This window comes from Spiroplasma helicoides (assembly GCF_001715535.1).
GTDB lineage: Bacteria > Bacillota_I > Bacilli_A > Mycoplasmatales > Mycoplasmataceae > Spiroplasma_A > Spiroplasma_A helicoides.
Genome location: NZ_CP017015.1, coordinates 865071 through 922741, shown reverse-complemented (window position 1 = coordinate 922741; position 57671 = coordinate 865071). Strand labels below are relative to the sequence as shown.

Genomic DNA, 57671 nt, shown 5'->3' with positions numbered 1-57671 from the left:
AACCAAATGATTTAGAAAAAATTATAAACCAGGTTATCAAAGAAATATATCATTGAAGACAAGAAAATCAATCACAACTTTTAGATGAAAATTTTGATAGTAAAACTTTTGCCAAATTAGAAATGATTTTGTCTTCTGCTCAATTTGCATTAGAAAGCTTATTTGAATGCTATAAAAGCATAAATTACCTTACAAGAGAAGAAAATGGAAAAGTTGTTATTGATATAAACAATAAATTTGCAGTTAGAAAGATTTTATCTTTAGCTTCAAATATTTTGTCAAAATACGAACAATTACCATCTAGATTAAAAGGTAGTGAAGAATTAGCAAAAATTATTGAAACAATTAAAGATATTACAGGAACAGAAGATGTAAACATTATCTTTAGATTATCTTCAGAAATTTTATCAAAACATGGTAACCTTTTAAATTTGGATCACTTTATTAATTACGACGCTTTAGTTGATGAATATGGATGAGTTCATGATATTGTTAAATTATCAAGAGTTAATGCGGATATTTTAAATTTACTGATTAATATTGAGATTTATTTAAACATTTTAAATAATAATTTTTATAAAAGTAAAGGAATATCAGTTATGGAGTAAATAATTTTACTCTTTTTTTTTATTCCAAATTAGCACTGATAATTTGATTAAAAAAAAAATTAAGAATATAATAACAAGAGATTTAAAAGAGGTACATATGAATTTAGCAAATAAAATAACAATGATAAGAATAGTTTTAGTCCCAATAATAGTAGTTTTGATGCTATTATGCAATTTTGACAATACAGCACCAAACACATTTGGCGTATTAAATAACTTGGTGATTGATACTAAAATTTACAAATTGCCGATAGTTTATTTAGTTGCAGGAATATTATTTATAATATCTAGTTTTACAGATATGTTAGATGGTTATGTTGCAAGAAAGTATAAAATGGTAACAACTTTTGGAAAATTCTTTGATTCAATTGCAGACAAGTTATTAACTAATAGTATTTTGATAGTTTTTGCTGTAGTTGGAGCGATTCCTGTTTGAATGTGTGTAATTTTAATAGGAAGAGATTTTATGATAGATGTGGTTCGTCAAATATTAGCTTCATCCAAAGTTGTTATGGCAGCAAATCAGTTAGGAAGATATAGAGCAACTGCAGAAATGGCAGGTTTATCTATTTTATTTTTTGTAGGATATCGTTTTTTTGGTGGAGAAAGCTTTGGAACACAGCAATATGATGAATTTGGTTGAGTAAATCAAATTGTTATGATTCCAATGTATTTAACAACAATTTTATCAATAGCAGCAGCAATTAATTACATATATTTAAATAGAAAAGTTTTATTTAGTACAACTTTACAAAGTTCTAATTCTAGTGAAAAAAGAAGTGAAAATGAAAAAATAGTTAAAAAAGAACAAAAAACAAATGACAAGGGGAATGAAGTAGATGTCTAAAATAAAAGTTGTTGATGGTAGATATGCATTAGTAACTGGTGCCAGTAAAGGTCTGGGTTTTGCGTATTGTGAAGAATTGTTAAAGCTTGGCTATAACATTATTGGGGTGGCAAGAGACACTAAAACACTTGAAAGCTTAAAACAAAAATATCCAAATAGAGATATCCAACACTGAAATATGGACATGAGTGTTTTTGACAATAACCATAACTTATTTGAAAAAGCAAAAATGTATGATGTTGAAGTTTTAATAAATAATGCTGGTTATGGTGTTTGAGGTTATTTTGCGGAAAGTGAAATTGAAAGAGAAATGAACATGATTGATCTAAATATCAAATCTTTACATGTTCTAACTAAACTTTTTTTGAATAGATTTCAAGAACAAGGTTATGGAAGAATTCTAAATATTGGTTCAATGGCAGCATTTGTACCAGGTCCAGTATTTGCTTCTTATTATGCTTCTAAGGCATATGTTTGAAGTCTTGGTGTAGCTATAAATACAGAGTTAAAAAAAACTAAATCAAAAATAAGAGTGGTTACACTTTGTCCAGGACCTTTAAAAACAGATTTTTGAAACAGAAGTAGCAATCAATCAGATGCGCCTTATCATTCAAGTATTAAAGTTATGAAAACCTCAACTTATGCTAAGAAAAGTTTAAAAGCAGGGCTTAAAGCTAAAAAGAAAAATTTTATTATTAATGGAAGTTCAAATAAATTTGTTAAACGAATAACTTCAATGGTTCCATTATCTTGAACTCTAAATGCTGTTTACAATTATCAAAAAGAAAGATAGTAAAATTGCTCAACTAGTTTATTATTGACTGTTGAGTTTTTTTATGTAGCAATTCTTAGTGTGGTCGTTTACAACACCAATTGCTTGTAAAAAAGAATAAACAATTGTAGGACCTACAAATTTAAAACCTTTCTTTTTCAAATCATCAGAAATTGTTTTTGATAATTTAGTGCTACTTGGAACATTGCTAGCATATTCAAAATTATTAATTATAGGTTTGTTATTAACAAACTTTCATATATAGTTACTAAAACTTTTATAATCATGAATGATATCAATAAACTTTTTAGCATTTAGTATAATCAAATCAATTTTTAATCTGTTTCTAATTATATTCTTGTTATTCATCAACTCTTCTATTTTTGTATTATCATATGAAGAAACTTTTTTATAATCTCAATTTGAAAATGCATCTTTTATACTTGACCTTTTAGAAATTATTGTCGCTCAACTAAGTCCAGCTTGCATTATTTCTAACACTAAAAATTCAAACAGCACGTTGTCATCGTAAGAGGGAACTCCTCACTCATAATCATGATAATTTATCATATCTTGGCTACCATTTGCTCAACTACATCGATCCATAAACACCTCAATTTTCAATATTTTAGCAAAAAAAATCAAACTATAATAAGTTTGATTTTTTTATTTAATTAAACGGTTGTATCATTCAACAACTAAAGCATCGTTTATTTCTTGGTTTAGTTCATTTCTTTCTGGTAATCTAACGTATGTTCCTGAAAATGTTTTTTTATCGAATTTTACAAAGTCAACTGTTCTTTCAGCTGAAGCAATTGCCTCTATTACCTTGTCATTTTTATGCATTTTGTCTTTTAATGCTATTGTTTCTCCAGGTTTAACGCTATATGATGGAATATCCAATTTTTTACCATTAACCAATATATGACCGTGTGATACTAATTGTCTTGCTCCTTGTCTTGTTGCAGCAAGTCCCATTCTATAAACAACATTATCTAATCTTGATTCAAGTAATTGTAAGAAGATTGTCCCTGTAATTCCTGTTGTTTTTTTAGCTTTAGCATAAGTATTTCTAAATTGTCTTTCAGTTAACCCATACATAAATTTAACTTTTTGTTTTTCTTGCATTTGTTGTCCATAACCAGACAATTTTGTTCTTCTAGCACCATGTTGACCAGGCGCAGTAGTTCTTTTCTTTCCTTTACTGAATTCTTTTCCAGTTTCAAGAATTGAAAATCCATAACGACGTGATTTTTTAAACGTAGATCCTGTATATCTTGACATTAATTTTCTCCTTTATTTTTGAATTATTATTATGTGGAAAATCTTAAAAACGGATAAGCCCTAATAAAGGAAGTCTATGTTTCGCCCTCCATCTGCAGGGGTTACTTAAAATTTTTTAAATTCATAGACTAATTTTTTTATTATGCTTATTTGCAGATTAACCAAAAATAATTATATATGTTTTTTATGATTTTTTATATAAAAACTTGCTTTTTTTTGCAAAATGATAAAGTTTCTATTATGCTATAATTAATATGATTTATAGGGGTATGGCTTAATGATTTTTGCTTGAAATATTAATACTTTATTTACAAATCCAATATCTGCTACATTTTTTGCAGTATTTTTAGTTTTTTTTATTATTTCAATCATCTTGCTAATAGTTTTAGCCATAAATAGTAAGTTATTACAAACTATCGCCAAATCAATAGATATGATTGAAACTTTAAGAAAATCACCTTTAAAAGGGGTTATCAAAAGAATAGCAGCAATAAATGAAGGAAATGATACATTTAAAGTCGAGTTTAGTATTTGAAGAACAAAATATGAAATAATATATGAAAAAAAATTAATAAATTATATATCTATATTGGCAGGTCTGTTAGATGACAAAAAAAACCTTAAACCTAAATTTTCAAATATAAAAAAATTTCAGCACCTATATACAGATTTAGAAGAATTACATAGTGTCGTGCACAATTTATATACTGAAATATTCAATGATATTGAGATAGAGTATGTACAAAGAGACTACATAACTTATGAAAAAGAGCTTTTTTCAAGATTAAAAGATGAAGTTACAATGTTAACTTTTAACTATAATGATTTAGATCAAGAGAAATTAAAAGAACTGATTGATAGAATTGAAGGTTTTTTTGAAGAGTTCTATTTATTGTTAGATGATGGAAAATTCAAAAAAAGTTGAGAACATCTAACAAATATTCATGGTTCTTTAAAATTCTTAATTGAACTTCTTGATGCTATTCCAGAAGTTTACTCAATGAATACAGTCACAATACCAGAAAAATTATTGGAGTTAAAAAATAAATATGTCACTTTTGGAACCTCAAGTAAGTCTCGAATTACAAGAGATGCTCAAAAGTATAAAGCATTAGAGTTAGAAATTGATAATTTGAGAATAAAAATAAAAAATGAAATCATTAATTTACAATATAAAAAAGCCAATAAAACTATTGAGAAATTGTTTGAAAAAATTGAAGACTTTAAAATTGAGGTTGAACATAGTGACTTGTTAAAGATTTATTTTGAAAACAACATAGAAGACATAAGAAAAAGCTTTGATATGGTTCAAAAAGGGTCACTTGAAATGGAAAAAGCATTTAACCATTATGAATCACCCACAAAACTGCTAAGTAAAGATAGAATCGGTTTTGAAGAAGCAAGATTAGGTTTTATTAGAACTAAAGAACAATTTGATCTATTAGTAGCAAATATTGATATCAATGATTCTAATGGTAAAGATTTTGACTTATTAAAAATAAAAGACGATTTACTAAAAATAATGAATAATGTTTTAAATGATATCTCTAAATTAGAAAAATCAGCTAAAGTAATCAACTCAAAATCAGTAAATCTTGAAAACTTTTCTAATAAAGTTCTTCAACTACAAAGTTTTTTAAGTCAAGCTGAAATTAAAATTGATCAATATAAGTCAATTGTTGAGTTAAAAGATCGTTTTTTAGGTACAATCATTGAGGAACAAAAATCATTAGATGAGTTTGCTCGATCAATTAGCATGATAAAAACAATTGAACAAAAAGAAAAAGCAAAGCAACAATTAGACCAATTGACTTATCAAGTATTTAATGTGATTAATGAATTAAATGACGCAATTTTTTTAGATTATATTTCTCAAGAAATAATAGTTTATCTAGAAAGATATATTGAAAAGTATCCTCAAATTCAGGATGTTATTTTACAATGTGAACACCTTTTCCAACAAAGACAGTTAGAACAAGTGGTAAACGTTGCAATAAGAGCATTAACAAATATAAAAGTTGCAAGAAAATAGGTGTAAAATGAAAAATATCTTAGTGAGATATGGAGAATTAACTTTAAAGGGAAATAATAGAAATATATTTATTAATAAATTAATTCAAAACATAAAATTTAAATTAAAAAAACATAAAGAACAAGTAATTTATAAAAAAGATCACAAAAGTTTAACTTTACAAGTAAAAGATGAATTAGTCGATGAAGTTACAAAAGTTTTGACTAATATTTTTGGTATTTATTCTATTTCGCTAGTTGATATAGTTGAAAAAAAAGAAGATTTAATTTTACAAAAAACATTAGAAATTGCACAGTCTTTAAAAGAACATACTTTTAAAGTGGAAGTAGAAAGAAAAGACAAGGGATTTCCAATGAGATCGATTGATCTTAAAACAAGTATTGCAGGAAATATTTTAAGAAACACAAATACATTAAAAGTAGATGTTCATAATCCACAAAATAAAATAACTGTAATTATAAAAGCTGACGGAGTTTATATTTTTACATCAAAAATAAACGCAGCAAAAGGATTACCCGTTGGAGTTAGTGGTAAAGCAATTTCATTGTTAAGTGGTGGTATTGATTCTCCTGTGGCAAGCTACTTGACTCTAAAAAGAGGAATGCAAGTGGACTTTTTACATTTTATGACTCCACCACACACTTCACCCGAAGCTTTAGACAAAGTATTTAAATTAGCATTGCAGCTTGAAAAGTTCAATCAGTCTAATTTTAGTTTGTATGTTTGTGATTTTTCAATGATTTTAAGAGAACTTATGCACATAAAAGAAGAGACATATAGAATAACCATAATGCGTAGAATTTTTATAAGAATTGCAAACAAATTGGCTGAACAAAATAATGCTAAAGCTATAATAACTGGTGAAAATTTAGGACAAGTTGCTTCGCAAACAATTGAATCAATTAATGTTATAAATGAAACTTCTAATTTAGCAATTTTGAGACCTTTAATAACATATGATAAAGAAGAAATAGTTAATATTTCTAAAAAAATTGGCACTTATGAAATATCTGTATTGCCATTTGATGATGTTTGTTCTTTATACGTACCAAAAAATCCCGTTACTAAGCCAAGAGCATATATTGCAAAAGACCAAGAAAAAAATCTACTTCTTGACGAAATGATAGAGTATACTTTAAATAGTATGACAAAGCAATTTGTTTTTAGGGATGGTGAGTTGATTGAAAGTGAAAGAAAAAAAGAAGAAAATTAAAGGTGAAAACAAGTTTGGAGTTTTCAATGGTATTGTTATAAACAGTGAAACACTTGGAAATGAACAAGAGTTTAAAATTGAAGAATATAAAGATGATTCACTTACCATAACAGAACTAAAAACCGATGACTCTCAAACTGATGCCAATGTTATTGTTAGTGAAAAACAAATTAAACCTAAAAGAAAAATTAATTTAATTATTTATAAAATAATTGCTTCATTAGTAATTTTATTAATTATAATAAGTATAATAGTATATTTGATACTAAAATTGAAATAAGAAAGTTTGAGAACAATGGAAGACATATTAAGAATAATATTTAGGATATTGTATTATATATTTATTTGAATTTTTATTGATTTTATTTTTGGTATGATTTTTGGTGGAAATCGAAGATCAAATAGAAAAAGACAAGAACAAGATGATTACTACAATCAAAGTAGTTCAAATAATTCAAATAATGCCAATTATAATCAAAGTGGCCAAAACGAGTGATATAACAATCAAGAACAATTTACATCTGTCGATCCATTGTTAGAGCATTACAAAACACTTGGTTTAACTGAAAAGGCAACCGATGATGAAATTAAGAAAAAGTATAGAATGCTTGCTAAAAAATATCACCCAGATAAAAACTCTGGAAGTAAAGCACAAGAAGAAATGGCAAAAATAAACAATGCATACGATGCAATAATGGCAAGCCGTAAAATTAAACACTAAAACAACAAGCCCGAATAGGGTTTGTTGTTGTTTTTTGTGTAAAATATTAAAAAGGGGTGTTGTTATGATTTATACAAGTTTAGTAAATGTGAAGTCTTGCTATAATTTTTTAAATTCAACAATCAAACCTCAAGATTACATAGATTTTTTAAAACTAAATAATTTAAAGGTTGGTTTTTACTCAGATAAAAATACAATGTATGGGGCTGCTGAATTTGAAAAATTAGCAAACTTAAATAATATAAAGCCAGTCATTGGAGTGTCTTTAGATTTCCAATTTGGTAGCATAATATTTTATGCAAAAAATAATGAAGGTTACAAAATGGTTAGTTATGTGTCTTCTTTTGTGTCTAACAAGGATTCTTTTAATGAAGAAGAAGTTAAAAGTGAAATTTTTAGGCAAAACTTAGAAAATGTTATTGTTATTTATGTGCCTAATTTAATAGCAGAAGAAACAATTTTTAATCAAATAGCTAACCTAACTAAAAATAATTTTTATATAGGCATTACAAAACAAAATTTTGATAAATATAATAAATTAGATAATGCCATATTTGCTGACTCTATTCACTATTTATTGGAAGAAGAATATTTGGAGTATAAAGTTTTGATATCTATTAAGGACGCAAGATTAATTAATGAGATTGACGATTTAGAAAAGGCTTTTTATTTAAATGTAGAACAGATAAAAATGTATATTGATATTGATAAACACATTAAAAACATGGAAATGTTAGTTTCTCAAGTAGAAGATGAAGTTATTAATAATAATCAGATACATTTTTTAAAATATCCAAACTCAAAAGAAGTACCATCAGACAATTACATAGAATCAGTTTGTTATGAAAAACTTGAATTTGAAAAACTAAATAATGAAGAATACAAAACAAGACTTAACTATGAGTTAGAAGTAATTAAAAAGATGGGTTTTTCTGATTATTTTTTAATAGTTGGTGATATGGTTCAATTTGCTAAAAGCAAAGGTATTTTAGTTGGTCCAGGAAGAGGTTCTGCTGCAGGTAGTTTAGTATCATATCTTTTGGGTATTACTGCGCTTGATCCAATTCAGTGAGGTTTATTATTTGAACGTTTTTTAAATATTGATAGGGTAACATTACCAGATATTGATATTGATTTTCAAGATAACAGAAGAGATGAAATATTAGAATATTTATTTGATAAATACGGTAAAAATCATTTTGCTACAATAACCACTTTTCAAACTATAGGTATTAAAAATGCATTAAGGGATTGTGGAAGAGTTTTTGATATAGCTATTGAAGAAGTTAATCAAATGACTAAGTTTGTATCAGATAAAAATGTTTTGGATTTAGATAAAGCAATCAAGGACTCAAAAACATTGCAAAAATACAAAGAAAAATATCCACAAATTTTTGAAGTAGCTAGCAAAATAATAGGATTACCAAGACAAACAGGAACTCATGCAGCAGGAGTTGTTTTTTGCGACGTTGATTTATGAGATGTAGTACCAACTAAAATCGGAATTAGCGGTATATTACAAACACAATATTCAATGAATTATTTAGAAAATATAGGACTTATCAAAACAGACATACTAGGGCTAAGGAATTTATCAATAATTGATGAGGTTATAAAATATATCAAAATTTCAAGAAAATCAAGTATTTCTTTAGATGATATAAGTTTAAAAGACCCTAAAACTTTTGAATTACTTAGAAGCGGAGAAACTAGTGGTATATTTCAACTTGAATCAACAGGTATGACAGATGTATTGATTAAAATGAATACAAACTCTGTTGAAGATATTGCTGTTACAAGTTCATTGTTTAGACCAGGACCACAAGAAAATATCCCTGAATATATTAAAAGAAAAAACTCAAAAGCAAAAAAATATGCAATAGATGAAAATCTAAAAGATATTTTAGACTCAACTTATGGCATAATAGTTTATCAAGAGCAAGTTATGGAAGTATTGAAAAAAATTGCAAATTTTAGTCTTGGTAAAGCTGATATTGTAAGAAGAGCCATGGGTAAAAAAGATGCTAAATTGATGGATCAGTTCAAAATTGAGTTTATAGAAAATGCACAAAAAAATAATTATACACAATCAAAAGCAGAAGAATTATGACACTATATTGAAAGATTTGCTGAATATGGGTTTAATAAATCGCATGCAATAGCATATTCATTAATAAGTTATTGAATGGCCTACCTTAAAACTCATTATATGCCTGAATTTTATTGTTCTTTATTAAATGGAGTTTTAAGAAATGAAGCAAGAACATCAAAATATTTATCTGAACTAAAAAAATATGGATTTAAAATAAATGGTCCAAGCATTAAAAATCCAAATAGCATTTACTATTTTTCAAATAACATGGTAAACATTCCATTAAATGTAGTAAAAGGGATTGGACCTGAATTTTTAAAGACCATTAAGCAGATTTATAAAGAAGATAAACAAGCTTTTGAGTCAATATTAGGAACTATCTCAAAACTTATGGGAAAAAGTCTAAGTGAATCTAGATATACAGCATTAGTATCTGTTGGTGCTTTTGATTGCTTTGGTTATTCAAGAAAAGTTCTTTTAGAATACAAAGAAGAAGTTTTAAATTTAGCAAACATTTATGATAAAGTTCATTATGATAAAATAGAATTGGATTTACCCACAGAAAAAGATAAACCAGAAGATTTAGCTAGGTATGAAAAAGAATATTTAGGGTTTTATGTTAGTGCACATCCTTTGTCAATTTTAAGACAAAAAATAGTTGGAAATGAAAATCTATATCATATATCTAATTTGACACAGCCAGACCAAGTGGTAGATATCTTTGTATCCATTGAAAATATAACCACAAAAACAGATAAAAACGGAGGAAAAATGTGTTTTTTAACCGTTGGGGATGAAACTGGTGAAATAGATGTTACGATCTTTTCTTCGGTTTATGAAAAACTGAAGATTGACTTAAGTATTGCGCAAAATATAATTATTAAAATCAAAACTCAGTTGTTCAATAATAAATTGAATGCTTTACTTGTAGAGTTTAAAAAAGTTATTAGTTAGGAAATAAAAAATGAAAAAAAATATTTTACTTGTCGATGGTAATGCTTTAATATTTAGAGCTTTTTATAGTTCTTATGGTAGAGCCACTTTAACAACAAAAGAAGGTATCCCTACAAATGCAGCATACTCATTTATTAACATGCTTTTAAATATTGTTCAAAAAAATGATTATTATGATATTAAAGTAGCATTTGATAAAGGTAAAAAAACTTTTAGACATGATAAGTTAGAAAGTTATAAAGCTGGTAGAAAAAAAACACCTCCAGAACTAGTATCTCAGTTTCCAATAGTTAGAGAATTTTTGACAGAAGCTAAAATTGATTGATATGAGTTAGATGATTATGAAGCTGATGACATTATTGGATCAATTGCACATATTCTTAATAATGATAGTGAGTATTATGTGGAAATATTAACAAGTGATCAAGATATGTATCAACTAATTTCAAATAATGTCGTTGTTATTTCACCACAAACCGGAACAAGCGATTTGGTTGTATATGATAAACATAGACTTTATGAAAAATGAGGAATTTCACCAGAACAAGTTATTGATTATAAAGGTTTACGTGGAGATAGTTCAGATAATATAAAAGGAGTTGCTGGAATTGGAGAAAAGACCGCCAAAGAACTACTTCAAGAGTATAAAACTTTGGATGAAATATATAAAAATATAGATTCTATAAAAGGGGCAAAACAGCAAAAACTAATTGATGGAAAAGAAGATGCTTTTTTATCTAGAGAAATAGCAACAATTTATAAAGATATAAAAAACTTGGACTTTACTTTTAAAAAAGTAGAAATCGATTTTTCTAATTTAAAAAGCTTTTTTGCAAAATATGAAATGAGTTCTCTAATAAAAAGGTTTGGAGTAACAAATGAACAAGAACCCCAAAAAATTGTAAATTTTATTAAGACTAATAGTTGAAAAAATGAATACAATGCAAAGAAAAATTTTATATATTTAGAAACTCTTAATGATAACTATCATAACCCTGATATTATAGGTTTGGGTATAGTTAATGATACTGGGAACTATTTTTACACTTTTGATAGTAATGAACAAAGAGACATTTTTAATTGACAAGAAAAAAGTATCGATGATACATTACAAAAGTTTTTAAATGAAAAATCATTTTATACATATGATATAAAAAAAATTATTTATGTATTAGAAACTTTAGGTTATCAAATAAATTACAACAATTTTAAATATGACTTTATGATTGCAACATATGTATTAAATTCAAATGTTAAGTCCAATTTTGAGTCTCAAATAAATTCTATCGATTCAACAATTGAAATTAAAACTTTTGAAGAAGTTTTTGGTAAAGGTGTTAAAAAAACTAAAAGTTTGGAAGACAATGTTATTGCTGATTACTTAATAAGTAGAGCAAGTCTAATTAAAAATACGTTTGAAGCAATAATAAATAAATTAAAAGATAATAATCAGTTTGAGCTTTATAAAAAAATTGAATTGCCTTTTTGTTTTGTTCTGTTGGATATGGAAAAAGAAGGTGTTTTAATTGATAAAAAAGAATTAGAAATACAAACTGAATATATTTTAGGATTACTTAATGATATAGAACAAAAAGCTCAAAATCTATTAAAACAAAATGACATTGAACCTATTAACTTTGCTAGCCCAAAGCAACTAAAAGAATTACTTTACCAAAAGTTAAAATTGCCAGATAGAGCAAAAGGCAGCACAGATAAAGAAGCTTTAGACAATTTGGTGGGTGAACATGAAATAATTGATTATATCTTGGCAATTAGAAAATATTCAAAACTATACAGCACTTATCTTAAAGGTTTTGAAAAGTTTATTTATGCAGATAATAAAGTTCATACAATTTATAATCAAACACTTACAAATACAGGAAGACTAAGTTCAACAGATCCTAATTTACAAAATATCTCTGTAAGGGATGATGAACAAAGAAATGTAAGAAAAATTTTTATATGTAATGATGGATATAGTTACATAAGTTTTGATTATTCACAAATAGAACTAAGAGTTTTAGCAGACTTGGCAGATGAAAAAGAGCTTATAAGTGCATACAAAAACAATCTTGACATTCATGAAATTGCTGCTAGAAATATTTTTGGTGTTAAAAATGAAGATGGTGTAACAAGTGATCAAAGAAGGATAGCAAAAGTATTTAACTTTGGTATTTTGTACGGTCTTACCAAGTTTGGTTTATCTAAGGATTTAAAAATAACACAAAAAGAAGCTGAACAATATATCATTACTTACAATAAAACATTTCCAGAAATCGAAAACTATAAAAAAGAAATTTTAAAAGTTGGTGAAGAGTTAGGTTATGTTGAAACGGCAGCAAATAGACGAAGATATATTTATGAGTTACAAAGTAGTAATTATATGGTTAGAGAATTCGGTAAGAGAGCTGCTATAAATGCACCAATACAAGGTACTGCTGCAGATATTTTAAAGATAGCTATGAATAACATCTATAAAGAATTAGTGTCTCTTAAATTGGAAACAAAAATAGTTGCACAAATTCATGATGAAGTTATTTTATTAGTTAAAGACAGTGAAATTACACAAATAGAAACTGTAGTTGAAAAAATTATGAAAAATGCATATGTAGATTTATTAGCAATTGTAAACAAAAATAGAGAACCCAAAGTTCCCTTGGAAGTCAATAAAGCAATTGGTAAAACTTGATATGACTTGAAATAGTAATTAGGAGGATTTATGCCAGAACTACCAGAAGTTGAGACGGTTGTTAGAACTTTACGTAAAAAAGTTGTTGGTCTCAAAATAATAGAAGCTCAGATATTGTACCCAAAAATAATTAAATCAGATATAAGTGTTGATGATTTTGAAGAAGACCTTAAAAATAGAACAATTGAAAAAATATCACGAATAGCAAAACACATAATTTTTCATTTAGGTGATGTTGTTCTTATTAGTCATCTAAGAATGGAAGGTAAATGATTTATTTATGATAAAAATGATAGCTTTGATAAAAAACACATATTAGCGATTTTCAAACTTTCAAATGAAAAATTAATGTGTTATCAAGATACAAGAAAGTTTGGAACCTTTCATTATCAAGGTGTCAATGAGTACTTAAATTTGAACCCAATTGCAAAAATTGGTCTTGAACCATTAGATATGGCTGTACAAGGAAAATATTTATATGACTTGATGGCTAAATCAAGTAAATATATTAAAACTATTCTATTAGATCAAACTTTGATTTCAGGGATTGGTAACATTTATGCAGATGAAATACTTTTTGACGCATCTATTAGCCCCCTGAATAAAGGAAATGATTTAAATGTAGAAATGTACCAAAGAATAGCAGATTCCTCAAGAAAAATTCTTAAAAAGTCAATTGATATGGGCGGAACAACCATTGACTCTTATCAACCAGAGCAAGGAATTGATGGGAAATTTCAAAATGAGCTGAAAGTTCACACAAGAAAAAATGAGCCATGTTATAAATGTGGTCAAAAAGTTATTAAAATCAAACTAAATGGTAGAGGAACATACTATTGTGAAAAGTGTCAAAGTTAATTAATATGTGAATAACTCAAAAAAAACCTTTATTTAAGGGGTTTTTTTCACTTTTTTATTAACATTTAACTTTATCTTTATTAAACTTTATTAAATTTATATGTTTTTTTTTATTTTTAAATAATATTAGTAATGTATAGGGAGAGCAAACATATGAGAAATTATATTTACAAAGTAGTTTTGAAAAACAGAGTTGATCTTTTAGACGATAAGGTGCTTTCCTATTTGTATCAACCAATAATAGGGCTAAAAAGCATTGCTTTATATAAAATGCTTATTTTTGAAGCAGAAATAATCAAAGATTACAAAAAAAACTTTGTTTTTGATGAAAACAGACTTATATCAATGTCTTTTACTAAATCTGATAATTTAACAAGACAAATAAAAAGATTAGAAGCAATGGGTCTAGTTGAAACATTAGAAAATAAATCAAAAAACTCAGTTATATTTAATATTTATGCACCATTAGAACCAATAGATTATTTCAACAATAAGCTTTTTAATTCAGCATTAATAGACAAAATTGGTGATACAAATTATGAATTAGCAAGAAATATCTTTAAAGATGAAACAGATTTACCAAGTGATAGTGGTTATCAAAATACATCATCTAAGTTTTTAGAAGTATTTGAAGAATTTAACCATAAATTAAACAGCGAAATTTGTTCTAATATAAAACCAAAACCAAAAAAATCAAACCCGTTATTAAAGGGTTTGAATTTTAATGAAATAGTTAAAAAATTAGCAGAAAAAAGTGTTTTTATCCCTAAGGATAACAAAAGACTAAAACAAATAATTGAAGAGGTTTACATATCTTATAAAATATCAATTGAAACTATTATTGAAAATTTAGTTAAAGCTTATGATTTTGAAGAAGTAGATTTAGATATTAATAAGTTTTATGTATCAATTTCATCAAAATACTTTAGTAGAGATGAAGATCAAAAACAGCATGAACTATTTGATCCAGAATTAAATAAACAAAATAAAACAAATGCAAAAATTGAAGAAATGGAAACTATCGATCCAGTTCAATTTTTAGAACTATTAATGAATGTTCAAAGATTAGATTTGAAGGAACTAGAAGTTATAAGAACATTAGGAAGAGAATATAAATTACGTGATGGAGTAATTAACTGTTTATTAGAGTTTTCATATTTAAAAAATGAAGGAACAATAGTTGCCAATTATTTGTTTAAAATTGCAAAAACTTTAAACGAAAGAAATATTAGTAATGCAAAAGAAGCTATGGAGTATTTAAAACTTGCTCATAAAAAAGCTGTAAAACCTAAAAATATAACTAATTTCATACAACAAATTCCAGCTTCAACTGTAGTAGAAAATGAAGAAAGCTCAAAATCATATATTATTGAAGTAGATGATAATGCAAAATTTGATCCAAAATTATGAGGTGATATGAATGGATAAAGATATTGAAGCCTTGAAAAAAAATAAAAGTTTACAATTTTTTATAAAAGAGATGAAAGTTTCAGACGAAATCATAAAAAGAGACTATTTAACTTTAGAAAAATTTGTGAATCAAGCAGTTGTTTGTAATAAAAATGAGGGTATGGATAAGTGCAAGCAACAATTGAAAGGTATTCAGCAAAAACTAGCTTTTCAAAATAATCAATTTTATATAAAAAGCCAAAGATGTAATCATTGGCTTTTTGAGAATAAAAATCATCAAATATTAGAAAACATAAAATATGCTGATTATGATTTAAATGAAAATTTAAACACTTTACATGAATATGTAGTATCAAACAATGAAAGCATTTCTGGATCACAAATGTCTGTATTGTATAAACTAAAAGATATAGTAGAATCTGAAAAATATATGAAAGGCTTATATTTATTTGGAAATTGTGGTGTTGGAAAAACATATTTATTAAAAATGGTAGCAAATAGTTTTGCTAAAAAAAATAAACAAGTTGTTTTTGTTACAGTTAACAGACTTATAAAAATAGTTAAAGATACATTTAACAGCTCAGAAAGAGATGACTATAATAAGTTTTTGGATTTGTGTTACAAAGTTGATGTATTAGTTTTGGATGATATTGGTGGAGAAATTACTACTGGTTCAAGCTGAAGTAGGGATGAGTTATTATTTGGTCTTTTAAACAGCCGTTTAGAAAATAAAAAAACTACATTTTTTACATCAAATTTTAACTTAGTGGAGTTAGAAAAACTTTACTTATCTAAAAAAAATTTAACAAAAGAGGAAACTGCATTTGAGGCCAAAAAAGTTCATAGGTTTATTGAAAGAATTAAGGGACTTACTCAGCAAATGGAACTTAAAGGAGTTAATAAAAGATATTAGTGGAAATAATTCCATTAATATCTTTTTGTTTTAGAAAAAATAGAAAAAAAAATAGCACTTGTTTTATCAACTAAAAATCAATAGTACTATAATTAAGGTGTGAAAGGAAACGTCAAAATATGAAAAAAATCGCAATTAACGGATTTGGAAGAATAGGACGTCTAGCATTTAGACAATTATTCTTAGATAAAAATATTGATGTCGTTGCAATTAACGACTTAACAAGTGCAAAAACTTTAGCATACCTTTTAGAATATGATTCAGCTCACGGAACTTTTATGAAAGGTAAAATTTCAGCAAAAGATGGAGCAATTATAGTAGATGGTAAAGAAATTAAAATTCTAGCAGAAAAAGATGCTACTAAATTACCATGAGGATCAATGGGAATTGATTTAGTTGTAGAATGTACAGGATTCTATGCATCAAAAGAAAAATCACAAGCTCACTTAGATGCAGGTGCTAAAAAAGTTATTATTTCAGCTCCAGCAACTGGAGATTTAAAAACAATAGTTTATGGAGTTAACCACAAAAGCTTGACAGCAGCTGACACAATTGTTTCAGCAGCTTCATGTACAACAAACTGTTTATCACCAATGGCAAAAGTTATTGATGAAAAATTTGGAATTGTTAAAGGTTTAATGACAACAGTTCACTCTGTAACTAATGACCAAAGATTATTAGATTTACCACATGATGATTTACGTAGAGGACGTGCAGCAGCATGAAATATCTTACCTACAAAAACAGGAGCTGCAGCAGCGGTTGGTAAAGTATTACCAAACTTGAATGGTAAATTAGACGGGTTAGCATTACGTGTTCCAACTATTACTGGATCAATCGTTGACTTAACTGTTGAATTATCAAAAAATGCTACTGTAGAAGAATTAAATAAATCAATCGAAGATGCAGTTAAACAAGATAAAGAACTAGGAGAAGCAATGGAATATTGTACAGACCCAATTGTTTCTGCAGACGTTATCTCTTCAACATACGGATCAATTTTCGATGCAACTCTAACAAGAGTTATGGAAGTTGATGGAAAACAAATGATTAAATTGTTCTCATGATATGACAATGAAAACTCATTTACATCACAATTTATCCGTACAATCAGACACATGTTAAGTTTATAATTATTGACTTTATGTCATAAAACATATTTTCTTTACGATTATATTTGTAGAGGTGAAAATATGTTTTTTTATTCAAAAACAGAGTATGTAAATTTGATTTTAAATTTTATTGCTAAAATCAAAAACTCCAAAAATATCAAAGTCACACAAATACAAATACAAAAAATTATATATATTATATATGCTTATTTTCTTCTTTTTAAAAAGCCAATAGCAAAAATTGATTTTGAAACTTGAAAATGAGGTCCAGTGATTTATGAGTTGTGAAAAGAGCAAACAAAATATAAAGATAAGAACATTCCACTCTCATACGATGATGTTTTGGATAAAAAAACAGTTTTTCATAAACAAGATTATGAAATTATAAATAAAATTATTGAGTTTATGTTGTCTTTGAGCTCCTGGGATGTTGTTGAAATTTGTCATTCACAAACACCTTGAAAAAAGTTATATAGACCAAGCAAAAATATTAAAATTAAAGATGAAGATATTTTTAAATTTCACAATGAAAATAAAGATAATTTCTTTTGTTACTTAGATTTTATTGTTAATTGTGAAAATCAAAAAAAATAATTTAAAATAATAGAGAATAAGGAGAAAATTGTATGAAAAAAACTTTAAAAGACGTTCAAGTAGCTAATAAAACAGTATTAGTTAGAGTAGATTTTAACGTACCAATCAAAGATGGTGTTATCACTGATGACAACCGTATTAAAGCAGCATTACCAACTATTAAACATTTAGTTGATCAAGGTTCAAAAGTGGTTTTATTTTCACACTTAAGTAGAATTAAGGAAGAAGCTGACAAAGCTAAAAAATCACTAGCACCAGTTGCAAAAAGATTAGAAGAACTTGCAGGACAATCAATTAAATTTGTTGCTCAAACAAGAGGAGCTGAATTGGAGGATGCAATTAAATCATTAAAATCTGGAGAAATATTATTATTTGAAAACACTAGATTTGAAGATGTAAAAGATGGTGAAGTAGTTAAATATGAATCAAAAAACAATGCAGATTTAGGAAAATATTGAGCTAGTCTTGGTGAAGTTTTTGTAAATGATGCATTTGGTACAGCTCACCGTGCTCATGCTTCAAATGTTGGAATAGCATCAAACATTAAAGAAAGTTGTGTAGGATTTTTAGTTCAAAAAGAATTAGAAATGTTAGCAAAAGGAGTTGATGCTCCTGAACATCCATTTGTAGCAATTATTGGTGGAGCTAAAGTTTCAGATAAAATTGGAGTTATTGATCACTTACTAGATAAAGCAGACAAAATCATTATTGGTGGGGGAATGGCTTATACATTCTTCAAAGCACAAGGTCATAGTATAGGTAAATCACTATGTGAAGAAGATAAACTAGATCTTGCAAAACAATATTTAGAAAAATCAAATGGGAAAATTGTTTTACCAATAGATTCTGCAAACGCACCTGAATTTAAAGATGTTGAGCCAACATTCTCAGGAGTTGATTTACCAGATGACGTAATGGGACTTGACATTGGACCAAAATCTATTGAACTATTTAAAGAAACATTAAAAGGGGCAAAAACAGTTGCTTGAAATGGACCTATGGGAGTTTTTGAATTTGAGAACTTCAAAAAAGGTACAGTAGCAGTTTGTGAAGCAATTGCAAACTTAGATGGAGCATTCACTTTAATCGGTGGGGGAGACTCAGCAGCAGCAGCAATTCAAAACGGATTTGCAACTAAATTTACTCATATTTCAACAGGTGGTGGAGCATCATTAGAATATATGGAAGGTAAAACTTTACCAGGTGTTGAAGCAATTCAAAACGCATAATTATTTTAAAAATGTACATAAGTGTACATTTTTTCTTTATACTTAATATGGTGATTAAATGGCTAGAAAACAAAGAATTATAGATAATACTAATTGAATTACAAACTTTTTTGTAGTCGATGAATATTTATATCTTACTGATGCCAAAATGGGTGAAAATGAATGTAATCTTTACAGAATTAAAATGGATGTTTTTGTAGAAAATCTAAAAAATAAAAGTGATATTAATAGAGCTTTTTTAGCTAATCCATTAACAGAGAAAAGCAACAGCGCTTTATTGAGTTCTCAAAGTGAAGTGGAGTTTTTGTACAAAGAAGATAATTATATTCAAAATTACTTTAAATTTCAAAATCAACTTTATATTAGTTATTTGATTGACAATAAAGTTTTTACTAAAAGAGTTGGTGATAGTCAATATAAAGAATTACAAATTTTAGTCGGTGATGAGGATATGGACTATTTAATAGGAATTTCTGATAGTTTTTTGGTTCAAATAGACAAAGATTTGAATATAACAAAAAATACTCAAATACACGCTTCTACGTGCGTTATATTTAAAGATAAACTTGCTGTTTTAAATTATGAAAATAAGATTACTCTATTAAATGACAGGTTTGAACTGCTTAAAAACATTGATTCTTCAAGTGACTTTAAAAGTATTTTCTTTTTAAATGCAAATAACTTATTGGTGAGCAATAAAGATAAAAATTTTACTTATGCAGTAAATATAAATGATGAAGTTAAAATTGATTTTATTAAAGATTACATATTTAGAGCAAAATTAATTAACCAAGATACATTAATAGTGAAAACCTTGTTTAATATAGACAAAAAACCTACTATAAATGGACCAATAAAAATAATTATATAGATAAAAAAAATTAGCTTAGCTAATTTTTTTTATCTTCTTGATTCATCGTATTGTTTTTGTTTGTTTGCAAGATTTTGGTATTGACCATAAGTGAACTGTCCATTTCTTGATCAAATACCTTTTATACATTGAATTGCTGTGTAAATAATAAACATTTGTAAAGCTATTCTAAGTGTTGCAATCATACCATTAAATATTGATCCCAATAAACCTCTACGTCTCTCGAACATATCTGTTATTATTGAAATTATTGTTAAAATAGATGAAATAATTATTCATACAAGAGTTATAGTTGCAATAATCAAGTTAACTGTTGATAAGAACAGCATAAATCCTCTTGTTGCAGAACCTTCTTTGTCAAATTTTGTTCTTACATCATTTCCTACAAATGTAGCTATATTAGCTAATCCTCAAATTATACATACTGCTGAAACTGTTAAAATTATTATTGTAGCTTTTTTTGAAGTTTCATCAGTGTCAAATAAATTAAGATCTCCATTTAATGTAGAATATGTAAACAAATAACAAGCTATTGCTGCAAGACCAGAACCCAAGAAACAAGCCCCATAACCTCTAGAAATTGATATTCTAGGATTTATACTTGTTTGTACATCGCTATTTGGTAATCTCATAAGAAGAAATGGTGTTATTATTCCTCCAACTGAAAGTGAAAATAGCATCAATATATATCTATTATTTACAAATGTATCATCATCGCTTTTTGCTGAAAAATAGATAACATAGGCACTTGAAATTATACCCATAACTCCAAAGAAAACAATTAAAGTTATAACTGTATTTAGAGATATATTTGTAAGATCTATCATATTATTGTAATTTTTGAGATCTCGTATATTTACAAGCATATATCCTAATAAGAAGACTGTTACTAATATTCCAAATGCATGGGCTATAATAGCAAAAACCTTAGTTGAATGTATACTACGCATTTTTACCCTCCCTTTACCTAAATGATACACTAAAAAAGAATAAATTCTTAAAACTTAAAATAAATACATAAAATAAAAAAATGTATCATACTTTGATACATTTTTTTGACTTAAATTTTATCTTTAAGTTTCTAGCTTCTGAGATTTTTTAACTTGTTCTGGTTTGTTTACAATTGTAAATACTTTTTCATATTCTTGTAATGCTTTTAATTCTTCTGGTTTATCGTTTAACTTGGTCACTTGTTTTTTGTGATATACAAAGTACAGAAGTACTGCTATAACAAATACTCCAAATAAGTAAATCATTTGGAAAGAACTTGCCACAACTTTTTGTAGTTTATTATCAACATTTTCTTTCACAAATGGATCTATTAGATTTATAAAATAAAGTACAAATATAAATATTAAACAAATAAATGTTAAGACTCAACCAAAATATTCGAATATGTTAACTTTTATATTTTTTTTATAACCTTGATAAAATGCCGTTGGTAGTATTAATAAGTAAACAAATAGTAATACAATGGCTGTTACACCTGCAATTGTTGAGAAGTTGAATACACTCACATCTCCTGTAATACCTTGTATTAAATCAGGGACAAAAACAAACATAAAGTAAGTTATTGCCAAAGCAGCTATTGTTACTAAGATACCAGTAACTGGTACATTTTCTTTATTTTCTTTTTTAAATGAGTTTGGCAAGAATTTTTGTGATGCCATTGGTTCAAGAGTACTTCCACCAAACAATGTAACTTGTATTGAGGAGTTAAATCTCATCAACATTGTACAAACAATTATAATTATTGGTCCGGCTTTTTTTAAAAAGTCACTATTTAAAGCATCAAATAGCTGTAAATTTGGATTTCCTTTAAATTGATCTGTTACTGCTAGCATAACTATTACAGTAAACACTAGATAAAATAATGTTGTCATAAACATTATTATCATTATTGAAATTGGTACATTTTTTTCTCTATTTTTTATATTTTTTCCTGTTGTTATGAATGTTTCAAGTCCACAGAATGAGAAGAATAGGGCGTTAAATGTTTTAGAAAAACTACTAAAATCTAAAGTTCCTCTATCAATATTAAGTCCATTCTTCCCAGCATTAAGATTCATTGCTCCACCAACAATACCAAATATTATTAGTAAAACTGTTATTCCTCATGTTACATAACCTATTATTGTTGATACTAGCTTATATTTTCTTACTCCCAAGAAAATTACTGATGCTGCAATTATATATAAACCAAATGCAGCAAGATCCAATACCATATCTCCTCATCCTTTTAATGGACCAGTAAGACTTGATACCTCATCAAAATTGGCTTTAACCATTGTATTTAGCAATGCTACTCCAATTACTGGAATAGCAGCATAGTTTAGTAAACCCATTAGTAAACCTCAAAATTTACCAAAGGCTGTTCTAACATATTGGCTACCACCACCATTAGCCTCTGGGTGAACTTTCACAAGTTTTCCAAAAGTTCATGCACACATAAATGTTATAAATCCTACTAAAGCAATTATTCAAAATATGTGTAATCCTACACCTTGACCTTGTGCTTGATTTAGTATAGTTGCAAAATTGGCCGTATATGTTATTCCGGCCACAAATGTGAATCCTATTCAAACTATGTGAAATAGATTCAACTCTTCTTTCTTCGTCTTCATAATTACCTACTATCTATCTTTTTATTTAAAATTACTGGAATAATAAGAGGATTTCTTCTCTTATATCTAAAGATAAATGGCGATAAAGTCTCTTTAACAGCAGATTTAATTGCACCAAAAGTTGGTTTAGGTGAATTTAAAACTCCCAAAACAGCATTTGTAACAATATTTATAGACTCAGCAATTATGTTCCCACTTTCTCTCACATAAAAACTTCCTCTTGAAACAATCCTTGGTGCTGCTGACAATTTATTCTCTTGAGAATCAATTGAGATAATTACAGCCATTAACCCATCTCTACTTAAAATATTTCTTTCTCTAATAATATTACTTGCTTTCCCTGTCATATCTTTTCCATCAATGAAAATAGCTTCAGCAGGAATACGTTTTCCTAACTCTGCAGTTCCATTGTGTAATAAAATTTGATCTCCGTTAGCTACAACAAAAACATTGTGAGGTTTTACATTAACTTTTACTGCAGTTTCTCCATGGGTTTTAAGCATCCGATACTCTCCATGCATTGGCATAAAGCATTTTGGTTTTAAAAGAGTAAACAACAACTTTTGTTCCTCTTGACTTGCATGACCTGAAGTATGGATTTTTTGTTCGGTGTTATTTTCAATCACTATTGCACCGATTTTTGTTAATTTATTGACAACATTTTCAACATCTGCTCTATTACCTGGAATAGGGGATGATGACATAATCACTGTATCTCCTGGAATTAGTTTAATAGTGGGATGTTCCAGGCGAGCAATTCGTGAAAGTGCTGCCATTGGCTCTCCCTGACTACCTGTACACAGGATCATTATTTGATTTTTTGGAAAATTATCAACTTCATTTGCTTTGATAAACATTTTATCATTAATGTTCAAATGTCCCATTTGACGAATTATTTTAATAATTCGTTCTAAGCTCCTTCCAATAACAAGGATTCTTCTCCCATATTTATTTGCTAATTCAATAATATGTTGTATACGGTGAACATTAGAAGCAAAAGATGCTATTATTATTCTTCCTTTAGCTTTTAAGAAATGAGTATCAATATTTTGAATTACTTTTCTTTCTCCTAAAGTATATCCCTCAACTTCTGCATTAGTAGAATCTGACATTAATAATTCTATCCCATCATTACCTCATTGAGCTAATCTCTGGATGTTTGCACTATGTCCTAATGGAGTTCAGTCAAATTTGTAATCTCCTGTTGAAAAAATTGCTCCATTTGGAGTTGAAACATGAATTCCAAACGCATCTGGAATAGAGTGATTTACTGCTGCAAATTGTATTTTAAAATGTTTTGTTTGATATACATCATTTTCAACATACTCTCTAACAACAGTTTTGTTTTGTAATTTGTACTCTTTTAAACGATCTCTAATTAAAGCAGCCGCTAATTCAGGGGCATATATTACAGGAATATCTACTTGTTGTAATAAGTAAGGAATTCCACCGATGTGATCTTCATGACCATGAGTTATAAATAATCCTTTAACTTTTGAGTTATTTTCAACTAAATAACTAAAATCTGGAATAACTGCACTAACTCCAAGTTGTGTTGCATCAGGGAATTTAACTCCAGCATCAAGCATAATAATTTCATCATCATACTCTATACAATATGTGTTTTTACCTACTTCTTCTAATCCACCAAGAGCATATACTTTTGTTGGAAATTCTGCATGTTCTAATTTTTTTCTTTCTTGATCAACGTTACTATCTATTTTTTTGATTTCTATTTTAGCTTCTAGTTGAGAAACCAAATTGACGGTCTTGTCATCTTTCTTTTCCATAATATTGTTATCTCCTTATTTCCTATTTTTTTAGATACATTAAAATAAATTAAAAATTTACTTATAATAAAACACTTAATTGCTAAGAATTATTTAATTAATTTAAAAAAAAGAACTTTATTGGTATTATTTTAGCAAATTATAGAACAAAAACATAAAAAAAATAAAAAAAAAGAATTAAATAATAATTCAATCTTCTTCTTTATAATTGGGTTCTTTTTCATTAATTCTGTCGTAATATAACTTACCTTGAAGATGTTCGATTTCATGCTGAAAAACAATTGCTTGATATCCTCTTAATGTTAACTCTATATTTTGTTTTGTTAATCAATCATAACCTGTTATTTGTATTTTATAACTTCTTGGAACATTACCATTGTGATCAACATCAACACTCAAGCAACCTTCACCACCACTTAAGCAACATACTTGCTCGCTTTTTGCAATAATTTTAGTATTAACCATTGCAAATTCATCAACGTCACCAGCTTCATAATCTCACTCAAATCTAGCAAAAAACATATTTGCATTACTTCCGATTTGTGGAGCAGCAAGTCCAACCGCTGGTCTTAAGTGTTCGGGCGAATCTTTTACATTTAATTCTGGGTCCTGAGAATATCTAACAAAGTCAATCAACTTTCTCATAACCATTTCATTTTCTTCATTTAGTGGTAATTCAACATCAACACTTTGATTTCTAATTACTTCTGGTTGAGTATCTTTTCAAAGTCACTTATTAGACGGAATATCTTTTTGTAATAAATCCTTTTTTAAATCAAGCTTCATAACTTTTACCTCAAAATTGATTATAACTCAATTTAAAATTATTTTAGGTTATATTAAATATATAGATAAAAAAAGAAGGTTAAAAATGCGAGTTATTAGTGGTAAATTTAGAGGTAGAGTTTTAAAAACCCTTGAAGGTAAAAATACTAGACCAACAACAGCAAGGGTTAAAGAGGATATGTTTAACATTCTGAATAATTATTTTATTTATAATGAAAAAACAAGTCTTGATTTATTTGGTGGTAGTGGAGCTTTGAGCATTGAAGGCTTATCAAGAGGAATAAAATTTGCTTATATAAATGATAGTCATAAACCAGCTTTAGAAATTATCAACCAAAATTTAAAAAATATTGATCAAAATAGTTATAAATTACTTAATTATGATTATATGAGTACTTTAAAATATATAAATTCTCAAAATGTTAAAATAGATTTATTATACATAGACCCTCCATTTGCTCAAGTGGAATATTATTATGAAATATTTGACTATCTAAAAGCAAATAAGATTTTAAATAACTATGGTATATTAATAATAGAGGCAGAAAATCTACTAGATTTAGATAAATATGATTTTTTAACATTGTTAAAACAAAAAGACTATAAAAATAAACATCTTTATTTATTTAGAATTGAAGAAGAGGAATAAAAATGGCAAAAAGCGGAAAAATCGTAATACTTTCAGGTCCTTCAGGAGTAGGTAAGGGGACTGTTAACAAAGCATTAAGACAAGACAAAAGCCTAAAATTAGTACAATCAGTTTCTATGACAACAAGATCACCAAGACCCGGTGAAGTTGATGGAGTTGACTACTATTTTGTAGATATAGAAACATTTCAAGAAGCCATTGAACATGATGAATTAATTGAACATGCTCAATTTATTGGTAATTATTATGGAACACCCAGAAAACCTGTTTATGAACAAATAAAAAAAGGTGAAAATGTTATTTTGGAAATTGAAGTTATTGGAGCAACTCAGGTTTTGAAAAAAGAACAAAAAGAAAACTTAGTATCAATTTTTTTAATGCCTCCAAGTTTGAAGGCATTAGATCAAAGGTTGAGAAGTAGGGGAACAGAAACAGAAGATATTATCAAACAAAGATTAGATAAAGCACTTTTAGAAATTCCTCTTAAACACAATTACAAATACATAATCGAAATTGATAGTGTTGAAAACGCAGTAGCTAAAGTTAGAGATGTTTTAATAAAAGAAGAAACATTAGAAATACCAAAAACTGAAAGTCTATACTATCATTTAAAATCAGAAATAGATAAAGTTGTTGATGAAAACTATATGTATTTTGTAGAAAATTGAAAAGAAAATGTTGAAAAATTACATGATAGTAAAGTACCTGACAATTTTGATTTTAAAAAATACTTAGTTGATTTATTAACTGATAAGTCATATGCAGCTGTTTTAGCTCATAGTGATTTAGCGGTATTAAAAGATAAAAAATGTATTGAAGATTTAGTAGAAAAATTCATGATTGACGTTAACTTCTTTAGTTTTGAACAAAGTGCTTTTGAAAATGCAGAGTTCTAGAAATGCAGCGTTAAATATTTTGTTTGAAGTATTTGAAAATAATCAGTTTTCAAATAAATTATTGAATAAATTAAAACAAAAAAGTTTATTTAAAGAGCAAGATGTTAATTTTATTTACAAACTAGTTTATGGAACAATTCAATACAAAATTTATTTAGAATATGTTGTTAATAAATTGATTGATCCAAAAAAAACAAACAAAAAAATTCAAATATTATTATGAATGAATTTTTATCAAATTAAGTTTCTTAATAATCCGATATATTCGGTTACAAATGAATCTGTTGAAATAACTAAAAAAATCGATAAAAGTTTAAGCGGTCTTGTGAATGTTGTAACAAAAAAATTAGAAAATCAAGATTTATGAGAAGTAGACATAAAAAACAAAAAAAATATAGCTCCATTAAAAAACGGTTTTCCATATTGGTTATTTGAAAAAATAAGTAAAGATTTTTCAAGTGAAATTGCTCTCAAGGTAGTGGAATCTTCAAATAATACAAATGAAATTTCTTTTAGAATAAATACAAAAAAAATTAGTATAAAAGAATTTAAAGATAAGTTTTTAAATAAATTAGATTGCAAAAAATCAACAATTGCAAATAATTGTTATGTATCTAAAAGCAATAGTTTTTTGTTTGAACTAGTTAACGATGGTTTTATTTATATTCAAGATGAAACTAGTGTAAGAGCGGTTGAATTATTGGAAGTAAAACCAGAATCTAAAATTCTTGATATGTGTTGTGCTCCTGGTGGAAAACTTTCTTTTTTAGCAGCGTTAGTTGAATCGAATAATTTTATTGATGGCTATGAAATCAATAGTTCAAAAAAGAATATCATAAAACAAAATTTAAAAGTTTTAGATATTAATAATGTAAACTTATATTTTAAAGACGCAAGACTTGTAAAAGAACATTATGACTGCATATTATTAGATGCCCCTTGTTCTGGTTATGGACTAATCAAAAAAAAGCCAGAAATAAAGTTGAAAAAATATAGTGATTTAGAAATGCAAAAAATGTACCAAGTTCAAAAAGAATTGTTGATGACTGCTATTGATAATTTAAATGATGGTGGAACTATTCTATATAGCACCTGCACAATTAATAAAAATGAAAACCAAGATTTGATAAATGAAGTCATTAAAAAAACAAAAATGAAGTTGATTTTAGAGGAGCAATACTTTGGTTTTGAAGGTAATAATAACGGATTTTATATCGCAAAATTAAAAAAAGAATTTTAGTATCTAAGTTAGTCTTAATACTAAAAGGGTTAAATTATGATAAAATTATATATGGAGAATTTACATGGAAAAAAATAGTATTTTTAGTTACACTATTGAAGAATTACAAAATATTTTACTTGAAAATAATTTTAATAAATTTTCAGCGTCACAAATTTTTGATTGAATTTACATAAAATTGGAAACAGATTTTAATAACATGACAAATCTAAGCAAAGAACTAAGACAGTTTCTTACAGAAAACTTTAGTATCAATCTTTTAAAAGATCTTGTTACCGAGGAATCAAAAGATGGAACTATAAAAATCTTGTTTATGCTGGATGATAAAAGAACTATTGAAACTGTATTGATGCCACAAAAGTATGGACAGTCTGTTTGTGTAACAACACAAGTTGGCTGTAGGATGGCCTGTAAGTTTTGTGCATCAGGTTTAATAAAAACAGAAAGAAATTTGTCAACAGATGAAATTGTTAGACAAATCTTTTCTATGAATGTTTATTTGAGAAAAAAATATGGTGATGACTTAGACAATCCAAGAGCTAGAGTAAGTCACATCGTTGTTATGGGTATTGGTGAACCTTTTGATAATTTCCAAAATGTTATGAATTTTATAGATATTATTAATTGTGCTAAAGGATTTCAAATTGGGGCAAGACACATTACAATTTCAACTTGCGGTGTTGTACCAAAAATTAGAGAGTTTGCAGATTTAAAAACTCAAATAAACTTAGCTATTTCTTTACATGCATCAAACGATGAGGTGAGAAATCAAATGATGCCAATAAATAAAGCATTTCCAATTGCTGTATTATTGGAGGCTGTTAGATATTACATTTCTGTTACAAACAGAAGAGTAACATTTGAGTATATTTTGATAGATAATGTCAATGATAAACCTGAACACGCTAATGAATTGGCAAGATTAATTCGCGGAATAAATGGTTATGTCAATCTAATACCATATAATGAAGTTGAAGAAAATGAATATCGAAAATCAACAAGAGTTGACGAGTTTTTCAAAATTTTAAAAAAACAAGGTATTAATGCTATAGTTAGAAAAGAATTTGGTTCGGATATAGATGCTGCTTGTGGTCAGTTAAGAGCAAAAAGAGAAGGTGTAATTAAAAATGAAATTTAAATATGCAACACTTACAGATATAGGAAATTACCGAAAGGCTAATCAAGATTATTTAGACTTTGCTGTTAATAAATCAGGTGAAGCTTTTGGGATCGTTTGCGATGGTATGGGTGGTCATGCACATGGTGAAGTAGCTTCTAAAATGGCTGTTGAAAAATTTGTAGAACTATTTAAAGAACAAAATTTTGACAATATGAACCAAAAACAAATAAATAGATGACTAAGAAATTGTGTGAGTGAAATTCTAAATGAAATGGTTGAATATTCAAATGAACATTTAGAAACAAAAGATATGGGTACAACACTTACTGCAATTTTATTTGCTAAAGCTGGCGCTTTTGTTATTAATATCGGCGATTCAAGAACCTATAAATTATCTGATAATAAACTGTTTCAAATAACTCAAGATCAAAACTTATGAAACTCAACTCCCGAAGCCGAAAGAAGGGATATTCAAATGTCGGGTCAGTATGAAAGAGCAAATGACATAACTTTTTGAAAAGTTTTGACAAGTGCATTAGGTCCTCAAAAAACTTTAAGAATAGACACATATTATATAGAAGTTCCTCAAGGGATTTATATGTTAACAAGTGATGGTGTACACGATTACATTGATGAAGAGATTGCGGCATCTACTTTAGCTAATTCAAGAATGAAATTAAAAGATATGGCATATAATATAATAGAAGATGCCAAAGATAATGTTTCAACAGATAATTTATCTATTTTAATTATTGAAGCAGAGTAATTTATTTACTTTGCTTTTTTTGATATTATTAAGTAAACAAAGGGGCAATGAACATGAGTGATTCTTTAGAAAACAGAATAATAGCAGACAGATATAAAGTCATTCAAGAATTAGGAAAGGGTGGAATGGCAACTGTTTTAAAAGCATTTGATTTGGCAACAGGATCAATTGTTGCTATAAAAATATTAGATGCAAAATTTAAAGAAAAAGAAACTGGGCAAGAAAGATTTGAAGTAGAAAAAGAAGCATTTGCAAAATTAAGAGAAAACCCAAATGTAATAAAACTATTTGATGTTATCCAATCTGGCGATGAGTGATACATAATCTTAGAATGTATTGAGGGTGGAACATTAAAAGACAAGTTTTTAAGTTTTGGAACTATGACTTTAAATGAAATTAAGTACTATTTTGGAGCATTATGTATAGCTATTGATGATGCACATAAATTAGGAATTGTTCACAGAGACATAAAACCAGATAATGTCCTATTAACAAAATCAGGAGAAGTTAAATTAGGAGACTTTGGTATATCTATTATGGAAGGTGTATCAAAAGAAGAAAACAAAGTTGTTGGAACACCTAGATACATGGCTCCAGAGGTAATTACAAAGAAAAAACCAACTCCACAAAGTGATATTTATTCATTAGGAATAATGCTTTATGAGTTTGCAACTGGTGTGCCACCATTTCTCGCTTCAAAAACAAATGATTTAACCATAAGTCAAGTTAAAGAAAAACCAACTCCGCCAACCATGATAAACCCAACAGTACCACAATCACTTGAAAATATTATTTTAAAAATGATTGAAAAAGAGCCACAAAATCGTTATTTGTCAGCTCGAGAAGTGTATGATGAATTGATGCAAGTTAGATTAACTGATAATGTAAAACCTTACAATTATCATCTAACAACATCATTTGAAGTAAAAGGTAAAGAAGCACGACATAAAATTGGTTCACACCTTGATAGACTGCCGCTAATAACAAAAACTAAGTACTTTATTACAATAATCGCGTTTTTATTACTTGGTTTAGTTGGATTTCTTGCTGCAATACTGCTTAGTTAATTATGAAAAAAGGGATTATATTAAAAGTTTTAAGTGAGTATGCATATGTATATTTTGAGAATAGGTTATATGAATGTAAAACGCAAGGAAAAGTAAGGCACAAGAATTTAATACCAGTTACTGGAGACTATGTACATTTTGAAATTTTAGATGAAAAAAATCTTAAAGGAACAGTCAACGAAATATTACCAAGAAAAAATGAGTTATATAGACCAAGAATCTCAAATGTTGATCAAGTGGTTATTATAACTTCTGTAAAAGAACCTGATTTTAATTCATATACATTAAATAAATATCTTGCTTTTATAGAGTTTATAAATATAAAGCCTATTTTAGCTTTCACAAAAGTGGATTTATTGGATAAAAATAGTCTTGTTTGACAAGTGGCAAATGATTATAGAAATATTGGTTATGATGTTTATTTAATAAATAATATGATTGAAACAGATAATGAGTGAAAAAAATTTATTGATAATTTGAATGACAAGGTTTCAGTTTTTACTGGACAAACCGGGGCAGGGAAGTCAACAACTTTAAACCATATAATTCCAACCGCTTTTGAAAAAACACAGCAGATATCAAAAGCTTTGAATAGAGGTAAACATACAACAACAAAAAATGAACTATTCATTTATAAAAAGGGACTTATCGGTGACACTCCTGGATTTTCATCATTTGAACTAAAAGAAATTGATAAATATGAATTAGCGCATAGCTATAAGTTTTTTGAAAAAAATATAACTAAGTGTAAATTTAATGACTGTATACATTTAGAAGAAACACCAGGGTGTGAAATTGTTAAACTCGTTGCAAATAAGCAATTTCCAGAGTTTATTTATAATGATTATATAAAAATGCAAGATAAACTTGTCAATAATGAAAGAAAGAAGAAATACTAATGAGCCAATTTATAGTAGCACCAAGTATATTAACTGCAAATTTTTTAAAACTTTCACATGAATTAGATAGATTAAAAAAAGCTGGGATCAATTGAATCCATTATGATGTTATGGATTATAATTTTGTTCCAAACCTAAGTTTTGGACCATCAATTTTAAAAAATATAACAGATAATTACGATTTTAAAATTGATGTACATTTGATGGTCAAAATAAATAATTCAACCATAGTAGACTATTTAAAGCCTTTTTTGCAAAAAAACGTTTTCCAAATAACTATGCATTATGAATCAATCGAAAATAAAGATGTGCAAAATTTTATTAGTTTTTGTAAATCAAATAATATCAAAGCTTCAATGGCTATAAGTCCTGATACAACTGTGGAACAAATTGAAAACCATTTATCACAATTAGACAATGTTTTAGTGATGAGTGTTTACCCTGGTTTTGGGGGTCAAAAGTTTATTGAAAAGTCTATTAAAAAAATCGAGAAACTTAAAAGACATCGTGAGGAAAATAATTGGGCATATACAATTGAGGTTGATGGGGGAATTAATCAAGATACATACCATTTAGTCCAAAAGGCTGGCATTGATATGATAGTTGCTGGTAGTTATTTGGTAAGCGATATTGATGAAGTTGAATTAAGAAAGAGAGTGATGAATCTTGAAAACTAAATTTCTAATTGTCACATGTGAAACAAATTTAGACTTAAACTATTATAAAAATGAATATCATTTTATTGGTGTGGAACGAGGTTGTTTGGACTTAATTAAAAAAAATATTGATATTGATTATGCTATCTCAGATTTCGATCAAGTAACCGAAGAAGAGTTAGAAAAGATAAAAAATAATAGTCGTAATTTTATAAAACTAAATCCAGAAAAAGACTATTTAGATGGAAAAGAAGCTATTCAAAAAGCATATGAATTAGGAGCAACAGAAGTGGTTATGGTTGCTAATCCAACAAAAAGAATGGATATGAATTTTAGTGTTATAGAGTTTTGTTATAAAGATAGAGTAAAAATTATAAATGAAAGTTCTGTTATGTTTTGCTTACAAGCAGGTAAAAATGTGATTGAATTTGATCAATATCAAGATTATACGTACATAACCTTATTTCCCGTCCATCAAACAAAACTTACTATTAAAGGTTTACAATATGAGCAAAAAAATTTAATGTTATTACCATACTCAACAAGGGCTTATTCTAATTGTTTTGTACCATACAATGACGGAATAATAGAGTCTGATAAACTAATTTTAATAATATTTACAAAGTAAAAAATTAATTAATTTAACACAGTATATTTTGTTAATATATATATATATATATATATATGATTAAAAATAATGTCTAAGGAGGCTATATTATCAAATTCTTAATAAAATTTTTCGCAGTAATTGGATTTATCTTTAGTAATGTTTTTATAGGAATAACATCAATTGATAAAAGCATTGAAAGTAAAAATGCAACTACAATTTTTAAAGCGAGAGCAAACTCAACTGAATACACATATAATAGTTTGCTTTTAGAAGACTATAAAGTAAGCAAAGGGATATCTAAATCAGGTAAACTTATGTATTATGGAAGAGTATTAAAATACTATCTTGCTAACAATGTTAAAGTTAGTTCTGACACAATAAATTACATCGAAAATTGAATAAAAGAAAATTTGAGCACAACAAATACTTATTCAAATGCATTATTGGAGCAAAATCTTATTGCATCATCTTTGACAATTAGTGCATATGGAGCAACTAGTGACCAAGAGTTTTTTGCAGAATCATTTGCTAAATGAATGTTGACACCTAATGATAAAAAGAATTTAAGTTGAGAGTTATACAACACTTTCTTTACTCAGGTTTTCCCTGCTTTAATCAAAGAAGGTAAAGTGGCTGATGATGCTGAAATTGAAATTAAAAAAATAGTTGAACTAAACACAAATAAAAATTCTTATAATCTTTCATTAGGTGCAAAACCTACTGACGGAATTGATTCACTAGAATATGCAGGAGATATAATAGGCTGACAAAATACAAATTACTACAAATCAGCGGCTACTTCTATATTAGAACAAGTACTATCTATCAGTAATAGTTTATATTATCGAAATTCTATTTCTAATTACCTTAAATCTCAAAATGGTAATAATACACTGCAAGACTCAATAAGCAATTGAATGTATAGTTCATATATTAAAGCAAGTGATGAATCAATCAAAAGTTTTAAAGATTACAATTCTAATCATTTTTCATCATTTGAGAGTTTAGATACCTTTTTACAAGAAAAAACTGTTGATAAAGTTGGTAATAAAAGAATCTGATTGTCTGATATGTATAAATCAATTGAAGAAACATACTCAAAATCTATACCAACTGATAAAAACAATGAATATATTAGTAGTTGAACAAATGATACAACAATAAGTCTTGAAAATGTCACTTTAGAACTATACAACTATTTATATTCTTTAATAGGTAATGAAGAGTGAATTACAAAAATAATATATGGATTAGTAATATCTCCTGATGATCCTTTAAAAAGTGACACAAATGAAGATATGACTGGGGTTTTGGGATACACTGCAACAACAGCTGGAGAACTTACTGCTGGAGGTTATACAACAGTTAATTCATATATTGTAATTTGTGGAAGTGGTCTTTTAATTAAAGATTATAATTATCAATACAAACAAGGTTGGTTTTCTTCGCCAACTCAATTCCACGTTTTAGTTCATGAAATGGGTCATGCAATGGATGCATTTGCTGCAAAAGTTAATGATGTTAGAAACTTAAAAAACACTCAAGAAAGCAATTATTCAGATTTATATCCTGGAGAATACTTTGGTACTGAAGTAAATAAAAAAAGTGAGAGTACTCCAGTTAGCAAAAAAGAATCATTCACTTATGTGATAGGTAGTGTTATAGGGATAATGATAGCAGCAGGAGTAATAATATTAGGATTTGCATTATATAAAAGATCAAAAGGAGTAAGAAGAGCTTAATCAATAAAATGATTATGAATATCTAAAAATTTTTACTTACTTTTAAGAAACCTAATTTATAAAAAAATATGGTATTATTAATGTAATTTTATTAGAAATAATGCAAAGGAAGATACTATGCTTTTATTTAAAAATGGAATTAAACAGCTCCTTAAAGATTGGTGACAATTTTTAATTTATTTAAGTTTAATAAGTATAGCTGTTTTGTTTACTTCAGCTTTTGGAATTGTTTCAACCAATTTAGTTAAAAATAATAATAGCTTAACCAAAAATTTTAATGGTTATGATTATACATACAAATTTACATCAAGTGCATATAACTCAAACGATACACAAACAGTGTCACCGTTTTTTGCATTTAGTAATGACTATTTAACAAGTTGAAAATGATCTGACAGCACAAAAACAGATAAAGTAGAATTAAAAAATAATTTTCCCACACTAACAATTGGGGGAGACGACTCAGTTTTATTACCTTTTGAATTTAATTCAAAAATAGATTCAACTACAAAATCTTCTACATATGATTCATCAGTTTATTGAGTTAATGATGTAGATGGTGATATTTACAAAAATATGAGATTAAACTTTGGATTTGGAGATTTAGAAGGTTATACTAAGGGAAATAATGCTTCTAAACCAAAATATAGTTACTTACCTTCTGCAGAAGAAAGCATTTTAAATTTAACAGATGATCAAAAAATAAATGACTACGTTGCTAAAAAAAGATTTGGTAGATTTTATCGCTTTAATGAAAAATCAAGTAAGTTTCAAAATTCTTTAATTGGTCAATTATACAAAAAAAATAATAATTTTAAAGACGAACTTTCAACTCAACAAAGAAAAACAGCTTTGAATATTTTTGATTACATGTTTTACTTGAATATTTCTTCTATGACAGGTGCAATCAAGAACTTTATAATTAATAATGCTATATCAAAATACAGTTTAGAACAATTAAAAGAAGCAGATACAGTTAAGAAAATTAACTTATTTGTTAATGGAGATGAAACCACTTGATCAAAACCATCTAAAACAGAAGATGAGTTTATTAAAAATGGTTTTAATGGTAGAATCGGAAATTTATTAGACCCTGTTTCTGAAGGCAATTCAAAGGATGAAGAAACCCCATCTAAGTACTTTTTTGTAGATACAAAATCTTTAAATAGAGATCCTAAAAAGGATAGTCCAACAAGAAGTGATAAAAAATTATGAGATAGCAATGAAATAGGTAGCTATGGTAGTTATTTATTAAAAAATTATGAGTCAAGTTACCTATATGACACTTCAACTAACACAAATAACTATTTTTTAAATGATGGAACAATATTGAAATCAAAAAATTTATTTAATTCATACTATAATTTAGTTTCAGACTTAACTAATTTTGATTTGAGATACACTAATGAAGTAGTTATGTGAGATACAAGGGGAAAATATAGATATATATCTTCATATTATTCATATCAAGATATTGAAAATCAAACTACTTCAACAAGATTTAATAACGAAGATCTATATACCATTTATGAATACAACAATACAAGCACTACTAATAGTGGGAAAAACAACGATTTACTAACTAAACAAACATTTATGACAACTTATGGTTATTATTCAAGTAATAATTTGTCGCTTGGTTCAGAATATCAAATAGTTCCAGGAGTAGGAGAAGACTTTAAGCTTAGATTAGATGCGGTTGGGGTTGATGCTTTAAACATTTATCCAACAATTTATGATGAGGATGTCTTAACAAATCAAGATACTGATGCTATTTTCTATTTAAACACAGAAATGTTTAGAACATTGTTTAATGCAAGTTCATCTGGACAAAGTTATATTGAAAATACTAAATTTCAAGATGTATCAAAGGTATATATGAAATATAGAGGTAATTCGGGAGATATAAATTCTGATAAATCTTTATATCAATTATTTGCTGCTGATAACATTTTGGGTTTAAAAGAAGCTTCACAAAAAATAAATGATTATGCACAAAATGGCTGAGTTGATACAGCATTTGATTATAGTAAAGTTTCAAGATTGGCACCATTATCATTTGACGATACAGCGGTGTTCAACATGAGAAGTACATTTTTTGGTCAAGCTTCAGGTATGTTTTTAACGCTATCACTTTCATTTTGTATTGTTTTGTTATCTGTAATTTTATTTATTACATATAACATAACTAAAAAGTTTTTGAATGCACAAAAAAGTCAAATTGGTAACTTAAAAGCTTTAGGGGTAAGTAGCTCAAGAATAATTATTAGTTTTATTATATTTTTAAGTTTACCAATAATTTTAATGGTACCTATTGGTTGAGGACTAAGTATCGCCCTCCAAAAACCGCTCTTGAATATTTTTGGAATTTATTTCAACATTGAGAATAGTGTAATCTTTGACTATAAATTCTTAGCAATTGAATGAATAGTTTTTGCGGTTCTTGCAATAGGTTTGATTTGAATGATTGCTTACAGAATGGTTAGAAAAAATGCTTTATCATTAATGCAACCAAGTAGTTCTAACAAACCAAATATTTTTATTACAAAACTATTTAATAAATTTACACCTAAAAAGTTCACAAGTAGAATTAGAGCTTCTTTGATAACACTGTCTATTAGAGATTTATTTACTTTTGCATTTGTAATAACAATCAGTACAATAATTTTAATGTTTTCTGCAACAGTGCCAAATTCACTTTCATCGATGTCAAAAAAATACTTTAATGCAATTAATTACAACAATGACTACACATATTCAAATATAGTTTCAAATAACCCATTTACTAAATATAATTGAAGGCAAAGTGATGGTGATCAAGCTAAGTTTAATGATGCAAATTCATTATTTTCTTCTTACAAAAAAACAAGCGATGGTAAATATTTAAGTTTATTAGATGCTAACGGTTGAGAAAGTTATCGTGATTACAATAACTTCTTTGAAACAATAATCACTCAACACGCTCTTGGTTTAAATGGTTATTTATTATCAACTGGAATTTTAGATAAAGTTATTGATGCTTCTAACAAACTATATGAAAATGGTAATAAAAGTGTTGAAACAAAAGTTAAACAATTAACTTGCTCAGTTTTACCTCAATTATTTAATCAACCTGCAATTGAAGATACAACTGGTTCTAATGCAAAACAAATTGTGGAAGGATGTATTAAGTCAATTACAAACAACACAATTCCTTCTGTAATAAAACAAAGATGAGAAGATGATAATAATAAATTTTTAAACTTTAGTTTTGCATTTAACACAATATCATATGACAATAGCAAAGATGAAATTTATACAAATGTAAATGCATATGATGATGGAAACCATGCTCTAAAAATCTATGGGTTAAATGAAAAATCAGCTGTAAAAAATATTAATTTAGAACACAGAGATGATTTATATAAAAATTATAATGATGATGAATCAAGTGTAGATGTTTTAATAAATGAAGCCACAAGATTGAAAGGTTATAAAGTCGGAGATAAGATTAATTTAAATTTCTCAACTCAGGAGCTAAATTACATTGATGCAAACGGGAATTATGACACATTATCAAATAACTTTGATTGATATTATCAAGGAAAAGAAATAAATTTAAATGAAGTTGATTTAGGTCATTTTGCTTATTATTCACAAAATAACAATCAAAAATTATATTATATTGAAAACAACGAATATAAAGAATTTGGAGATCTATCAAAAGTTGCTTTAAAAGTTAAAGAATCTTCAAAAATAAATAGTGAGCTTTTAAATAAAACTAATAATGAATATGAATCACTATTTGGTAAAAAAATGGATGGAGATATGATTTATCCATTTGAAATTAGAACTTGAAATAATGAGGAAAATAGATATAACGATGTAGGAATAATGGATTTAGCAAGCGGAACAAATAGCTGATGAAATATGGCACTAGAAAATGGTCTTCTTGCTTCTACATCAAAAACTAAAACAATAGTTGGAAATATTGTTGATGTTGAACATGTCTATGATAGTCCTAAAGTTTATATGGATCAAAGAAAACTAAATAAAGCACTTGGTTATCAAAACTATGATTCATTGCTCAATAATTCTAACGTTAATATTTGAAGTAATGCAAAAATGAGTAGGGAAGATGAACCATCAGACAGATATGATAGATCAATTTTCAAATTTATGCAAGCAAATAATACCACTACAAATGCATCTAAATATATGAGTGATGCAGTTGGATATACAGATTATATAAACTTGAAAAAAGATGCAATGTCAAACTTGTTAAAATCAGTAATAAGTATTGCAATTGTATTTATCTCTATATCAATGGTTGTTGGAATTATTATAATTTATGTAATTACTGATATCTTTATAGGTAAATATAAATCATTTATGAACTATATGCGTATTTTGGGATACACATTAAGAGAAATAAATTCAATTGTTTTATGGATTTTCTTACCAATAACATTTATTTTTGCAGCATTAGCAATAGGGTTGACAGCAGGAATAATGTTTGGTGTTGTACCATCCTTACTTCTAACAATTGAAATCGCAATTCCTTTTGTAATTGATTGATATGTTTATCTTGCGATATTTGGAGTTGCTGTAGCTATCTTCATAATTGCTTATTTAATAATTTTGAGATCACTGTTTAAAACAAATTTAGCTGCATTTACAGGAACAACTTCACAATAGAAAAAATATTTCAATTATTAATTAAAAATGGAAAATTACACTAACTATGGGTATAATTTATTTATAATTAATTAATTGAATATTGAGGATATGTATGACAACAGAAAAATATGTTTTCTTAGGGGCAGCTATCGGATTTCTTATAATTCTTCTTATTTTAGTTATAGTGAAAATAATGTCATATAAAAATTTAGGTAGTAAACAATATATGACTATTAATGAATCTAAAAGAGGGGGATTAGCAGGTATCTGAGCTTTTACAAAGCAACATTTCTTATCATTTATGATAATAGTTTGTATTTTAATGATGATTGCTTGCTTTATAATGACTTTTAGTAAGTAAATAATACACTAAATAAAACAAGATTTATTTTCCAAAAAATTATTTTAATTTTGGAAAAAGTTCTTGTTTTTTTGTTTAAAAAGAGTTATTATACAAGAGAATCACAAGGTTCGATAGAAAGGTCAAAATATCATGTCAGAAAATAAAGTAGAAAAAGTAAAACATGATAAAAGTGGTGAACACAAATCTGCTAAAGCGGGTTTGAAAAGATTTAGAGAATCTACAATGGCCACTTTGTCAAAACTAAGTAAAGCATTCCTACTTCCTATTGCTCTATTACCAATTGCTGGTGTTTTCTTGGGTGTTGGTGCAACTATCGCTGCAAATACAACTGAGGGATCATTTGGTTATTATATAGGTAAAGTTATGAATACAATGGGTGATGTTGCTTTTGGTAACTTGCCTATATTATTTGCTATTTCTGTTGCTATCGCATATACAGATGATTCAGGGGTATCTGCAATTACCGCTGTTGTTGGATTCTTGGTTATGAATGGTATACAGTCAGCACTATTAAAACATGAAACAGGTGGTACATACGGTTTATTATGATGAACAGGTGTTCCTTCTGGTCTTATTACATCAAATGTTGGTATCTCATCCCTTAATACAGGGGTTTTTGCATCAATATTTGTTGGGGCAATTGCTGCTTATATGTATAATAAGTTTCACAAAACACAATTACCCGCATTTATTGGATTCTTTTCAGGATCAAAATTAGTGCCAATTATTACTTTCTTTGCGGTTATACCATTATCATTTGTATTTATGTTTGTATGACCCGCAATTGGGAAAGGATTAGAATGATTTGGAACTAACTCAGGTAAACTACCTGTTGGTTTAGATTCATTAATTTATGAGGTAATTGAACGTTCTTTAGTTCCATTTGGACTTCACCACGTTTTCTATGCACCTTTATGATGATCATCAGCTGGAGGATCAATCTTAGGTACAATGGAAGATTGAGCTAAAAGTTCTGATAATCCTGCTGGATGAAATTACGAATTATCATCAGGAGCAACTCTTCAACAAGCTTATGATTTTTTAAGTGGCGATCAGTTAAAAGATAAATCACAATTAATCGGAGATCAATATATGATGTATTGAATTCTTGGAGCAAACAACTCAGTTAGCAAATTAGCTGGATTTGCTGATAAAACTGACCCATTATTAACATTTACAGACTTAGAAAAAATGGGATTAAATTTAGGTAGATTCCAATCAGGTAAATTTGGATTTATGTTATTCGCATTGCCAGCAGGTGCTGTTGCTATGTGATTAAATGTTCCAAGAGAACACAGAAAATCTGTTATGGGAATTTATTTCTCAGCAGCATTTACTTGTTTCTTAACAGGTATTACTGAACCAATTGAATTTACATTCTTATTCTTAGCTCCGTGATTGTTCTACGGTGTTCATATGCCACTAGCATCAATTTCATTTATGCTTGCAGGATTTGCAAAAGTCCATGTAAGTATGACAGTTTCAGGAGGAATGATTGACTACATAGTATTTGGATTAATTCCATGAAACTTAGGAACAAATGCTTGAAGAGTAATCTTAATCGCTATCGGAATGGCACCACTTTACTTCTTTGCGTTCTACTTCTCAGTAAAATATGCAAATGTACAAGTGCCAGGAAGAGCTGGAGAAGTAAAATTATTTACAAAAGCAGATGTTAAAGCTAAAAAAAGCGAAAAAGTAGTTGGTGCAAACCAAGAAGCTGCCATCGAAAAAGCTAGAAAAATAATTGAATTCTTAGGAGGAGAAGGAAACATTAAATCAGTTGATTCATGTGCTTCAAGACTAAGATTAACAGTTAATGATGCAAGTATTGTAAATAAAGATGGAATTATGGGTCTTGGTGGAGCATCAGGAATTATTGCAAAAGGAACAAGCGTTCAAGTTGTGTATGGTGGTGAACAAGAAGTTATTAAACCACATATGAAAGATATTCTTGCTAAACAAAGATCAGTAAAATAAAAACTACAAAAAAAATTGCCACTAGGCAATTTTTTATTTTAAATAAAACTTTTTAAGTGTTATTTTTTATATATGGTGCCCTCTATCGGAGTCGAACCGATACAAGTTACCTCGGCAGATTTTGAGTCTGCTGCGTCTACCAATTCCGCCAAGAGGGCATACAAAGATATTATAGCAACTTTTTATGTTTAGATAGTAAATAAATATTATTTTTTACTAAAAAATAATGCTTATTTTTTGATATTAAATAAATATAATGTTAAAATAAAAATGTACTAATTTGAATTGGACAATATTTTTTATTTACAATTTATAATAATGTGAATCTAGGGGGGCAATTTGTGATAGACGAAGCAATTTATGATGTTATAAAAAATGCAATTGTTACAGTTCCAGGGGTAGCTTCTTTTGCAAATTTTTATGCAAATAGTCAAGATCAGCTTAAAACAGATGATATCACAAAAGCTGTTGAATTAACCTCAAACGATAATACAAATAGAGTAAAAGTTCACGTTATTTTAATAAATGGTGTAAATATAAAAGATGTTATAAATGAAGTTCAAATACGTGTAAAGTATGAGTTGGAAAAACAAGGCCAATTCCTGCGCAATTATGTTGTTGATGTAGCAGTTGATGATTTAGAAATAGCAAATCATTAGTTATTACATCATTACTTTATAACTGGCAAAATATGTTTGCATTTTTTTTATACTTGGTTGAGAAACGATAAAAGTAAAAAAAATTATAGAAGGTGACTATACAATGAACGATGTAGAAATTTTAAAGGGCATGATTACTAGTGGAGTTAATAATATATATAACAATTATCCACATATAGATAAATTAAATGTTTTTCCAGTACCAGATGGAGACACAGGTACTAATATGAATTTAACTTGCACAAATGGACTATCAGAAATTGAAAAAGAAAAATTTGATAATATAGGGTCATTAATGGCAAAATTTGCAAGAGGACTTATTATGGGTGCTCGTGGTAACTCAGGGGTTATTTTTTCACAAATAATAAAAGGTTTTTCAAATGGTATGAATGAAACCAAAGAATTAACTCTAGATATGTGAAAAAAAGCATTTATGTATGCAAAAGATGTTGCTTATGCAGCCGTAATGAAACCAGTAGAAGGTACAATACTTACTGTTATTAGAGAAACTAGTGAATTTGTAAACTCAGTTGATAATAACATTGATGAAAAGACATTTTGAGAAGAAACAATTAAAGCAGCAAATATTTCTCTTGAAAAAACACCAGATTTATTACCACCATTAAAAGAAGTTGGTGTAGTTGATAGTGGTGGTTATGGATTGGTTAAATTTTTAGAAGGATTACAACACTTTTTAGTAAATAAAAAACCAATTGAAAGATTAAAAAAACTAGAAGAAAATTTAGGAAACAATGTTGATGTAAATATCGAAGATGAATTTGGTTATTGTACTGAGGCAATAGTTTTATTAAATGAAGATTTAATAAATAAAATAAATGTAGCAATGGTTAGATCAACATTCGAAGAATATGGAAATACATCAATTGTTGCTGTTGTTGACAATGATATTTTAAAAGTACATACACACGCTTTATTACCAGGTCAAATATTGACTTATTTACAACAGTTTGGAGAATTCAAAACAGTTAAGATTGAAAATATGAATATTCAAGCTGAACATCATACAAAAAATGGTGAAAGCAAAAAAAGTTGAGCAGGAGAAGAGGCTCAAAAACAAAGAACTTTAGAAAACCCAATTGGTACAATAGCAGTTGTTCGTTCAAAAGGAATGGTAGATTACTTTAAAAACGAATTAAATGTAGATTATGTAATTGATGGAGGTCCAAAAATGAACCCATCAACCCAAGACTTTTTAAAAGCCATTGAAACTGTGAATGCTAAAAATGTTTATATTTTCCCAAATGACTCAAATGTGATTTTATCTGCGAAGCAAGCTAAGGATTTAGAGAAGAAATCAAAAGTTACTGTTGTTGAAACAAAAACAATCCCTGAAGGAATGACAGCATATTTAAATCTTGATCCAGATGAAAGTCCAAAGAAAAATGAGTCTAACATTTCTAAGGCATTGAAAAATGTAGTTTCTATTTCAATCAATAAAGCAGCTAGGGATGCTGAAATTGATGGTGTAAAAATTTTAGAAGGTCAATATATGATGATGGCTGACAAAAAAGTTACTATTGCAGCCGATAAGTTAACTGATTTATTTACAAAATCGTTAGCTAAATTTATATCTTCAAAAACAGAAATTATCACTATTTTTTCTGGTAGTGATGCTTCATTCAAAGATGTTAATGAATTAAGAAAATTCTTAGATGAAAATTTTGACGTTGAATATGAACTAATTGAAGGTGGACAAGAAGTTTATACTTTCATTATGGGTATAGAATAATAGCAATTAAAATAAAAAAATATGATTTTAAATCATATTTTTTTTATTTTGCTAATCTATTTTGTTTTTTAAGTGTTCTTAAAGTTCTTGCAGAAACTCTTAAAGTCATAACTTTACCAGCTTCATCCATTACTTGAACTTTTTGCAGATTAAGGTTTCATTTTCTTTTATTGGCATTCATAGCATGTGATCTAGAATTCCCTGATAATGCACCTTTTCCTGTTAAACCGTCTTTTCTTGCCATATAATCTCACCTCGGACTTAGATATAATATAATATTTAAATCAAAAAAACAATAGATATAGCATACATTAGAAAAAAACTTTTTTTTGTGCACTTATATAGTACTTTTTATATATAATATTTTTATGTGAGAAAGGTGATTGAATGAAAAATATTTTTAAATCATATTTAAAATTATTTGCTAAATCATGGGTTGAAACATTAGGGTCAATCTTATTTTTAGCAATTTTTACTATGGTTGTAATGGGTATGTTAGCAACTCCTCTTCAATTATCTTTAAAAGCCAATAGTTTAAAAAATCAAACAAACCTTTGAGATAACCAAATGCAATATAGTTACTCATATAGCGATGAGTTTTTGGGTTCAACTATTTATGAAGGAAAAGAATTTGCCATTAATTATGAAGGTGAAAAAATACAAGTAGTAAAAAACTATGATGGAACAAATAATCAAGGGGTTTCTGGATGACTTACTCCAAAAATGAAACAAATTGCAGATGATTATTCTGAAAATTGACTAAATTATAATGAAAAAATTACAGGAAAAAAATATAGTGAAGCTGAAAAAGAACAAAATCACAAAAAAATCAGAAACAATTTGATGAGTTCATTAGCTTTCAATTACAAAAGAAACGGTTTGGATGTTGAACTTAAAATAAAAATAGATCCAGAGTCAGAAGGTGGAAGTGGTTCTGGATCTGAAATAGGGGGATCAGAATCAGAATCCGGTTCTGAATCATCAAATAATGGATTGAATCAAGCTAGAATATATCCTATTGATTCCATTCGTGAAAGCAATCTTAGTTATGATTTTAAAGACGGTAAATTATACGAACAAGAAGGTGGTTATGCTAAATTCTTAACAAAAGAAATTTTTCGTCAAGACTTGCAAGGTGAAATATCACAAAATAATGCCCTTCAAGATATCCAATCATTTGTAGCAAATAAAGTTTTAGAAAAAGTTGGAAATAAAGAAGATAAATTTAGATATTCATCATTTCAATCACTTAATACTGTAATTAGTCAAAAAGATGTTATATACAATTATCTAATTCAAGCCTATAATCCAATTCAAACAAGCGCTATTGATGATAATTTAAATAACCTAATTATTAGTAAGTCCATTAAATCTGCTCCAGATGAGGTTTCAAAAGACTCTACATTAGTTGAAGCTTATGTTAACGACCTTTTTTTAGCGGAACACAACATAAAATTGGGAGATGTATTTAGTGTTCCTATACCGATTGCTAATAGCAACTACGTAAATTTTAGATTTAAGGTAATGGGGATAGCCAATAAATATTCGACAATTGCACCTTTGGGTTTAAGTTTTTTAGGTTCAACTAAAAATTATGCTCAAATATTTGTTGATAAATCATTTTTTTATGAAGATGTTTTGTATTCTAATAATTTTTTAACTAAAAACTTCAAATTTAAAAATAATATAGCTATTTATCAAGATAAAATGGCTAAAAACTCAAAATATGACTTAAATAGTTATTTTGTAAGTAATAGTATTACAAATTATAACGGATTGGTAAGAGCAGGTCTTTCTGTTTTTAGTGATTTTTCAGATCATCGTCAAATCACGCAATTAACAAATTTAAAAATAATGACATACATTTTTGCAGTTATTGGTGGAATTCTATTAGGATTAGCATTTTTCTTCATAACTTTTGTTTTGAAAAAAGAAATTAACAGTACAAGAAAACAACTTGGTGTATTTAAATCATTAGGTTATAAAACACGAGAGCTTACAGGAATATTTTCGATAAAAACTTTTCTAACTATGACATTGGCAATATCGATAGGATATGTTTTGTCAATTCCTTTGCAAATAAAAGCATCTACTGATGTTTACCCAGATTTGGTTATTTTTAAATATGACCAAATTTATTCAAACCCATATTTTTTAGTTTTTTTGATTATATTTGTACCATTGATATTTTCTGGGATATCATATTTTGTGATTTATTTATATTTGAATGAGGGGGCTCTGCAATTAATGAATGACGGAGCAAAGAAAAGCAAAATAAAGTGATTACCTTATCTTGTTTATTTTGTTTTCCCACCAGCACTGATTTATACTGGATTGAACTTATTAATTTTAAAAAGTCTTAAAAAATCACAAAAAGGATTCACATATAGGATGCAAGAGACATTTGTGAGTTTTGGTAGAGGAAAGTTCATATTGATTATGATACTTGTTGGACTGAGTTCATTTTTATTCACCATGCAAATGCGTGCAATGCCTGTAATAAATGGAATGATAAATGGAGCTTTCAACCAATATAATGATGATTTAAATCACTACTATAGATATAACAAACTATCAAGATTGAATTACTCTAATAAAATAACACTTAATTCATCTTCTGATGTTCCTAAAATTAATTATATTGACACAAGTGAAAGCAAAACTACAAATGATTTTATCAAAGAATATGGAAGTAATTATTTCAACAAATATGACCAAATAAGTAATTTGATGAATAAAGTTGTTGAATATAGAGATAATGTTGTCAAAAGACCAGAATTGAATGAATTTAAAAAGTTTTTACCGATTGTCTTTAACACAGTATCTTTATTCTATCCATTAAGCGATGAGTATTTAAAAAATTTTGAAAACAACCTTAATAGTTTGATGGTATCGGCCGCAAAAGCTTTGGCAGCAGGAGATGAACCAGGCATTAAAGATTTATTTAATACTTTAGATAATTGAGCAAGTAATAAAGATAACTTATATCATATAAAAAATGATTATGAAAATAATAAAAATAATGGTATTTGGCTAAGTGATGTGGCGAAATATATTTGCGTTTCAACAGAATCTTCTTTTGATAGTTGTTCAGACACAAGTGAATATCAAAAATATTTATTAGATACTTATGTTGATGGAAATAAAAACTCTAATAACGAACCGCCAAGTGACGTAAAAAACTTTGACTCTTTTATGAATAACGTATTGCAGTCATTTATTGGAGAACTTGCAATCAAAGATTTTACCAAATCTGATCAATTTATTGCATCTAATACTGTTTTGTTTAATAAAAAAACTGAAATTTTACAACATAGAGTCCCATATTTCATAAATGGTAATGGAGATGTCAATGTTGAAAAATCATCAATAGTTGCAACAGATTTTTCAAATGATTATGGTGATTTACAAAACGTTTATAAAGTGTCTGGACTTTCCAAATCAGATATTGTAAAGCTTCAAGATGAAACAAATGATTATGCTAATGTAGTAATAACTTCAAGATTAGCAAAAATTTTAAATTGCAGTGTTGGAAATACTTTCAACATCTCTATCGGACAAGACGGTCTAATAAATCAAACTGTAAAAGTTGCTGTAATAAATTCAAACGATACTTTTAACCAAACTATTTTTATAGACTATAAATATTTGTTTAACAAATATGGTTCAAATTTACCTAAGGATGAAATGTTTTTCAATCAGTTATACAGTAAAGAAGAAAGTTTAGAAGGTTCTTTTAACATTAAAGATATAAAAAATATCAAAGCGTCCACATTTAAAAATAAACTTGAAAAATCATCGATACTAACTTCAACAGGAAAAGATGCTAAAGAATGAATCGGACCTATTTTAGATCTTTATTTCAAAAATATTGATGCAATTATCAATGAACAAACTGTCCAAATACCTGACAATTTAAAAAATCTTTTAAAAGATTTTAAAACTAAACATGTAGTAGCTGCTGACAATAAAGTTAATTATTTTATGAATGCAAATGTAATTGGTGGTAGTTTGACAGTAATACCACTTTTAAAAGCTGCTATAAATGCAGTTATGTCAGAAATGACTAACTCAATGCTTATGTACATATTAATCGATATATTACTTCTTGTAATTTTACTAATAGTGATTATGAACATAATTATCAAAGATTCAGTAAACATAATTACTATTATGAGGTCGATGGGTTACAATGATGTTCAAACTAACTGGATGGTTATTGGAAGATATATTACTGGTGCAATACTAACGTTCATTGTTTCTTATTTACTATCAATTGGCGCCTGAATGCTTATCCAATTTATTGTTTGAGATAAATTTAAAATGCTAATTAATATCCCATGAATATGATATATTCCAGTTGTTTCATTCGTTGTGATTGCAGGAATAATGTTTATCGGTTGACTAACAGCTATGAAACAAATTAAAAAACAACCACTTACTTATTTGGTAAATTAAATAAATTTGCTATAATCTTATAAAGATTTTAGGAGGAATGTTATGCCATTACCAAAAAGTACTAACTCAAACAGCGATCAATGTTGTCCTAGAGGACCACATAATTGTCACACTTGTCGTGTGTGTTCTGGATCTTACCAAGGTTGTAAAAGTTGTGCAGTATGCATAAGTTGTCAAGTATGTTTAGAAAAAAAATGTCCTTGTTGCGTTAACGGAAGTCAAAAACAGCAAGAAAATAAAGCAAGATATAATAAATAAAATTTTGCTAAGTTTTTCCAGGTCAAAAGACTTGGTTTTTTATTTATTATAAAGTTGTTTTAATAAATAAAAAATTTTAAGTTATTATAATAGTTATAATTTATATGAGGAGTTAATTTATGGCAGAAATTAGGGTTTTTACAAATGATGAAATAAATTTTGTTCACGCATATATGATTATTAATGAGAAAAAAGAAGCAATTTTAATTGATGTAGCAGCTATTCCAGAAAAAATAGTTGAGTATTGCAAAGAAAACAATGTAAAAATTACCAATATATTAATCACTCATGGTCATTTTGATCATATATACAAATTAAATTTAATTTTAAAAGTATTTGATGATGCAAAAATATACATAGGTAAGAAAGACGCTATATGTTTATATGATAAAAATTATAATTTAAGTACTAGAAGAGATCTAGATTGGCAATTAGAACAAAAAAATGAAAATGTAATTGAAATTAAAAAAAATCAAGTAGTTACATTAAATGGATATGAATGCAATTTTATATATATTAAGGGTCATACACCAGGAACAGTTTTTTATTATTTTGTTAGTCAAGATATTATGTTTTGTGGAGATACATTATTCAAAAAAGGGGTTGGACTCCATGGAAAAATGATACCAAGGTGTTCTAACTCTAAATTTAAAAAATCAATAAAGTATATTTACAAAAATTTTAGCGATAATTTAACAATTTACCCTGGTCACCACGACTATGGTTTTAAGTTAAAAGATGCAAAAGAAGGTAATGAAGAAGCAAACCTTTTAATCAAATACAATAAATAAAACTATAATATTATGTATAATTTAATAGATAATGGAGATAAATTATGGAATATATAAAAATAGCATTTGATGTTATGGGCTCAGATAAGGGTCTAGTTCCTGCAATTGATGCAGCATTAAGACTGATTTCTGAAAAAAAGGATTTGAAAATAATACTTGTAGGTTTACAAAAAGATATTAAAAAAGAATTATCAAAAAGAAAGTATAATCATGAGCAAATTGAAATTCATAATGCAACTGAAGTGATTGAAATGGTTGACGGAATAATGGATATTAGAAGAAAAAAAGATTCTTCCATGGTTAGATCTCTAGAGATAGTTAGAGATGGAATTGCTGATGGAGTAACTTCAGGTGGAGCAACAGCACCATTTATAGCTGGATGTATTTTTATTTTGAAACGTATTGAAGGTATTGAAAGACCTGCATTTATGCCAGTAATGCCAACAATCATTAAAGATAAGGTTGTTTTACTACTTGATGCTGGTGCCAATCTAGAATGTGATGCTGATGATATATTAAAATTTGCCATAATGGCAAGTTCATACTCTAAATCTGTTAAGGGAGTTGAATCTCCTAAGGTTGCTTTGCTTAATGTTGGTGAAGAAGAATCAAAAGGATTAGAATTCCATAAAGAATCTTACAAAGTTTTAAAAAATAACAAAAATATTGAGTTTATTGGAAACTTAGAGCCAAGATATATGTGTTCAGGTATTGCAGATATTGTTGTAACTGATGGTTATACTGGAAATATTGCTTTAAAAGCCATTGAAGGTATAGGAAAAAACTTATTGTCTGAAATTAAGGTTGCATTAACTAAAAATTTATGAAGAAAGTTAGCTGCATTAAGACTTAGAAAAGCATTTAAAGAAGTTAGTCACAAATTTGATTATAGAAATCATGCAGGGGCAATAGTTTTAGGTGTTGATAAAATTGCTTTTAAATCTCATGGGTCAAGTGACAAAGTTGCATTTTATGCAAGTTTAAAAATGACTTATGATGCAATAAAAAACGATGTCCTAAATAAAGTTAAAGCTGCATTGGAAAATAAATAATATGAAAGAATTTTTTAATAGAATTGGCATTGAAATAAAAAACCAAGATTATTTTAATGAAGCATTTACTCACAATTCTTTTTCTAATGAGAATAGATTGTCTAAAAACTACCAAAGACTGGAATTTTTAGGGGATGCTATTTTACAGTTTAAAGTTAGTGAATTTTTATATAAAAAATATCCAAAATCTAATGAAGGAACTCTTACTAAATACAGAAGCTCGATTGTAAGGCAAGTGACTTTGGCACATCTTGCTAAATCAATAGGTTTGGGCAAATTTATAAGATTAGGCATAGGTGAACAAGATGCTAAGGGTTATGAAAAAGAATCTATTCTTTCAGATGTTTTTGAATCGGTTACAGCAGCAATTCACTTAGATTCTGGAAATGATGCAGTGGATAAATGATTAAAAGCAACCATGTTTAGTGACAAAAATATTGATTTTATACTTGAGTCAATTAGAGATTATAAATCTGAACTTCAAGAACTTATACAAGTGGAAATGAGAAATGATCTTGCATATTCAACCATTGAACAACAAAAACTACCAGATAATAGAACAATATTTAAAGTTCAATGTACTTTAGATGGTATGATTTATGGGATTGGTGAAGGTTTTAGTAAAAAGCAAGCAGAACAAGAAGCGGCTAAAAGCGCATTATCAAAAATTAAAAAAACAATATAAAACTAGTTTAACTAGTTTTTTTATTTATAAATTTTAAAAAAAAATAAATTTTTAAAAAAAACTATATATAATACAAGTGTAAGTTATATAGGATGGCTATATACAAAAACAGGAGAAAAAATGATTTTTTTAAAACGCATAGAAGCAGTGGGCTTTAAGTCTTTTGCTGAGCATACAGTATTAAATTATGATTTTGCAATGACTGGAGTTGTTGGTCCTAATGGATCAGGAAAGTCAAATATAACAGATGCAATTATGTGAGCTTTAGGGGAACAATCTTCTAAATCTCTTCGTGGTAACTCTATGGAAGATATTGTTTTTTCGGGGAGTGCTGATAGAGGTTCACAAAATATGGCTGAAGTTACTCTTGTTTTTGATAATAGCAAAAGAGCATTTAGCTCATTAGATTATAATGAAGTAGCAATTACAAGAAAATATTTTAAAAATACAAAAGAGTCTGAATTTTTTATAAACGGTTCTAAAGTTAGATTAAAAGATGTACAAAATATTGCTCTTGAAACTGGTTTGACTAAATCAAGTTTAGCAATTATTTCTCAAGGGTCAATTTCAAATTTTGTTGAGTCTTCACCAGAGCAAAGAAGAAGACTTTTTGACGAAGCTGCTGGAGTAGCTACATACAAAAAACGTAAAGAAGAAGCAATTCGTAAGCTTTTGCATACTCAGGATAATTTAGCTAGAGTAAATGACATTATAAATGAAATTGAAAGAAAGTTACCGTCATTAAAAAGACAATCAAAAAAAGCACAAGAATATAAAGAAAAGTTTGATGAATTAAAAGAAATAGAAGTATCTGTTTTGGTCCAAGATATCGAATTATATAGTAAAAGATCAATAGAGCTAAATGACCAAAAAAATGAAATAAAGCTAAAAATTGATAGTCAAAAAATGATTGTTGATGAAAAAAATCTTGAGTTGAGTAAATTAAACTCTGAAAACTCATCAAAAGATAAAGAATCTCTTAAACTAAATGATGATTTTAGAAAAGTAGTTGAAAAAATCAGTAAACTACAAGTTTTGAAAATGAATTTAGAAATGAATAAACAAAACTCTGAAATTAACGATAAAGAATCAGTTGTAAAAAATCTAATAACAAAATCTAAAGAAATTGAAATAAAACTAAACACTGAAAAAACCAAGATAGAGAAATTAGTTGAAGAAAAAGCTCAAAACGAAAATAATTTAAAATCTGCATTAAGTGAAAAAAGTATGATTACTAATGAATTAAATAGTATATTAAAAATTTTAGCAAAAACTGAAAACCAAATAGAAGAACTTAATCAAAAGAAGCTTTCTAATGAAGGGCTTTTTGAGGGTGTTAGAAATATTTTAGATAATAAAAAAGTTTTGCCCGGAATAATTGGACAGGTTCAAGAATTGATTCATGTTGATAAAGATTATGAAGTGTCTATTTCAAGCATACTAACTTCTGGGTTGCAAAATATAGTTGTAAATAATGCAGAAAATGTAAAAGTTGCAATAAAGTTTTTAAAAGATAATAGAGCGGGTCATGCAACATTTCTACCATTAGATATACTTAGAGCAAATCAAATACCAAATGACATTAGATTTGCTGTACAAAATCTAAATGGATTTGTTGGTTTTGCAAATGAAGTAATAAAAATAGAAAAAAAATATCAAATAATTTTAGACTACTTGGTTGGAACTTATATTTTAGTTGAGGATTATGATTCTGCAATTGAAACTGCAAAAATGATTAAGTATAAGTATAACATTGTTACATTGGATGGACAAAGAATTTTACCTCACGGTGCGATTGTTGGGGGAAGTAGAAAAAAAAGAACTTCATTTATTAATGACAATTCAAAATTAGAAGAGCTGGAATCTAAGAAAATAGATTTAGAAAAAAAAGAACTAGAATTAAAAGAAAAAGCATCAGATGTTGATTCTAAAATTAATGTTTTGAGAGAAGTTATTAATGAACATAATATATCAACAGGATCTGCACGTCAAACACTTCAACAACTTAATGAAGAGAAGTACAAAATCCATGATGAGTACAGAATTATTACAGGTAAAGAGTTAGATGGTAATGATGAAAACTATAAATCAATTGATAAACAAATAATAGAAGTTATTGAAAAAATTTCTTACAATGAGACAGAAAAAGAAAAAGTTCAACAACAAATAAACATTTTGAACTCATTAAAAGAAAAATCAAACAGTAGACAAAATGAACTATTTACTCAAATTCAAGAAGAATCAAAAATGCTAAATGCTTTAAGAGAAAATTATTCTCAAATTAATTCCGACTACAGTTTGATAATTGAAAGAAAAGCAACTTCAATAGAAAGATTGTCTAAGGACTATAATTTAACCTTTGAATCTGCTTTATCATTAAAACAAAATATTATTGATAACGAAGATGAAATTAAAGAAAGAATTAATAAACTAAGAAGTGATATTAGATTGTTGGGTAATGTAAATCTTGAATCAATAGTTGAGTATGAAACTGAACAATCGAGATTTGATGATTTGTTAACTCAATCAAATGATATAAAAGATTCAATTAGTAATTTAAATGAAGCAATAAAAGATATGGATAGTCAGATGATAATCCAATTTAAACAAATAATTAAAGATGTTAATGCATCATTACCAGAAACATTTGCTAGATTATTTGGAGGAGGAACAGCATCTATTGTTTACACCAATCCAGATGATGTTTTGGATTCTGGAATAGATATTAAAATAGCTCCTCCAGGTAAAAAAATATCAAATTTACATTTATTATCTGGTGGTGAAAAATCACTAGTAGCATTATCTGTTTTATTCTCAATTTTAAAAGTAAAACCAATTCCTTTAGTAATATTAGATGAGGTTGAGGCTCCATTAGACGTTGCCAATGTGGAGAGATTTGCAAAGTATATAAAAACATTTACAGATAATACCCAATTTATGATTGTTACTCATAGAATTGGAACAATGGAAAACTGTGATATTTTATTTGGTGTAACAATGCAGCAAAAGGGTATTACTAAACTTGTGCAAATTAAACTTGTTGAAGCAAAAAAATTGAGTAATTCAAATTAGTTTAAAAACTAATAAGGAGAAAACAAATGAACAAAAAAATAAGTATAATACTTGCAATAATTGTTAGTTTATTTCTAGCAATTTGAGTTTGATCTGCAATGGCTACTCAAAGTTATTTCATTTTAGGTGGCAGTACAAGTGTCAACACATTTATGCAAGCATATACAAAAAGTTATTTTGACAATACTAAAAAAGACTTCATATACAACTCGACAGGTAGTCAAGCAGGTGTTGATGGAGTTGAAAAAGGAATGTACGGAGCTGGGTTTATTTCTAAGGGAGTAAGTAGTAGTACTTTGGCTGGAGATAACAAATTTTATCACGTTAATGAAGAATTTAATGTGGGAGAAGGAAATAACTTTAGCAACAAAATTGATGGTTTAATAAACGAAAGTGCAAATACTTCTAAAAATGAAACTTATTTAGCATTTCAATTTGCAATAGACGCAATTGCGATAGTTTATAAAGCTCCTAGTTGAGTTAGTGATGAAACTAATAATAAAATAAATTTCAATGTTGACCCTAATAATCCAAATGGAAAATTATTGAGTGATGTGTATAAAGGTAATATAACTTGAGAAGATTTGGCAAAACAGTTTGGACAACAAGATGTTCCAGATAGCGAAACAAAAATTAGCACTTTTACTAGAGAAGATGGTTCAGGAACAAGAAGTGCATTTGGAGATTTGACTGGTATAAAAAAAATGGAAAGTGCAAACGTTGTAAACTCAAATGGAGCAATGTTTGAAAATATACAAAAATCAAATAATGGGATTGGTTATTTATCTTATGCCTTTGTAAAGCAAGTTACAAAAGAATCAGGAGTAAGAATTGCTGGTGTTAATAAGACAAAATTAGGAAACCCAGTGGATTTAGGCGATGATTGATCGTATGGTATGAAATTAAACAATCAAGGATTATTTGAAAAGATTGAAAATAATATTACAAACGAAGATTTTATAAAAAAAGGACAGTATGCATTTCAAAGACCTTTTATAGCTATTTTCAATCTAAAAATGAATAGCATCAATCTTTTAATTGATTTTTTTAAAGCAATGATAGGTGAAGAAGCACAAAATCCATATAAAGAGGATTTTGATGCAGAGGGTTTAGTGCCAAAATTTGAACTAAAAGAGGTTAATTATGACAAATAAACAATCAAAAACTGAGTCATTAGAAAACAATGTTCAAGTTAAAAGTCTTCACAAAATGCCAAAAACCAAGTTATCAAAACTTGATCTATCCTCTAAATGAACAATAATAATAGTTACTGGAATTACATTATTAATTTTGGCTATTCTAGTTTCATTCATTCTTTATAAATCGATTCCTGCATTTCAAGAAGTAGGATTCTTCCAATTTATATTTTCACATGAGTGAGCACCAGCTAAGGATGGTGCTGATGGTAGTTATGGTATACTAAAAATTATTGAATCAACAATGATGATGCTATTGATATCATTGATAATAGCTGTACCATTAACTATATTTAGCTCAGTTTTTATTACTGAATATTTGAGTAAAAAAACTAAAAAATTTATAATTACTTTTATTCAATTATTAGCAGGTATACCATCAGTAGTTTTTGGTCTTTTTGCATTAGATCAAATAGGCCCTTTATTTGTTAAAATGGGAGCCGCAACAGGTGGAAACATGATGACAGCAAGTTTTACACTTGCTTTTATGGCACTTCCAACAATGATAACACTATCAATAAATGCCTTAGAAGCTGTACCAGATAGTTACAGATATGCAGCACTTGCTCTAGGTGTAACAAAAGAAAAAACCACATTTAAAGTTGTTTTAAAAACAGCTATGCCAAGAATAATAACAGCAATAATAACAGGAGTTGCTAGAATTATTGGTGAAACTATGGCTGTTATATTAATTGCTGGTAACTCATCAAAAGGTTTAAATACTGATGATGGGTTTTCAGGTTTCTTATTTTCTTCAATTAGAACACTAGCAGGAACAATCGGTTTAGAAATGCTTGAAAATAATGGAAATACACACGAATCAGCTTTATATGCAATTGGTTTAGTATTATTTATTTTAGTAATATTTATAAATTTGATAATAATTGCTGTTGGTAATATAAATAAAAATAAAAGAAATAAAATTAAAGCAACTAAGTATAATAAAGCAAAAATAAAAAATGCTAAAAATGTTGATTTTCCATATAGCTATGAGCCCTATAAATTGAAAACTCTTGTAAGAACAAGAACAGAACAAAGAGCTTTAAAAAATATCGAAAGTTTCACATTAAGGTTTTTAATGTTTATAGCAACATCTATAATTGTTATTTTTACAACTTGAATTATTGTAACTGTTATTTTTAAAGGTTTAGCTGGATTTGATGCACATTCATTTATTGAAATACCTGGTCAAAGATCAGGAATATTTGCCACAATGCTAACAACTTTATTACTTGTTATATCAACTATTATATTAGCTATCCCATTAGCTTTATTTGTTGCGGTTTATTTAGCAGAATATGCACATAAAAGTAGTAAATTTGCAAAAATAATTAGATTCTCAATCAATGTTTTATCTTCAACACCAAGTATTGTGTTTGGGGTATTTGGATTAAGTCTATTTGTTGTTGCAATGGGATTGCCAATGTCTGTATTTGCTGCAAGTTTAACAATGACAATAGTTATTCTACCATCTCTTATAAATGTATTTGAGGACTCTATTTCTGGGGTTCCATATATGTATAGAGAAGCAGCTTATGGTATGGGTATGACAAAAACAAAGGTTATAATAAAAGTAGTTATTCCAAACGCAATGCAAGGAATGATTACTGGAATTATTTTATCGATAGCAAGAATCATTGGTGAATCTGCACCAATATACTTAACATTGGGTACATCTGTTAGAATGCCAGGAGAAGGGTTTT

Annotated in this window: 45 protein-coding genes, 1 tRNA gene and 1 pseudogene (2 of these 47 cut by a window edge); 39 read left to right on the top strand and 8 right to left on the bottom strand. The window is 27.5% G+C overall.

From position 1 onward, the window contains the following. The 3 genes from SHELI_RS04125 to SHELI_RS04115 all read left to right on the top strand — a co-directional run. Window positions 1-608 carry the 3' portion of a hypothetical protein gene (locus SHELI_RS04125; RefSeq protein ID WP_157087589.1) on the top strand. 136 nt of this gene lie to the left of the window's left edge, so 608 of the gene's 744 nt are visible here — the last part of the coding sequence; its start codon lies off the left edge, out of view; it ends in the stop codon at window positions 606-608. 97 nt (window positions 609-705) lie between these two features. After that, window positions 706-1455, top strand: a complete 750-nt coding sequence (pgsA, locus tag SHELI_RS04120) for a CDP-diacylglycerol--glycerol-3-phosphate 3-phosphatidyltransferase (protein WP_069116932.1) — start codon at window positions 706-708, stop codon at window positions 1453-1455. Then, on the top strand, window positions 1448-2248 hold the full coding sequence (locus SHELI_RS04115; RefSeq protein WP_069116930.1) for an SDR family NAD(P)-dependent oxidoreductase: 801 nt from the start codon (window positions 1448-1450) through the stop codon (window positions 2246-2248). Before pgsA ends, SHELI_RS04115 begins: the two co-directional genes overlap by 8 nt. Before the next feature lie 21 nt (window positions 2249-2269). Here the strand turns inward: SHELI_RS04115 and SHELI_RS04110 are convergent, their stop codons facing one another. Both SHELI_RS04110 and rpsD read right to left on the bottom strand, forming a co-directional pair. Further along, window positions 2270-2833: a DNA-3-methyladenine glycosylase I gene (locus SHELI_RS04110; protein WP_084449261.1), complete on the bottom strand. Its 564-nt coding sequence runs from the start codon at window positions 2831-2833 to the stop codon at window positions 2270-2272. Between the two features lie 60 nt (window positions 2834-2893). After that, on the bottom strand, window positions 2894-3511 hold the full coding sequence (gene rpsD, locus SHELI_RS04105) for a 30S ribosomal protein S4 (protein ID WP_069116928.1): 618 nt from the start codon (window positions 3509-3511) through the stop codon (window positions 2894-2896). A 277-nt stretch (window positions 3512-3788) separates the two neighbouring features. On the opposite strand from rpsD, the gene SHELI_RS04100 reads away from it, so the two are divergent. The 13 genes from SHELI_RS04100 (at window position 3789) to SHELI_RS04040 (ending at window position 20199) form a co-directional block, all read left to right on the top strand. Next, entirely contained in the window at window positions 3789-5543 is a 1755-nt protein-coding gene (locus tag SHELI_RS04100; protein ID WP_069116926.1) for a septation ring formation regulator EzrA, read from the top strand. A 7-nt stretch (window positions 5544-5550) separates the two neighbouring features. Further along, entirely contained in the window at window positions 5551-6756 is a 1206-nt protein-coding gene (thiI, locus tag SHELI_RS04095; RefSeq protein ID WP_069116924.1) for a tRNA uracil 4-sulfurtransferase ThiI, read from the top strand. Then, on the top strand, window positions 6731-7036 hold the full coding sequence (locus tag SHELI_RS04090) for a hypothetical protein (RefSeq protein WP_198146090.1): 306 nt from the start codon (window positions 6731-6733) through the stop codon (window positions 7034-7036). The genes thiI and SHELI_RS04090 overlap by 26 nt, the downstream gene beginning before the upstream one ends. 15 nt (window positions 7037-7051) lie before the next feature. Then, entirely contained in the window at window positions 7052-7477 is a 426-nt protein-coding gene (locus tag SHELI_RS06245; RefSeq protein ID WP_069116919.1) for a J domain-containing protein, read from the top strand. A gap of 64 nt (window positions 7478-7541) precedes the next feature. Continuing rightward, complete coding sequence (dnaE, locus tag SHELI_RS04080) at window positions 7542-10523, top strand: DNA polymerase III subunit alpha (protein ID WP_069116917.1); 2982 nt, start codon at window positions 7542-7544, stop codon at window positions 10521-10523. A 10-nt stretch (window positions 10524-10533) separates the two neighbouring features. Then, window positions 10534-13227 (top strand): DNA polymerase I, encoded by a 2694-nt coding sequence (polA, locus tag SHELI_RS04075; protein ID WP_069116915.1) that lies wholly within the window; start codon window positions 10534-10536, stop codon window positions 13225-13227. A 15-nt stretch (window positions 13228-13242) separates the two neighbouring features. Then, a complete protein-coding gene (gene mutM, locus SHELI_RS04070) occupies window positions 13243-14070 on the top strand; it encodes a DNA-formamidopyrimidine glycosylase (protein ID WP_069116913.1) in 828 nt (275 codons plus the stop codon). Window positions 14071-14223: 153 nt separating this feature from the next. Next, window positions 14224-15498 carry a DnaD domain protein gene (locus tag SHELI_RS04065; RefSeq protein ID WP_069116911.1) on the top strand — a complete coding sequence of 425 codons (1275 nt, stop codon included), beginning with the start codon at window positions 14224-14226 and terminating at the stop codon, window positions 15496-15498. Continuing rightward, window positions 15491-16393, top strand: a complete 903-nt coding sequence (locus tag SHELI_RS04060) for a DnaA ATPase domain-containing protein (protein ID WP_069116909.1) — start codon at window positions 15491-15493, stop codon at window positions 16391-16393. The genes SHELI_RS04065 and SHELI_RS04060 overlap by 8 nt, the downstream gene beginning before the upstream one ends. Window positions 16394-16512: 119 nt before the next feature. After that, a complete protein-coding gene (gene gap, locus SHELI_RS04055; protein ID WP_069116907.1) occupies window positions 16513-17526 on the top strand; it encodes a type I glyceraldehyde-3-phosphate dehydrogenase in 1014 nt (337 codons plus the stop codon). A gap of 60 nt (window positions 17527-17586) precedes the next feature. Beyond that, on the top strand, window positions 17587-18099 hold the full coding sequence (locus SHELI_RS04050) for a type II toxin-antitoxin system antitoxin SocA domain-containing protein (RefSeq protein WP_069116905.1): 513 nt from the start codon (window positions 17587-17589) through the stop codon (window positions 18097-18099). Window positions 18100-18131: 32 nt separating this feature from the next. Beyond that, window positions 18132-19328 (top strand): phosphoglycerate kinase, encoded by a 1197-nt coding sequence (locus SHELI_RS04045; RefSeq protein ID WP_069116903.1) that lies wholly within the window; start codon window positions 18132-18134, stop codon window positions 19326-19328. Between the two features lie 58 nt (window positions 19329-19386). Then, a complete protein-coding gene (locus SHELI_RS04040; protein ID WP_069116899.1) occupies window positions 19387-20199 on the top strand; it encodes a hypothetical protein in 813 nt (270 codons plus the stop codon). 29 nt (window positions 20200-20228) lie between these two features. Here SHELI_RS04040 and SHELI_RS04035 read toward each other — a convergent pair whose 3' ends face one another. The 4 genes from SHELI_RS04035 to def all read right to left on the bottom strand — a co-directional run bounded on the left by SHELI_RS04035 (window position 20229) and on the right by def (window position 25399). Then, window positions 20229-21149 (bottom strand): hypothetical protein, encoded by a 921-nt coding sequence (locus SHELI_RS04035; protein WP_069116897.1) that lies wholly within the window; start codon window positions 21147-21149, stop codon window positions 20229-20231. Window positions 21150-21272: 123 nt separating this feature from the next. Further along, the gene (locus tag SHELI_RS04030; protein ID WP_069116895.1) at window positions 21273-22823 is read right to left on the bottom strand and encodes an APC family permease; all 1551 of its coding nucleotides are present in this window, start codon (window positions 22821-22823) and stop codon (window positions 21273-21275) included. 2 nt (window positions 22824-22825) lie between these two features. Next, on the bottom strand, window positions 22826-24613 hold the full coding sequence (locus SHELI_RS04025) for a ribonuclease J (RefSeq protein ID WP_084449258.1): 1788 nt from the start codon (window positions 24611-24613) through the stop codon (window positions 22826-22828). A 177-nt stretch (window positions 24614-24790) separates the two neighbouring features. Next, window positions 24791-25399, bottom strand: coding sequence for a peptide deformylase (gene def / locus SHELI_RS04020; protein WP_157087588.1), 609 nt, complete (start codon window positions 25397-25399; stop codon window positions 24791-24793). A gap of 85 nt (window positions 25400-25484) precedes the next feature. Between def and rsmD the strand changes: the two genes are divergently transcribed. The 13 genes and pseudogenes from rsmD to SHELI_RS03955 all read left to right on the top strand — a co-directional run. After that, complete coding sequence (rsmD, locus tag SHELI_RS04015; protein WP_069116894.1) at window positions 25485-26048, top strand: 16S rRNA (guanine(966)-N(2))-methyltransferase RsmD; 564 nt, start codon at window positions 25485-25487, stop codon at window positions 26046-26048. Between the two features lie 2 nt (window positions 26049-26050). Then, on the top strand, window positions 26051-26944 hold the full coding sequence (gene gmk, locus SHELI_RS04010) for a guanylate kinase (RefSeq protein WP_069116893.1): 894 nt from the start codon (window positions 26051-26053) through the stop codon (window positions 26942-26944). Further along, entirely contained in the window at window positions 26931-28184 is a 1254-nt protein-coding gene (locus SHELI_RS04005) for a transcription antitermination factor NusB (protein WP_069116891.1), read from the top strand. Before gmk ends, SHELI_RS04005 begins: the two co-directional genes overlap by 14 nt. Window positions 28185-28248: 64 nt before the next feature. Further along, the gene (rlmN, locus tag SHELI_RS04000) at window positions 28249-29322 is read left to right on the top strand and encodes a 23S rRNA (adenine(2503)-C(2))-methyltransferase RlmN (RefSeq protein ID WP_069116889.1); all 1074 of its coding nucleotides are present in this window, start codon (window positions 28249-28251) and stop codon (window positions 29320-29322) included. Next, complete coding sequence (locus SHELI_RS03995; protein ID WP_069116887.1) at window positions 29312-30070, top strand: PP2C family protein-serine/threonine phosphatase; 759 nt, start codon at window positions 29312-29314, stop codon at window positions 30068-30070. Before rlmN ends, SHELI_RS03995 begins: the two co-directional genes overlap by 11 nt. Before the next feature lie 53 nt (window positions 30071-30123). Further along, window positions 30124-31137 carry a serine/threonine protein kinase gene (locus SHELI_RS03990; protein WP_069116885.1) on the top strand — a complete coding sequence of 338 codons (1014 nt, stop codon included), beginning with the start codon at window positions 30124-30126 and terminating at the stop codon, window positions 31135-31137. A 2-nt stretch (window positions 31138-31139) separates the two neighbouring features. Continuing rightward, entirely contained in the window at window positions 31140-32036 is an 897-nt protein-coding gene (gene rsgA, locus SHELI_RS03985; protein ID WP_069116883.1) for a ribosome small subunit-dependent GTPase A, read from the top strand. Further along, complete coding sequence (gene rpe / locus SHELI_RS03980) at window positions 32036-32713, top strand: ribulose-phosphate 3-epimerase (RefSeq protein ID WP_069116881.1); 678 nt, start codon at window positions 32036-32038, stop codon at window positions 32711-32713. Before rsgA ends, rpe begins: the two co-directional genes overlap by 1 nt. Beyond that, entirely contained in the window at window positions 32703-33320 is a 618-nt protein-coding gene (locus SHELI_RS03975) for a thiamine diphosphokinase (protein ID WP_198146089.1), read from the top strand. Before rpe ends, SHELI_RS03975 begins: the two co-directional genes overlap by 11 nt. Window positions 33321-33562: 242 nt before the next feature. After that, window positions 33563-35044 (top strand): hypothetical protein, encoded by a 1482-nt coding sequence (locus SHELI_RS03970; protein WP_232306376.1) that lies wholly within the window; start codon window positions 33563-33565, stop codon window positions 35042-35044. A gap of 117 nt (window positions 35045-35161) precedes the next feature. Beyond that, window positions 35162-39721: an ABC transporter permease gene (locus tag SHELI_RS03965; protein WP_069116875.1), complete on the top strand. Its 4560-nt coding sequence runs from the start codon at window positions 35162-35164 to the stop codon at window positions 39719-39721. 94 nt (window positions 39722-39815) lie between these two features. Beyond that, window positions 39816-40064 (top strand): hypothetical protein, encoded by a 249-nt coding sequence (locus tag SHELI_RS03960; protein ID WP_069116873.1) that lies wholly within the window; start codon window positions 39816-39818, stop codon window positions 40062-40064. Between the two features lie 225 nt (window positions 40065-40289). Next, window positions 40290-42044, top strand: a pseudogene (locus SHELI_RS03955) (PTS transporter subunit EIIC); the annotation flags it as partial. 76 nt (window positions 42045-42120) lie between these two features. Here the strand turns inward: SHELI_RS03955 and SHELI_RS03950 are convergent. Then, a tRNA-Leu gene (locus tag SHELI_RS03950) sits at window positions 42121-42205 on the bottom strand. 183 nt (window positions 42206-42388) lie between these two features. Here SHELI_RS03950 and SHELI_RS03945 point away from each other — a divergent pair. Both SHELI_RS03945 and SHELI_RS03940 read left to right on the top strand, forming a co-directional pair. Beyond that, window positions 42389-42706, top strand: coding sequence for an Asp23/Gls24 family envelope stress response protein (locus SHELI_RS03945; protein ID WP_069116868.1), 318 nt, complete (start codon window positions 42389-42391; stop codon window positions 42704-42706). 103 nt (window positions 42707-42809) lie between these two features. Further along, a complete protein-coding gene (locus SHELI_RS03940; RefSeq protein WP_069116866.1) occupies window positions 42810-44456 on the top strand; it encodes a DAK2 domain-containing protein in 1647 nt (548 codons plus the stop codon). A gap of 43 nt (window positions 44457-44499) precedes the next feature. Here the strand turns inward: SHELI_RS03940 and rpmB are convergent, their stop codons facing one another. Continuing rightward, the gene (rpmB, locus tag SHELI_RS03935; RefSeq protein ID WP_069116864.1) at window positions 44500-44700 is read right to left on the bottom strand and encodes a 50S ribosomal protein L28; all 201 of its coding nucleotides are present in this window, start codon (window positions 44698-44700) and stop codon (window positions 44500-44502) included. A 143-nt stretch (window positions 44701-44843) separates the two neighbouring features. Here rpmB and SHELI_RS03930 point away from each other — a divergent pair, with 143 nt between their 5' ends. The 8 genes from SHELI_RS03930 to pstA all read left to right on the top strand — a co-directional run. Next, window positions 44844-48914 (top strand): ABC transporter permease, encoded by a 4071-nt coding sequence (locus SHELI_RS03930; protein WP_069116862.1) that lies wholly within the window; start codon window positions 44844-44846, stop codon window positions 48912-48914. 42 nt (window positions 48915-48956) lie between these two features. After that, window positions 48957-49172, top strand: coding sequence for a hypothetical protein (locus SHELI_RS03925; protein ID WP_069116860.1), 216 nt, complete (start codon window positions 48957-48959; stop codon window positions 49170-49172). Between the two features lie 119 nt (window positions 49173-49291). Continuing rightward, window positions 49292-49963, top strand: a complete 672-nt coding sequence (locus SHELI_RS03920) for an MBL fold metallo-hydrolase (protein ID WP_069116858.1) — start codon at window positions 49292-49294, stop codon at window positions 49961-49963. A 44-nt stretch (window positions 49964-50007) separates the two neighbouring features. Next, window positions 50008-51015, top strand: coding sequence for a phosphate acyltransferase PlsX (gene plsX, locus SHELI_RS03915; RefSeq protein ID WP_069116857.1), 1008 nt, complete (start codon window positions 50008-50010; stop codon window positions 51013-51015). Window position 51016: 1 nt separating this feature from the next. Further along, a complete protein-coding gene (gene rnc / locus SHELI_RS03910; protein WP_069116855.1) occupies window positions 51017-51700 on the top strand; it encodes a ribonuclease III in 684 nt (227 codons plus the stop codon). A 120-nt stretch (window positions 51701-51820) separates the two neighbouring features. After that, window positions 51821-54772, top strand: coding sequence for an AAA family ATPase (locus SHELI_RS03905; protein WP_069116853.1), 2952 nt, complete (start codon window positions 51821-51823; stop codon window positions 54770-54772). A gap of 26 nt (window positions 54773-54798) precedes the next feature. Then, complete coding sequence (gene ptsS, locus SHELI_RS03900; protein ID WP_069116851.1) at window positions 54799-55926, top strand: phosphate ABC transporter substrate-binding protein; 1128 nt, start codon at window positions 54799-54801, stop codon at window positions 55924-55926. Then, window positions 55916-57671, top strand: the 5' portion of a protein-coding gene (pstA, locus tag SHELI_RS03895) for a phosphate ABC transporter permease PstA (protein WP_069116849.1). Its footprint extends 410 nt past the window's final position; 1756 of the gene's 2166 nt are visible here — the first part of the coding sequence; it begins with the start codon at window positions 55916-55918; the stop codon falls past the right edge of the window. The genes ptsS and pstA overlap by 11 nt, the downstream gene beginning before the upstream one ends.